This window comes from Kitasatospora sp. NPDC094016, assembly GCF_040304045.1.
Classification (GTDB): domain Bacteria; phylum Actinomycetota; class Actinomycetes; order Streptomycetales; family Streptomycetaceae; genus Kitasatospora.
The window spans coordinates 1-57,671 of record NZ_JBEOUK010000044.1; the positions used below are offsets into that span (position 1 = coordinate 1).

39 protein-coding genes and 2 pseudogenes (1 of these 41 running past the window's edge) are annotated in these 57,671 nt (G+C 71.9%); 21 read left to right on the forward strand and 20 right to left on the reverse strand.

The window, feature by feature from the left end:
- The coding region (locus ABT015_RS30305) for an IS30 family transposase (RefSeq protein ID WP_350884716.1) at positions 1-305 on the forward strand (305 nt) is incomplete at its 5' end.
- A gap of 74 nt (positions 306-379) precedes the next feature.
- On the opposite strand, the gene ABT015_RS30310 is transcribed toward ABT015_RS30305, so the two are convergent.
- From ABT015_RS30310 to ABT015_RS30320, 3 genes are all read right to left on the reverse strand, one after another.
- The gene (locus ABT015_RS30310; RefSeq protein WP_350884718.1) at positions 380-1,909 is read right to left on the reverse strand and encodes an ArnT family glycosyltransferase; all 1,530 of its coding nucleotides are present in this window, start codon (positions 1,907-1,909) and stop codon (positions 380-382) included.
- A 137-nt stretch (positions 1,910-2,046) separates the two neighbouring features.
- Positions 2,047-3,954, reverse strand: coding sequence for a 1-deoxy-D-xylulose-5-phosphate synthase (gene dxs / locus ABT015_RS30315; protein ID WP_350884721.1), 1,908 nt, complete (start codon positions 3,952-3,954; stop codon positions 2,047-2,049).
- A gap of 245 nt (positions 3,955-4,199) precedes the next feature.
- The gene (locus ABT015_RS30320) at positions 4,200-5,378 is read right to left on the reverse strand and encodes an ROK family transcriptional regulator (RefSeq protein ID WP_350884723.1); all 1,179 of its coding nucleotides are present in this window, start codon (positions 5,376-5,378) and stop codon (positions 4,200-4,202) included.
- A gap of 406 nt (positions 5,379-5,784) precedes the next feature.
- Between ABT015_RS30320 and ABT015_RS30325 the strand changes: the two genes are divergently transcribed.
- Together ABT015_RS30325 and pepN are read left to right on the forward strand one after the other, a co-directional pair.
- Positions 5,785-7,548, forward strand: coding sequence for an outer membrane protein assembly factor BamB family protein (locus ABT015_RS30325; RefSeq protein WP_350884725.1), 1,764 nt, complete (start codon positions 5,785-5,787; stop codon positions 7,546-7,548).
- A gap of 165 nt (positions 7,549-7,713) precedes the next feature.
- Complete coding sequence (gene pepN, locus ABT015_RS30330) at positions 7,714-10,296, forward strand: aminopeptidase N (RefSeq protein WP_350884727.1); 2,583 nt, start codon at positions 7,714-7,716, stop codon at positions 10,294-10,296.
- A 153-nt stretch (positions 10,297-10,449) separates the two neighbouring features.
- Here pepN and ABT015_RS30335 read toward each other — a convergent pair whose 3' ends face one another.
- From ABT015_RS30335 to ABT015_RS30350, 4 genes are all read right to left on the reverse strand, one after another.
- Complete coding sequence (locus ABT015_RS30335; protein ID WP_079135908.1) at positions 10,450-10,683, reverse strand: hypothetical protein; 234 nt, start codon at positions 10,681-10,683, stop codon at positions 10,450-10,452.
- Positions 10,684-10,789: 106 nt separating this feature from the next.
- Positions 10,790-12,925: a 4-alpha-glucanotransferase gene (gene malQ, locus ABT015_RS30340; RefSeq protein WP_502897436.1), complete on the reverse strand. Its 2,136-nt coding sequence runs from the start codon at positions 12,923-12,925 to the stop codon at positions 10,790-10,792.
- Between the two features lie 101 nt (positions 12,926-13,026).
- Complete coding sequence (locus tag ABT015_RS30345; RefSeq protein WP_350884729.1) at positions 13,027-14,058, reverse strand: DUF3710 domain-containing protein; 1,032 nt, start codon at positions 14,056-14,058, stop codon at positions 13,027-13,029.
- Positions 14,051-21,361, reverse strand: coding sequence for a polymorphic toxin-type HINT domain-containing protein (locus ABT015_RS30350; protein WP_350884731.1), 7,311 nt, complete (start codon positions 21,359-21,361; stop codon positions 14,051-14,053). The genes ABT015_RS30345 and ABT015_RS30350 overlap by 8 nt, the downstream gene beginning before the upstream one ends.
- A 305-nt stretch (positions 21,362-21,666) precedes the next feature.
- Between ABT015_RS30350 and ABT015_RS30355 the strand changes: the two genes are divergently transcribed.
- Together ABT015_RS30355 and ABT015_RS30360 are read left to right on the forward strand one after the other, a co-directional pair.
- Positions 21,667-26,010, forward strand: coding sequence for a ricin-type beta-trefoil lectin domain protein (locus ABT015_RS30355; RefSeq protein ID WP_350884733.1), 4,344 nt, complete (start codon positions 21,667-21,669; stop codon positions 26,008-26,010).
- A gap of 189 nt (positions 26,011-26,199) precedes the next feature.
- A complete protein-coding gene (locus ABT015_RS30360; RefSeq protein ID WP_350884735.1) occupies positions 26,200-30,240 on the forward strand; it encodes a glycoside hydrolase family 84 protein in 4,041 nt (1,346 codons plus the stop codon).
- Between the two features lie 111 nt (positions 30,241-30,351).
- Here the strand turns inward: ABT015_RS30360 and ABT015_RS30365 are convergent, their stop codons facing one another.
- Positions 30,352-30,996, reverse strand: a complete 645-nt coding sequence (locus ABT015_RS30365; RefSeq protein ID WP_350884737.1) for an HNH endonuclease — start codon at positions 30,994-30,996, stop codon at positions 30,352-30,354.
- 438 nt (positions 30,997-31,434) lie between these two features.
- Between ABT015_RS30365 and ABT015_RS30370 the strand changes: the two genes are divergently transcribed.
- Together ABT015_RS30370 and ABT015_RS38040 are read left to right on the forward strand one after the other, a co-directional pair.
- Positions 31,435-32,616: a mechanosensitive ion channel family protein gene (locus ABT015_RS30370; RefSeq protein ID WP_350884739.1), complete on the forward strand. Its 1,182-nt coding sequence runs from the start codon at positions 31,435-31,437 to the stop codon at positions 32,614-32,616.
- Between the two features lie 76 nt (positions 32,617-32,692).
- Positions 32,693-32,836: pseudogene (locus tag ABT015_RS38040) on the forward strand (IS30 family transposase); the annotation flags it as partial.
- Between the two features lie 24 nt (positions 32,837-32,860).
- On the opposite strand, the pseudogene ABT015_RS30375 reads toward ABT015_RS38040, so the two are convergent.
- A pseudogene (locus ABT015_RS30375) lies at positions 32,861-33,049 on the reverse strand (adenylyl cyclase); the annotation flags it as partial.
- 235 nt (positions 33,050-33,284) lie between these two features.
- Here ABT015_RS30375 and ABT015_RS30380 point away from each other — a divergent pair.
- Positions 33,285-34,346, forward strand: a complete 1,062-nt coding sequence (locus ABT015_RS30380) for a phosphotransferase enzyme family protein (RefSeq protein ID WP_350884741.1) — start codon at positions 33,285-33,287, stop codon at positions 34,344-34,346.
- A 21-nt stretch (positions 34,347-34,367) separates the two neighbouring features.
- Here ABT015_RS30380 and ABT015_RS30385 read toward each other — a convergent pair whose 3' ends face one another.
- The 8 genes from ABT015_RS30385 to ABT015_RS30420 all read right to left on the reverse strand — a co-directional run bounded on the left by ABT015_RS30385 (position 34,368) and on the right by ABT015_RS30420 (position 40,199).
- On the reverse strand, positions 34,368-35,684 hold the full coding sequence (locus ABT015_RS30385) for a TfuA-like protein (RefSeq protein ID WP_350884743.1): 1,317 nt from the start codon (positions 35,682-35,684) through the stop codon (positions 34,368-34,370).
- Positions 35,681-36,859 carry a YcaO-like family protein gene (locus tag ABT015_RS30390; protein ID WP_350884745.1) on the reverse strand — a complete coding sequence of 393 codons (1,179 nt, stop codon included), beginning with the start codon at positions 36,857-36,859 and terminating at the stop codon, positions 35,681-35,683. The genes ABT015_RS30385 and ABT015_RS30390 overlap by 4 nt, the downstream gene beginning before the upstream one ends.
- A 107-nt stretch (positions 36,860-36,966) precedes the next feature.
- Positions 36,967-37,125, reverse strand: a complete 159-nt coding sequence (locus ABT015_RS30395) for a hypothetical protein (protein WP_350884747.1) — start codon at positions 37,123-37,125, stop codon at positions 36,967-36,969.
- Between the two features lie 23 nt (positions 37,126-37,148).
- Positions 37,149-37,766 (reverse strand): hypothetical protein, encoded by a 618-nt coding sequence (locus ABT015_RS30400; RefSeq protein ID WP_350884749.1) that lies wholly within the window; start codon positions 37,764-37,766, stop codon positions 37,149-37,151.
- A gap of 11 nt (positions 37,767-37,777) precedes the next feature.
- Complete coding sequence (locus tag ABT015_RS30405; RefSeq protein WP_350884751.1) at positions 37,778-38,416, reverse strand: hypothetical protein; 639 nt, start codon at positions 38,414-38,416, stop codon at positions 37,778-37,780.
- Between the two features lie 30 nt (positions 38,417-38,446).
- Positions 38,447-38,665, reverse strand: coding sequence for a hypothetical protein (locus tag ABT015_RS30410; protein ID WP_350884753.1), 219 nt, complete (start codon positions 38,663-38,665; stop codon positions 38,447-38,449).
- The gene (locus ABT015_RS30415; RefSeq protein ID WP_350884756.1) at positions 38,662-38,910 is read right to left on the reverse strand and encodes a hypothetical protein; all 249 of its coding nucleotides are present in this window, start codon (positions 38,908-38,910) and stop codon (positions 38,662-38,664) included. Before ABT015_RS30415 ends, ABT015_RS30410 begins: the two co-directional genes overlap by 4 nt.
- A gap of 56 nt (positions 38,911-38,966) precedes the next feature.
- Entirely contained in the window at positions 38,967-40,199 is a 1,233-nt protein-coding gene (locus ABT015_RS30420) for a helix-turn-helix domain-containing protein (protein ID WP_350884758.1), read from the reverse strand.
- A gap of 1,098 nt (positions 40,200-41,297) precedes the next feature.
- Between ABT015_RS30420 and ABT015_RS30425 the strand changes: the two genes are divergently transcribed.
- The 7 genes from ABT015_RS30425 to ABT015_RS30455 all read left to right on the forward strand — a co-directional run bounded on the left by ABT015_RS30425 (position 41,298) and on the right by ABT015_RS30455 (position 49,145).
- Complete coding sequence (locus ABT015_RS30425; protein ID WP_350884760.1) at positions 41,298-42,488, forward strand: ROK family transcriptional regulator; 1,191 nt, start codon at positions 41,298-41,300, stop codon at positions 42,486-42,488.
- Between the two features lie 165 nt (positions 42,489-42,653).
- Complete coding sequence (locus tag ABT015_RS30430) at positions 42,654-44,006, forward strand: ABC transporter substrate-binding protein (protein WP_350884762.1); 1,353 nt, start codon at positions 42,654-42,656, stop codon at positions 44,004-44,006.
- A 23-nt stretch (positions 44,007-44,029) separates the two neighbouring features.
- Positions 44,030-45,028: a carbohydrate ABC transporter permease gene (locus tag ABT015_RS30435; protein ID WP_350884764.1), complete on the forward strand. Its 999-nt coding sequence runs from the start codon at positions 44,030-44,032 to the stop codon at positions 45,026-45,028.
- Positions 45,029-45,069: 41 nt separating this feature from the next.
- Positions 45,070-45,978, forward strand: a complete 909-nt coding sequence (locus ABT015_RS30440) for a carbohydrate ABC transporter permease (protein WP_350884767.1) — start codon at positions 45,070-45,072, stop codon at positions 45,976-45,978.
- Positions 45,979-45,986: 8 nt separating this feature from the next.
- Positions 45,987-47,267 (forward strand): 6-phospho-beta-glucosidase, encoded by a 1,281-nt coding sequence (locus tag ABT015_RS30445; RefSeq protein ID WP_350884827.1) that lies wholly within the window; start codon positions 45,987-45,989, stop codon positions 47,265-47,267.
- A gap of 153 nt (positions 47,268-47,420) precedes the next feature.
- The gene (locus ABT015_RS30450) at positions 47,421-48,440 is read left to right on the forward strand and encodes an N-acetylglucosamine kinase (protein ID WP_350884769.1); all 1,020 of its coding nucleotides are present in this window, start codon (positions 47,421-47,423) and stop codon (positions 48,438-48,440) included.
- A 129-nt stretch (positions 48,441-48,569) separates the two neighbouring features.
- On the forward strand, positions 48,570-49,145 hold the full coding sequence (locus ABT015_RS30455) for a hypothetical protein (protein ID WP_350884771.1): 576 nt from the start codon (positions 48,570-48,572) through the stop codon (positions 49,143-49,145).
- A 66-nt stretch (positions 49,146-49,211) separates the two neighbouring features.
- On the opposite strand, the gene ABT015_RS30460 is transcribed toward ABT015_RS30455, so the two are convergent.
- Positions 49,212-49,874 carry a response regulator gene (locus ABT015_RS30460; protein ID WP_350884773.1) on the reverse strand — a complete coding sequence of 221 codons (663 nt, stop codon included), beginning with the start codon at positions 49,872-49,874 and terminating at the stop codon, positions 49,212-49,214.
- The gene (locus ABT015_RS30465; RefSeq protein WP_350884775.1) at positions 49,871-51,046 is read right to left on the reverse strand and encodes a sensor histidine kinase; all 1,176 of its coding nucleotides are present in this window, start codon (positions 51,044-51,046) and stop codon (positions 49,871-49,873) included. Before ABT015_RS30465 ends, ABT015_RS30460 begins: the two co-directional genes overlap by 4 nt.
- 134 nt (positions 51,047-51,180) lie before the next feature.
- On the opposite strand from ABT015_RS30465, the gene ABT015_RS30470 reads away from it, so the two are divergent.
- On the forward strand, positions 51,181-52,089 hold the full coding sequence (locus ABT015_RS30470; RefSeq protein WP_350884777.1) for an ABC transporter ATP-binding protein: 909 nt from the start codon (positions 51,181-51,183) through the stop codon (positions 52,087-52,089).
- Complete coding sequence (locus ABT015_RS30475) at positions 52,086-52,949, forward strand: ABC-2 transporter permease family protein (protein ID WP_350884779.1); 864 nt, start codon at positions 52,086-52,088, stop codon at positions 52,947-52,949. The genes ABT015_RS30470 and ABT015_RS30475 overlap by 4 nt, the downstream gene beginning before the upstream one ends.
- 19 nt (positions 52,950-52,968) lie before the next feature.
- On the opposite strand, the gene ABT015_RS30480 is transcribed toward ABT015_RS30475, so the two are convergent.
- Complete coding sequence (locus ABT015_RS30480) at positions 52,969-53,736, reverse strand: tyrosine-protein phosphatase (protein ID WP_350884781.1); 768 nt, start codon at positions 53,734-53,736, stop codon at positions 52,969-52,971.
- A 242-nt stretch (positions 53,737-53,978) separates the two neighbouring features.
- On the opposite strand from ABT015_RS30480, the gene ABT015_RS30485 reads away from it, so the two are divergent.
- From ABT015_RS30485 to ABT015_RS30500, 4 genes are all read left to right on the forward strand, one after another.
- Positions 53,979-54,782: a GntR family transcriptional regulator gene (locus tag ABT015_RS30485; RefSeq protein ID WP_350884783.1), complete on the forward strand. Its 804-nt coding sequence runs from the start codon at positions 53,979-53,981 to the stop codon at positions 54,780-54,782.
- A 99-nt stretch (positions 54,783-54,881) separates the two neighbouring features.
- Positions 54,882-55,997, forward strand: coding sequence for a PucR family transcriptional regulator (locus ABT015_RS30490; protein WP_350884785.1), 1,116 nt, complete (start codon positions 54,882-54,884; stop codon positions 55,995-55,997).
- Between the two features lie 155 nt (positions 55,998-56,152).
- Entirely contained in the window at positions 56,153-56,881 is a 729-nt protein-coding gene (locus ABT015_RS30495; protein WP_350884787.1) for a hypothetical protein, read from the forward strand.
- 153 nt (positions 56,882-57,034) lie between these two features.
- A protein-coding gene (locus ABT015_RS30500) for a flotillin family protein (protein ID WP_350884789.1) crosses the window boundary here: on the forward strand, positions 57,035-57,671 show its 5' portion. 1,382 nt of this gene lie beyond the right edge of the window; only the first 637 of its 2,019 coding nucleotides appear in the window; its start codon is at positions 57,035-57,037; its stop codon lies beyond the right edge, outside the window.

Consider the following 57,671-nt stretch of genomic DNA (forward strand, 5'->3'; position numbering starts at 1 on the left):
CCTTGCCCGCACACCTGGTGCGCTCGCTGACCTGGGACCAGGGCGCCGAGATGGCCGCCCACGGCGCGTTCACCCTCGCCACCGACATCCCGGTCTACTTCTGCGACCCGGCCAGTCCCTGGCAACGCGGCTCGAACGAGAACACGAACGGCCTGCTGCGGCAGTACTTCCCCAAGGGCACCGACCTGACAGCCCACACCAGCGAGCACCTGGCAGCCGTCGCCGCCGAGCTCAACGGCCGCCCACGCAAGACGCTCGGCTGGGAAACCCCAGCCGAGCGCCTGCATAAACTCATCGCGGCCTGAACAACCGACCACGTGTTGCAACGATCCCTAGAAACCGCCGACGGTCACCGGGGCTCCGGCGTGTGCGGGGGCGGTCAGCCCTTCTTGAGGCGGTAGACCACGGTGTCGGCGAAGACGCCGACCATCTCGTAGTGGGTGTCCAGCAGGTTCTCGATCCGCGGGACCAGCACCGGCTGGTACGGGGCGATGCCGGAGTCGTCCACCACGACCTCGGGCAGGTTGTCGGCGAGCTCCTTGTCGAAGGTCTGCCAGGCGTTGCTGACGCTGAACTGCTCGCCCACGTTGGCGTTGCCGTCCTTGCCGCCGCTGTAGTTGGTCAGGAAGCCGGCGGTCAGGTAGCGGGTGGCGGGCTTGCGGTCGGCCAGCCAGTACAGCTCGGGGTGCATGCCCCAGACCAGGACGGTGTCCTTGGGGGTGGTCTGGGCGGCGACCGCGGTGGCGACCTCGGTGGTGCGGTTGAGCCGCTCCCCCGGCCAGGCCAGGGCCAGGGCCCAGAAGACCGTCGAGGCGACCGTGGTGTACACCAGGACGGGCTTCCAGCGGACCGCCGAGGTGGCCACCGCCCCGGTGCCCAGCAGCACCAGCGGGGGGATCAGCTGAAGGTAGTAGTGGCCGAAGAAGTGGAAGCCCACGCTGACCGCGACGACCGAGGAGGCCAGCCAGACCCACAGGTCGCCGGTGGAGCCGTGCTCCTCCCCGGCGACGGGCAGCGGCCGGTGGCGGTACCTGAGCCAGAGCCGGCGCCCGACCGGGAGCAGGAAGCCCAGCCCGGCCGCGACCAGAATGGCCGAGTTGCCGAGCGCGCGGCCGATCATCTGGAGCCAGGCGCCGCCGAAGGAGGCGTAGTCCCCGCTGCCGGTGACCACCCAGAACAGGAAGCCCTTGGGCTTGGTCAGGATCACCGCGACCAGCGCTATCGGCAGGATGAAGCCGAAGCCGATCTTGAACAGGGCCGGCGGCCAGCGCACCCCGCGACGGCGGGCGTCCTGGAACAGCATCCAGAGCACCGGCAGCAGCACCGCGCCGCCGGTCTGCTTGGTCAGCGAGCAGAGCGCCACCGCGATGCCCGCGGCCAGCCAGCGGCGGCGCTCGGCGTACCGGAACGCGGCCACCATGGCGGGCAGCATGAAGACCTCGAAGGTCGCCGCCTGGGTGTCCTCCGGGGAGAGCCCGATGGAGACCAGCAGGTAGAGCAGCCCCGCGCCGGCCCCGGCCCGGTTGCCCCAGCGGCCGCGGGCGATGGACGCCAGCAGGATCGCGGTGACCAGGTGGGCGCCCACCGCCAGGGTGCGCAGCGGCCACAGCGAGGCGGAGCCGAAGATCGTGAAGCAGGCCTGGTAGAGCCAGGGGAGCAGCGGCGGCTTGCGGTCCACCACGGTGTCGTACAGCACTCCGCCGTCGGCCAGCATCCGGGCCTGGGTGGCCAGGAACCCCTCGTCGGGGCTCCAGACGGGCCGGGCGAAGGACGGGATGTGGGTGAGCAGCGCGACCAGCGCGAGCACCGGCACCAGCCTCGTCCAGTACCCGGTCTGCACATGGGTACGGACGCGCTCGGGCAGGCGCTCGGCCAGTCCGGCGAGGCGGAGGCGGGTGGGGGTGGGCACGGATGACAACCTACCGGGCGGGATCGGCGCGGACGGCGCCGGTCCCGCCCTTAGGTGCGATTGTCAGCTTGTTTCGTGACGAACTGTTACGGAGTTACGACGAACAGTCGTCGGTGGAACGTGTTCCGGGCCCGTTCTCAGGCCTCGACCCGAGCCGCGTCCAGGCTGGCGACCAGGGCCGTCACCTTTCGGGCGATGTCCGGGGCGTTCAGGCCGATCTCGGCCAGGATCTCGTTCCGGCTCGCGTGGTCCAGGAACTCCTGCGGAATCCCGAAGTCGCGCACCGGCAGATCCACGTCCGCGTCGCGCAGCGCCTGCGCCACCGCGGCGCCGACACCGCCCACCCGGCCGTTGTCCTCGATCGTGACGACCACCCGGTGCTCGGCCGCCAGGCTCGGCAGGGCGGCGTCCACCGGCTTGACCCAGCGCGGGTCCACCACGGTGGCGGTGATGCCCTGGGCGGCCAGCAGGTCCGCGACCTCCAGGCTGGTGGCGGCCATCGCGCCGACCGAGACCACCAGTACGTCCGCGCGGTGCGTGCCGCCCGGCTCCTCGGCGGCGCGCAGCACGTCCATGCCGCCGATCCGGCCGACCGCCGGGACGGCCGGGCCGACGGTGCCCTTGGAGTAGCGGACCACGGTCGGGGCGTCCTTGACCTCGACGGCCTCGCGCAGCTGGGCGCGGACCTGGTCGGCGTCGCGCGGGGCGGCCAGCCGCAGGGTCGGGACGATCTGCAGCATCGACATGTCCCACATGCCGTTGTGCGAGGCGCCGTCGTCGCCGGTGACGCCGGCCCGGTCGAGCACGAAGGTGACGCCCAGCCTGTGCAGGGCGACGTCCATCAGGACCTGGTCGAAGGCCCGGTTCAGGAAGGTCGCGTAGACCGCGAAGACCGGGTGCAGCCCGTTGGTCGCCAGGCCGGCGGCGCTGGTGACGGCGTGCTGCTCGGCGATGCCGACGTCGAAGATGCGGTCCGGGAAGGCCTCGGCGAAGGGCGCGAGGCCGACCGGGTGGAGCATGGCGGCGGTGATGCCGACGATGTCCTCCCGCTCGTGGCCGAGCGCGACCATCTCCTCGGCGAAGACCGAGGTCCAGCTCCGGCCGCCGGCGTTCTTGATCGGCAGGCCGGTCTCCGGGTGGATCTTGCCGACCGCGTGGAAGCGGTCCTCGTCGTTGTTCTCCGCGGCGTGGTAGCCGCGGCCCTTCTCGGTGAGGCAGTGCACGATCACCGGGCCGCCGAAGCCGCGCGCCTTGGTCAGCGCGGACTCCAGGGCGGTCAGGTCGTGGCCGTCGATCGGGCCGATGTACTTGATGCCGAGGTCCTCGAACATGCCCTGCGGGGCGATGAAGTCCTTGAGGCCCTTCTTGGCGCCGTGCAGCGTCTCGAACAGCTGCTGGCCGACCACCGGGGTGCGCTGCAGCGCGTCCTTGCCCCAGGAGAGGAAGCGCTCGTAGCCCTGGGTGGTGCGCAGGGTGGCGAGGTGGTTGGCCAGGCCTCCGATGGTCGGCGAGTAGGAGCGCTCGTTGTCGTTGACGACGATGACCAGCGGGCGGTCCTTGGCGTCGGCGATGTTGTTGAGCGCCTCCCAGGCCATGCCGCCGGTGAGCGCGCCGTCGCCGATGACCGCGACGACCGGGTCCGGCTTGCCGAGGATCTTGTTGGCCTTGGCCAGGCCGTCGGCGTAGGAGAGCACGGTGGAGGCGTGCGAGTTCTCGATCACGTCGTGCTCGGACTCGGCGCGGGACGGGTAGCCGGACAGGCCACCCTTCATCCGCAGCATCGAGAAGTCCTGGCGGCCGGTGAGCAGCTTGTGGACGTAGCTCTGGTGGCCGGTGTCGAAGAGGATGCGGTCGCGCGGCGAGTCGAAGACCCGGTGCAGCGCGATCGTGAGCTCCACCACGCCGAGGTTGGGGCCGAGGTGGCCGCCCGTCTTGGCGACCTCGGTCACCAGGAAGGTCCGGATCTCCTGGGCCAGTGCGGCCAGCTGTCCCGGCGTGAGCCGGTCGAGATCACGCGGTCCCCGAATGCGGGTCAGCAGGGCCACCCGTTCCTCCTCGTTCAGTGTTCGCGGACCGCGGGCGGTCCGACGGGCGTCGCTGCCCGGTCTGGCGGCGGGCCGGCGGTCGCGGCCGGTGCCGACCGGTCGAGTCTAATGTCCGCTTGCCGGACACCGAGCGGCGCGCCCGGTGCCACCGACCCGTTACCGCCATTCCCGGAGGTCGGCCCGGGGGTCACGCGTCACCCTGGATTGACGAATGGATGTTCGGGAGCGATCCGGGCCGCGGCGGCTCAGCCGCGCCCCAGCGCCCCGGACTCCCCCATCTCGCTCATCACCAGGGCCAGCGCGCCGAGCACCTCGGCCCGGCCGCCCAGCGTGCCGGGGACCACCGAGAGCTGGCGGGCGGCGCTCGGGATGGCGTAGCGGGCCACCGAGTCGCGGATCGGGGAGAGCACCAGCTCACCGGCCTCGGCGAGGTCGCCGCCGAGGATCACCCGGCGCGGATTGAGCAGGTTGCACAGGGTGGCCACGCCGGTGCCGATCTGCCGGCCGGCGTCGGCGATCACCCGGCGGCAGCCGAGGTCACCCTGATGGGCCAGCTCGACCACCCGGGGCAGATCGAGGTCCGGACCGAGGGTCGGGGTCAGCAGGGAGAGCAGGTAGCGGGAGCCCACGAAGGTCTCCAGGCAGCCGCGGTTGCCGCAGCGGCAGACCGGCCCGGCCTCGTCCAGGGTGATGTGCCCGATCTCACCGGCGGTGCCGCCCGGCCCCCGGTAGATCTGGCCGTTGACCACCAGTCCGGCGCCGACCCCGCTGGCGACCTTGATGTACGCGAGGTCGCTCAGCCCCCGCCCGGCCCCCCAGACCAGTTCGCCGAGCGCGCCCAGGTTGGCATCGTTGTCCACGTGCACCGGCATGCCGAGCCGCTCGGCCAGCTCCCGGCCCGGGGCGATGCCCGTCCAGCCGGGCAGGATCGCGGTGGAACCCAGCGCGCCGGTCTCCACGTCGATCGGGCCGGGCACACCGAGGCCGACGCCGATCACCTTCTCCGGGCGGAACCCGGCCTGCCGGAGCAGCCGTTCCACCATCGCCTCGGCCCGGTCGAAGCCCTGCGCGGCGGAGACGTCCACGTCGATCGGGGCGCTCTCCTCGGCGAGCACCCGGTGCGCGAGGTTGCCGACCGCGACCCGCAGGTGGGTGTGGCCGAAGTCGATGCCCACCACGATGCCCGCGTCCCCGCTGAGCGAGACGCTGCGCGCCCGCCGGCCGCCGGAGGAGGTGTCGGCGACCACGACGGTGCCGCTCTCCTTCAACTCCCGCACGATGTTGGAGACGGTGGCCGCGGACAGGCCGGTGCCGCGGGCGATCTCGGCCTGGGTCAGCGAACCGGCCGTCCGCACCGCGCGCAGCACCCGCTCCAGGTTCGCCCGGTGCAAGGACGACTGCGAGCCCGGTGTGTCCGTCGACATGATCCACCCTCCCAGGGCGGGGACCCCTCCGCCGGGACGTCCCCTTCAACTCCTGAAGGGTAGGGCCTGTGCCGCGGATCGGCGCTGATCGGGCCGGGCGGTACGACGGGGGCCGGTGGCGGCTGGCCCGCAAGCGGCGGGGGAACGGACGGAAACGGGCCTGCGGAGTCCTGGGTTCGACCGAAAAACACCCGCCACTAGCATGGTGCCCTAGCTCACGCGTCCCCCCGGACCGCGGGGCGGTATCGGCAGGGGGACGCTTCCAGAAATGACGGGGAATCAGATGGCAGGGGATCACCCTACGCCGGGGGCAGGCGAAGCGCCGGGCAGCGGCCCGCAGGACAATCGGGGCGTCTCGTTCGGGCGCCCGCCCGGTGGCGTGGACCCGGCCGCCGTGGCGGACCAGGTGACACAGCTCGACGGCGCGGCGATCCCGGGCCCGGCCTCGCCCGCCGGGCCGCCGCCGGCCCAGCCGCCGGCTCCGCCCGCGCAGCCACCCGTCCAGCCGCCCGTCCAGCCGCCCGTCCAGCCGCCCGCCGCCGGTGCCGGCTACCAGCCGCCCGTCCAGCCGCCCGCCGCCGGTGCCGGCTACCAGCCGTACGCGCCCACCGCGGCCGGCTTCCCCGGCCAGGCCCCGCCGCCACCGCCCGGTGCGCCGGTCGGCCCGTACGACCCGATGCCCGGTGGCGCCTACGGTGCGCCGGACGGCGGGCAGGCCTACGGCGCCGGCTACGGATACCCGCAGCAGCAGCCCGGGTACTACCCGGGTGCGCCGCTGCCCCCCGCGCCCAAGCAGCGCAACCCCGTGATGCTGTGGGGCGGGATCATCGGCGGCGTCCTGGCGATCGCCATCGTCGCCGGGCTGGTCGTGCTCCTCAAGGGCAACGACCCCGACCCCACGCCGAACGCCGGCTCCGGCGGCACCACCGCGTCCGGCGGCGCCACTTCCGGAGGCACCGTCACCAACGCCCCGACCGCCGACAGCACCGGCGGCAGCACCAGCGGTGGCAACACCGGCGGGGCCGGCTACAACATCGCCTGGAACGCCCCCAAGGCCGCCAACGCGGACAGCGGCTCGCAGCTGCTCGGCATCTGGGGCGGCGACAAGGTCGCGGTGCGCGCCGACAGCACCGGCATCCGGGCGTTCAACACCTCCGACGGCAAGGAGGCCTGGAACATCCCGGTCCCGGACGGCAGCAAGGAGGTGTGCACCGCCTCCTACTCGGCCAACTCGAAGAACATCGCCGCCGTCTCCTTCAACACCGGTGACAGCGACTGCTCCACCATCGGCGCCGTCGACGTCAGCCAGGGCAAGCTGCTCTGGAGCGTCAAGGTCTCCACCGACCGGATGTCCTCGCCGACGCTCAGCGTCACCGACAAGGTGGTCGCCATCGGCGGCAACGTGGTCGGCGGCCTGAACATCGACAACGGCTCGGCCGCCTGGCAGTTCCAGCCGCGCGACAAGAACTGCAGCCTCTACGGCCGCGCGGCCGGCAGCCAGATCGCCGTCAGCGACCGCTGCTACGGCGGCTCCGGCCCGAAGTCGCAGCTGGTCATCGTGGACGCCGACAGCGGCAAGGCCGCCAGCACGCCGATCACCCTCACCGGCAGCATCGAGCGGATCGACAAGGTCGTCCAGGACGAGCCGCTGGTGCTGCTGATGAGCAGCGGCCCGAACGGCGACTACATCCTGCCGTTCGACAAGAGCAACAAGCCCGGCACCCAGATGTCGGTCAAGGAGCCCGGCGCGGACAGCCTGCGGCTGTCCGGCCAGTCCGACGCCTACAGCCAGAACGTGGTCAGCGGCACCACCCTGTACGCCCAGATCACCGGCGCCAAGTCGGCCGTCAACGCGTACGACCTGACCACCGGCAAGCGGATCTGGTCCGCCGCCGGCGCCACCTCCAGCCAGGACATCCGGCTGGTGTCCGGCACCGACAAGGACGGCAAGGTCCGCGCCATCGTCAGCCAGGGCTACAACAAGCCCGCCCGGCTGGTGACGCTCTCGCCGGCCGACGGCTCGATGACCGACCTCGGCACCATGGCCATGCCCAACGGCCTGGACATCGGGATGAGCATGTCCGAGTACGTCATCTCCACCGACGGCGGAGCCGTGTACGCCTTCCGCCGCGGCAGCTCCGACGCGCCGCTGACCAAGTGGAAGAAGTGACGACGGGGGGCTGAGCACTCCTCGGACACGGGCCCTCGGGGCTCGTCCTGGCGGGGCGGGAACGGGCGATCTGCCCGAACCCGCCCCGCCTGCGATTTTTCCGGGAGCCCGTCCGTTGGGTCATGGGAGGATTCGCCCCATCAGCCTGACGAAGGAGTGCAGCGAGTGCCCGGCACCAACCTGACCCGCGAGGAGGCCCGCACCCGGGCCGACCTCCTCCACGTGGACGCGTACGACATCGAGCTCGACCTGAGTTCGGCCCGCGAAGGAGGCACCTTCCGGTCCACCACCGTGGTCCGGTTCACGGCCACGACCCCCGGCGCGGACACGTTCATCGACCTCGTCGCGCCGAGCGTCGAGGAGATCACCCTCAACGGCGCGCCGCTCGACCCGGAGAGCTTCGCCGACAGCCGGATCCCGCTGCCGAACCTGGCCGCCGAGAACGAGCTGCGCGTCGTCGCCAACTGCGCCTACACCAACACCGGTGAGGGCCTGCACCGGTTCGTCGACCCGGTCGACGGCGAGACCTACCTGTACACCCAGTTCGAGGTGCCGGACGCCCGCCGCGTCTTCGCCTCCTTCGAACAGCCCGACCTGAAGGCCGCGTTCGCGTTCACCGTGACCGCCCCCACCGGCTGGGTCGTGGTCTCCAACTCGCCCACCCCGACCCCGGTCGGCGAGGGCGCCTCGCAGGTCTGGACGTTCGAGCCCACCGGCCGGATCTCCAGCTACATCACCGCGCTCGTCGCCGGCCCGTACGTCGGGGTCTTCGACACCTACGAGAACGGCGACCAGAAGGTGCCGCTGGGCGTCTACTGCCGCCCCTCGCTGCGCGAGTTCCTGGACGCCGAGGACATCTTCGCCGTCACCAAGCAGGGCTTCGACTACTTCCAGGAGAAGTTCGACTTCCCCTACCCGTTCGCCAAGTACGACCAGCTGTTCGTCCCGGAGTTCAACGCCGGCGCGATGGAGAACGCGGGCGCCGTCACCCTGCGCGACCAGTACGTGTTCCGCTCCAAGGTCACCGACGCCGCCTACGAGGCCCGCGCGGCGACGATCCTGCACGAGCTCGCCCACATGTGGTTCGGCGACCTCGTCACCATGGAGTGGTGGAACGACCTCTGGCTCAACGAGTCCTTCGCCACCTTCGCCGAGGCCGTCTGCCAGGCCGAGGCCCCCGGCTCCAAGTGGCCGCACTCCTGGACCACGTTCGCCAACCAGATGAAGACCTGGGCCTACCGGCAGGACCAACTGCCCTCCACCCACCCGATCATGGCGGACATCAACGACCTGGAGGACGTCCAGGTCAACTTCGACGGCATCACCTACGCCAAGGGCGCCTCGGTGCTCAAGCAGCTGGTGGCGTACGTCGGCCAGGACGCCTTCTTCCAGGGCGTGCAGGCCTACTTCAAGCGCCACGCCTGGGGCAACACCCGGCTCACCGACCTGCTCGGGGCGCTGGAGGAGGCCAGCGGCCGCGACCTGCGGACCTGGTCCCAGGCCTGGCTGGAGACCGCCGGCATCAACGTGCTGCGGCCCGCCATCACGCTGAACACCGACGGCGAGATCGAGTCCTTCGCCGTCCTCCAGGAGGCCCCCGCGCTGCCCGCCGGCGCCAAGGGTGAGGCCGTGCTGCGCCCGCACCGCATCGCCATCGGCCTGTACGAGCTCGCCGACGGCGCGCTGGTGCGCACCGACCGGATCGAGCTCGACGTCGACGGCCCGCGCACCGAGGTGCCCGAGCTCGTCGGCCGGCACCGCCCGGCCGTCGTGCTGCTCAACGACGACGACCTCTCGTACGCCAAGATCCGGCTCGACGAGGACTCGATGGCCGTCGTCACCGAGCACCTCGGCGGCTTCACCGAGTCGCTGCCGCGCGCCCTGTGCTGGGCCTCCGCCTGGGACATGACCCGCGACGGCGAACTCGCCGCCCGCGACTACCTGGCGCTCGCCCTCTCCGGCATCGGGCGGGAGAGCGACATCGGCGTCGTGCAGTCCGTGCAGCGCCAGGTGCGGCTCGCCCTCGACGCCTACACCGACCCCGACTGGCGCGAGCAGGGCCTCGCCCAGTGGGCCGCCGCCGCCGAGGAGCACCTGCGCGCCGCCGAGCCCGGCAGCGACCACCAGCTCTCCTGGGCCCGCACCCTCGCCTCCGTCGCCCGCACCGACGGGCAGCTCGGCCTGCTCGCCGGCCTGCTCGACGGCACCGCCGAGATCAAGGGCCTCGCCGTCGACACCGAGCTGCGCTGGACCCTGCTCACCCGGCTCTGCGCCACCGGGCGCGCCGACGAGGCCGCCGTGACGGCCGAGCTGGCCCGCGACAACACCGCGGCCGGCCAGGAGCACGCCGCCACCTGCCGCGCCGCCCGGCCCACCGCCGAGGCCAAGGCCGAGGCCTGGACCGCCGTCGTCGAGTCGGACACCCTCACCAACTACGTCCAGGAAGCGACCATCGCGGGCTTCCAGCAGTCCGACCAGCAGGAGCTGCTCGCGCCGTACGCGGCCAAGTACTTCGCCGCCGTCAAGGAGGTCTGGGAGACCCGCAGCCACGAGATCTCGCAGCAGATCATCGGCGGGCTGTACCCGGCGCTGCAGGTCACGCAGGCCACCGTGGACGCGACCGACGCGTGGCTGGCCGAGGCCGAGCCGGCACCGGCGCTGCGGCGCCAGGTCGTCGAGGCCCGGGCCGGGATCGAGCGCGCGCTCAAGGCCCAGGCGGTCGACCGGGCGGCGGGCGCCGGCCGCTGACCTGCCGAGGCGCCCGGCGGGGTCCCGGTCGGGGCCCCGGTCGGGCGCCGTTGGGCGCCGTCGGGCGCCGTCAAGGTGCTGGAAACGCCTGAAGGGGCACCGGAGATCTCCGGTGCCCCTTCGGGGTCGTGCAGGTCCTGGTGGACGCGGTGGTTACTTCTTCTTGCCCTTGCCCTTGCCGTACGGCAGGCCCGCGAGGGCGGCGATGATCACGAAGGCGGCGATCGGGATCAGCACGTACAGGCCGATGGTCTGGCCGACGCTCAGGCCAGGACCCGGGTCGTCGCCGTCGTCCCTGGTGAGGGCCATGGCGGGCGACGACAGCAGCATCATCAGCGTGACCGTTGCGGAGACCGCGCCGGCTCGCAAAGCGTTCCTCTTGTCCACGTTTCCAACTTACCCGCCGCTTATGACCCCCCGCGCGCCGGGGTCGGCCTTCCGGAAGGGGGCCGTCCGCGGTGCCCGGGTCGGGCGGCGGGGCCGCACGGCGGGGTCAGACGGCGGGGTGGGCGCCGGGCGGGGCCAGCAGGTGGGCGAGCAGGCGGGCGGCCGGGGTGGCGGCCAGCCGGTCGAGGGTGACCGGATCGCCGGCGCCGTCGGCGACCGGCAGGCGCCAGTTCGGGTACTGGTCCCAGGTGCCGGGCAGGTTCTGCGGGCGCGGATCGCCGACCAGGTCCGGCAGCCAGACGCCGACCAGCTCCGCCGGGGTCGCGCGCAGGAAGCGGTACAGCACCGGCATCGACAGCGGCTCGCCCGGCGCGAGCAGCCCGCGCGCGGTCAGCTCGGCCCGCCAGTCCGCCAGCTCGGCCACCGCCTCCTCCTGCTCCTCGCCCAGCGGACGGGCCAGCAGCCCGAGCCGGTGCCGCAGCTCGACGTGCTCGCCGGAGAGCCGGGCGGCGGTGCTCGGCAGGTCGTGGGTGGTGAGGGTGGCCAGGCAGCCCGGGCGCCAGCGGTCCGGGGCGAGGATCTCCCCCGCCCCCTGCCAGTCCCGCTCGAACCAGAGCACGGAGGTGCCGAGGATCCCGCGCGCCGCCAGCTTCTCCCGGACGCCCGGCTCCACCGTGCCCAGGTCCTCGCCGATCACCGCCGTCCCGGCCCGGTGCGCCTCCAGGGCCAGCACGCCGAGCATCGCCTCGGCGTCGTAGCGGACGTACGCGCCCTCGGTCGGCGGGTGGCCGTCCGGCACCCACCAGAGCCGGAACAGGCCCATCACGTGGTCGATCCGGACCGCGCCCGCGTGCCGGGCCGCCGTGCGCAGCAGCTCCGCGTACGGGGTGTAGCCGGCCGCCGCCAGCGCGTCCGGGCGCCAGGGCGGCAGGCCCCAGTCCTGGCCGTGGGCGTTGAAGGCGTCCGGCGGGGCGCCGACGGAGATGCCGCCGGCCAGCACGTCCTGGAGCGCCCAGGCGTCCGCGCCGTCCGGGTGGACGCCGACGGCCAGGTCGTGGATCAGGCCGACCGGCATGCCGGCCTGCCGGGCCGCGCCCTGGGCCTCCGCGAGCTGCTGGTCGACCTGCCAGGCGAGCCAGCGGTGGAACTCGACCCGGTCGGCGAGCTCCCGGGAGGCGCGCCCCACCTGTGGGCCGTCCGGGTGACGCAGCCCCTTCGGCCAGCCGTGCCAGTCGGCGCCGTGCACCTCGGCGAGCGCGTTCCACAGTGCGTTCCGGCGCAGCCAGTCGCCCTCGCGGCGCTGGTAGGCCTCGTACGCGGCCTGGCGGCCTGGGCCGCGCGGCACCTCGTGCAGCAGTTCCAGCGCCTCGCGCTTGAGCGCCCAGACGGCGTCCCGGTCGATCAGGCCGTCGTGCCCCAGCACCTCGTCGCGCAGCCGGGCGGCCCGGCGGCCCAGCTCCTCCGCCTCGGCGCGCTGGTCACCCGTCAGGTAGGCGTACTCGGGGACGGCCTCGACCCGCAGGTGCACCGGATCGGCGAAGCGGCGGGAGGAGGGGCGGTACGGGGACGGGTCGGTCGGGGCGGCCGGGGTGGCGGGCAGCGCCTGGTGCAGCGGGTTGATCTGGACGAAGCCCGCACCGAGGCCGGCGCCCGCCCACTGGGCCAGCTCGGCGAGGTCGCCGAGGTCGCCCATGCCCCAGGAGCGGTCGGACAGGACGGAGTACAGCTGGGCGAGGAAGCCCCAGCTGTAGCCGGGCAGCGGGGGCAGCTTCTCCGGTGCGACGATCAGCGCCGCCTGGGCCTTGCCCTCGCCGCACTCCGCCCTGAGCACGTGCCGCCCGAGCGGCAGGTCCGGCGGCAGCCAGTGTGAGTGGCCGCGCGGCAGCTCCCACACCCCGCCGTCCTCCAGCTCCACGTGCAGCCGCGCGTCGGCCGGCACGTCCAGCGCCGTCCGCCGCCCTCGACGGACCACCACGCAGGGCGGCAGCAACCTGGCCTGCTGCGCGGCCCGGTGACGCTCCAGCGCCTCGCGCGCCTGCTCCGGCGTCCCCGCCGCCACCCCCAGGGCCGCCAGCACCGCGACCAGCGTGCGCGCCCCCACGGTCACACCCCCCGGCCCGGGGTTCCGGGTGTCCACCCCGTACGCCTGCGCCAGCGCCACCAGTTCGGGCGGTGGCGGCGGCGCGTCCTGGCTCGGCACCCTCAGCCCGTCGGCTCCGTCACGGTCGAGATAAGCGGCCACTCGCGGCTCCTGCGATGTCTCGGCAACGCCTGGTCAGGACGACCACAGTCCTACCCGGGTGACGGCCCGACGACGCTGCGCGACACGACCGCGCGGGTGGATCAGTCGGGTCGACGCAACGGGATCGGCTGATTGTCCGAGACCGGCCGCAGGCCGACGAATCCGCTCGGCGACAGGAACGCGGCGGAAGTCGGCTGGAAGGAGGGGACCACTACGATCCGTTCGAAGAACTCGTACGCCCACTCGTCACGGGTCTCGGCAGCGCCTCCTTCGCCGGTCACGATCCCCCTCAGCAACCAGCCCGGGCCGTCGCAGCCGAGCACCCGGTTGACGGAGACTCCCCTGACACCCGGCCCCTTCTCCACGGGGACCTCGCACCTGAGCTCCACCCCGGCCCGGCCCGCCCAGGCACGGATCTCGCCCCCCGCCGCCAGGACGCCGGCCGCCAGACGTTCACGTGCCCTTTCCCAGGCATCCGGCCGGGTGGCGTGATACGCCTGGAGTTGAAGCCCCGTCTGGCGACCCTTCACGACGACGGCCTCCACGAGATCACCGGACGGCGCCCTGTTCAGCTCGATCCTGACGCCCGGTTCCCGGGGAACCCTGAGCCCTCCGAGGTCGATGAGGTCCGTCCCCTGCCAGCCGCGTTCGCTCACGTCCCACGGACCGACCTCCACGCCCCGCCCCGCCAGGCGGAACGGATCCTCGGCACGGAGGAACTCGTCCGCAGTGTCCTCCGCAGCCTGTAGCAACGCGGTCACCTCGCTCTCGCGCACAGTCCCGGCATCCAGCAGAACCGTCAGCAGAACAAGGGTGTTCCGCAACGTGAACAGGCCCTCGCCGCGCCCGACCCGGACAGCCGAGAGATCCCCGACCAGGGCTGCGACCATCGTGCCGGTCTCGTCCCTGCCGAGACCGCGCGCGGCAAGCGCGGGTGTCTCCACCGGGAACTCCTCGCCGGCCTCGCGCCTCAGCTGGAGAAGGATCTTCGTCGCGAGCAGCAGAAGCAGCGCCGGCGTGACCCGGGTCGGCCGATCTTCCCAGCCCGCCTCGATCTCACTCTCGGCAGACACGAAATCGTGCGTACGAAACTCATGGAGGATCCGCATGGCGGAACTGACAAACTTACCCATTACCCCTCGCCTTGAACAACTTGACAGCACGCGCCACAGTGATCGTTGCCGCGAGGATCGCCTCGGTGACGCCACCTCCAACGCCGCTGTGATCAAATGCCTTCACCATTTCCCCAGCTTTACCAGGGACCCCCTTCAGCGTCGACGCGCGGGTCTTCCTTTCCTCCGCGACCTCTACGCTCGCACGCCGAGTCGTTCCCGGCGCCTCAGTTCCGCGGGTAACGATCGGACGGGAGTAGCCTCCCGATTGGGGGTCGAAATAGGCAAGAATCTGCCCAGGATCGGTCCCGCCCGTGGGCGACCCCTCCGCCCCCTCAGAGCCCCCCTTTCCAATCTCACACTTGTCGTTATGGACGAGAACAGGGGCGTCGTCCGCAAGAACATAGTACGTGTGGAGCTGATTGACGGTCAGGTTGTGGGTGGTGACGGCGTAGGGGTAGTTGCGGACGGACTGGATGGTGAGGGTGGTGCCGTCGGGCTGGCGGAGGTGTTCGCCGGGGGTGAGTTCGCCGGCGTCGACCCACTGCTGGCGGGTTTCGCTCCAGTATGGGTGGTGGTGAGTCGAGGTGATCTTCGACTGGTGGTCCGCCGGAGGGCCTCGGGGGGCCGCGTCGTCGGTGAGGGTGAGGTCGGTGAAGTCCTTGTCATCAGGGGTCAGGATGGTGGCGGTGACCGTCTCCGGGCGGGTCTCGCCGGTCTGAGGGTCGGTGGCCATGACGACGTCGCCCTCGTGGATGTCGTCGATGGACTTGAGACTGCCGTCGCCCATCAGCACCTTGGTGCCGGTGGGGAAGCTGTTGCGGCAACCGACGGGCACTTCGTCGGCTTCCTTGGCTACGGCCTTGCTCTCTGTCCCCGCCGCGTCGGTTGCCGTCTCTCTTGCTGCTTTTTCTTCTGCGGCACTGGCTGCCGCCTTTTCGGCTGCCCGTGCTTCCGATGCCGCAGTCCTGGCGGTGACGTAGGCGGCTTCGGCCTCCCTGGCGGTGCGTTCACCTGCCCGGATGGCGTCGTAGGCCTTGTTGATCTCCTTGTAGATCTTCAGCGCTTGGATGCCGACCTTCACGGCTTTGAGGATCTTGCCCCAGGGCACCACGTTGAGCGCAGTGTTGATGCAGCTCATCACGTCGCCCTTGGTGAAGCAGTCGCGAGCGTCGTTGAAGCCGATCAGATCCCCGACCAGGTCGACCACCTTGTGCACGAGCTCATCACGCTTGTGCTTGGCCTCGTTCACGACCTTGTCGGCGGCGTCCATCCGACTCTTCGCGGTCTGTTCCTGCGCTGTGGGCTTGGGCAGCGAGGCCAGGGTGCTGGGCGACCAGGTCGCCGGGGTGATGTAGGAGTAGCCGTGGCCGTCGTCCTTCTCGGCGGCGAGGCCGTTGCACTCGGCCGGGGTGTCACACGTGGGCCTCAGGCCGTTGGCGTCCGACTTGTTGATCGGGCTGTTGTTGGCGTACGAGTAGGCGTTCCACTGCTGGGGATCGCTGGCGACCGTGATGGGGTCGGGACTGATGAAGCGGCCCGTCTTGGGGTCGTACTCACGGGCACCGAGGAGGGTGAAGCCGGTGGCCTTCTCCTTGGTGCCGCCGACGAACCCCTTGTCGCCGGCCCAGACGCCCGCATCCGGCTGGGTACCGCGTTCGTTGCCGAACGGGTCGGTGGGACGGCGGACCTGGGCAAGGTCATAGGAGTCGAACTGCACGCCGTTGGTACCGTGTGGGTCGGAACCCTGGTAGGCGAGCTTGGACGTGCCGTTGGTGGTGGTGCGGGTGATGGAGAGGCCGTTGGGCGCCGCGTAGCTGCGGACGTTGGTGACCGCTCCGGTGTTGGTGTCGAGGGCCAGCTGGTCCGCGCCCAGATTGAGCGTGGTCTTGCCCGGGTCGCGGCGGATCAGCTGGTTTCCGGACAGGTCGTACAGGTAACTGGTGGCGCCGCTCTGACCGGTGCCGGTGATCTGGTCGAGCTTGCCCTGGGCGTTCCAGGTCAGGTTCCTGGTGCCCGGGGTGTCGGTGATCGAGGTGGTGTTGCCCGCGGCGTCGTAGGTGTACGAGGTCACCCCGGCGCCAGCCGGACCGGTCCGGGTGGACTTCATGAGCGCGTGCGGACCGCCGGTGCCGCCGCCCGTCTTCGGGTCGGAGGACGGGGTGTTGGGGCCGGCGCCGAACGTCTGGGTGGTGGTGACATCCTTGCCGGTGTCGCCGTTGACGTCCTTCTGGACCAGCTTGGTGCGGTTGCCGATGAGGTCGTACTCGTACTGCTGCCAGTAGGGCGCCGGACCGCCGACGCTCGGCTTACCGCCGCTCGCGGACGGGCCGTCGGTGTTGGCGCAGGCGCCGACACCGGGAACGCTCGGCTGCGGACGGGTGGTCTGGGTGCCGTTGTCGGTCCAGGCCTGGGTGAGCCGGCCGAGGTAGTCGTGGGTGAAGCACTGCAGGTCGGCGACCAGGCCGTCCTGCGCGTTGCGGGCCGAGGTGACCTGACCCATCGGGTTGTAGGTGTAGTCGATCGCGTCGACGTGTGAGAGAGGGGCGTTCTGCTTGTCGAGCAGTGAACGGGTGACCCGGCCGGTGGCGTTGTCAATGATCATGGTGGAGACGACCTGCGCGCCGGCGCCGCCCACGGTGGTCCGGTACGGCCGGCCGTACGGGTCGTAGCGGACGTCGGCCACGTAGGTCGTCGACGGGGCCAACCCGAAGGCGCTGGACAGGGCCGCGAACTGGCCCATGACGTCCGTGACGAAGGTCAGCTTCTCCCGGCCCATGCCGGCGACCGCCGGCATCAGGGTGTTGGTCAGCCGGCCGGCCGTGTCGTAGGTGTTGTCGGTCTGGTAGGTGCCGGCGAGGCCGCCCTCGGCTGCCGGGATGGTGGTCTTGGCGCCGAGCTCGCGGTAACCGGTGTCGTAGCCGGTGATCTCCGACTTGTACGCGGCTCCGCCCGCTCCGCCGACGTAGCGGGTCGAGGAGGTCGGCTTGCCCTTGGCGAGGGTGTCGTAGGTCCAGGCGGCGACCTGCTTGGCGGGGTCGGTCGCCGCGCCCTCGTACGCCGCGACGGTGCGGCCGAGCAGGTCGGTGACGGTGGTGGCGCTCTTGCCCCGGGAGTCCGTCGCGGTGACGAGGTTCTTGGCGTCGTCGTAGCTGGTGGTGCCGGTGCCCGAGTCAGGGTCGGTGGACTTCACCGGACGGCCCAGCTGGTCGTACTCGTACGACCAGAGGTTCCCGGCCGCGTCCTTGCGCCAGGCTTCCCTGCCCTCCGGCGTGTAGCCGTAGGTGGTCTCGTCGTACGCGCCGGTCGGGGTGTTGGCCTTGTACTGGCGCAGCGCGAGCGTGTTGCCGCGGGCATCCTTGACGGTCGCGGACGCATAGCCTCCAGCGGGCGGGGTGATGCGGACCTCGTCTGCGCCCAGGAAGTCGGTGTGGGTGCGCCACTGCTCGACGCCGTAGGACTGGAAGACCGAGTCGGTGACCCGGCCTGCGCCGTCGAACTGTTGAACAGTCTGGGAGGGGATCTTGCTGTCGGGGTTCACGCCGCCGTTGGGCAGGAAGAGCTGGCCGCTGGGCTGCGCCTGGTCGTTGTAGTAGGCGGCGCTGGTCTTGGTCTGCCGACCCTTCGAGTCGAACAGCGCATCGGTGATCATGCGGCCGGTGGCGCCCGACGGGGTGCTGGCCTGGGTCTGGCGAACGCGACCGAGGCCGTCGTAGATGGTGAAGCTGGAGGTGTAGGTCTTCAGGTCGCCCATCAGCGCCTGGGTGAGCACCTGCGAGGGCGCGTTCGCGCCGTTGACCGAGTAGGAGAACCTTCGGTTCGGGCGGTCCGGAAAGCTACTGCGGTCGTTGCCTGGGCTCCAGCCGGCGCTCGCGCGGCCGAGGGAGTCGAAGTCCTGCTCGCTGATGCGGCCGTTCTCGTCCTGGATCTTGAGCGGCGAACCACGGCCCACGTCCAATGTGCTGACGGTCTGCCAGCCCATCGGGTTGGTGTGGGTGACCTGGGTCGGCAGCTGGCCGGTGGCAGGGGAGTACGCGGTCCTGGTCTCCGCACCGGTCGGGTGAGCAGCGTCGGTGCGACTCGGGTCGACGGTGCTGATCACGCGGCCGTAGGCGTCGAAGCTCGCCCGCGCGGTGGCCCGGTAGACCGGCTGGCCGGCGGTGTCGTAACGCTCCAGAACCTCGGTGGCGGTCTGCTCGGACTTGGCGCCGGACTGGCCGAGAGGCAGGCCGTCGAAGTACGCCCGGGTGTCGGCGACGGTGTTGTCCTTCGTCGCGGTCCGACCGCAGGCGCCCTTGAGGACCAGGGTGCGCGAGGCGAGCTGTGTCACCGCGCCGTTCGGGCCGCCGGCGTAGGTGAAGGAGGTACAGAGCAGTTGCTCGGGGTGGGCCAGGTCGCCGTTGTCGTTGACGGTCAACGGGCGGGCGACGGGTGTCGAGTCGTACGTGGTGGAGCGCTCGCTCGTGCGCCAGCCGTTGGCCAGCTTCTCCCGGTTGGTCACCTTGGCCGCGTTGACGGCCCGGGCGGTGATCGGCGGCATGCCACTGGACTGCTTGCGGGTGGCCGTGACCGGACCCAGCCACGGGTCGGAGACCGTGGTGGAGAGGACCTCTCCGTTCTCCCCGTTGTAGTTGGTGGAGTCGCGGATGTAGCCGACCAGGACGTTCTCGTCCTTGATGGTGCCGCCGTGCACGTCGGTCACGGACACTTGGCGCGCGGTTCCGTTGGCGCGGATGTCGCCGTCCATGCCACGCAGGAACGTGGCGACCGTCTTGGTACGCGGCGACTCGACGTCGCTGCCGCTACCGGTGAGGGTCGTGACCGTCGCGTACCCGCGGAACTGGTCCCAGGTACGGGTCTTGGGGTCGGCCATCTCGGAGTCGTTGCGGTGCCAGGCCGCGCCGCCGCCGTAGACGTAGTCGGTGACGACCGCGGGCTGGCCGCCGGCGACCGAGTCCTCCTGGGTCACGGACTGCACGACGATCTTGTTGAACCAGTCGTTCACCGGGTCCGGCGCGCTCTGCCCGGGCAGGTACCACTTGACCGGCATGCAGGCCATCGTGTTGCCGTCCTCGGAGGACGGCATCTTCCCGCCCGCTTCGCGCGAGCACTCGGCGGTCCGGTAGACAACGTTGATCAGGCCACCGGTCTCGGTGGTGATCGCCTGGATGCGCGGACGGTTGTACGGCTCGATCGAGGCCGAGGTGCCGTCCGGCCGAACGATCCGGCCCTTGACGCGGTTGGCGATCTGCAGCGGCTGGAACGAGACCGCCGGAAGGGTGAGCGGCGTACGGCCGTTGCTGCCGGTGCGCTGGACCGAGTCCAGCCACAGCGACGGGGAGGTACCGTCACCCGGGTCCTGGAAGGACTGCTTGAGGGCGAAGGAGTCGACGGGGCGGTAGGAGGTGCCGGTCCAGACCTCGGTGTCGATCGTCGTGAGACGCTTGGTCGTCCAGAACGTGGGCGAGTAGACGGTGCAGTCGCCGGTCGCGTCACAGGTCTGGTCGATCGGTGTGTCCGGCCAGGACTTGGCATTGGCCTTGGTCCGCTGCGACGGGTCACAGGTGGTCGTGCCGTTCGGCAAGCAGCGCTCGGCGGTGCGGAACCACACCTGGGCGGCCGGATTGGCCTTGCCCTTGGCGGCGATCTGGTCGGGCAGCCGCTGGCCGTAGCCGACCCAGACCGGGTAGCTCGCGCGCTGGTACTTGGCCCGGGGGCCGTTGCCGTTGTTCTGGCCGCCGCCCTGGACGTAGGAGTTCTGCTCCTGCTCGTACCGGTAGGTGATCAGGTTCTGGTGCGGGTCGACGATGTAGTCGAGCGACCACTGCCAGCCCATCTGGGACCAGGAGTTGGTGGCCGGCGAGCCGCCCTTCAGGCACGGGTCCTGGCCACCTGGCCAGTAGATCGGCACGGTGGAGACCGAGTTGCTGGCCTGGTCGGTACCGTCGCCGCCAGGCAGGTGGTTCGCGCCGAAGTAGTACTGAGTGCCGTCGACGGTGGTGATCCGCCAGGCCTCGCCGTTCCAGGCGCCGTTGGCCTGCCCGGTCAGCCGCTCGACCTTGGTACCGTCCTCGCCCTGCAGATGCCACTCGCAGGAGTCGTCGTCCTTGACCAACTGGCCGGCGTGGCCGGCGAGCGAGAGCTGGAGCAGGTCGCCGCCCCAGCACTGGTCGCCCGACTTGTCGATCCCGGCGTCCTTGCATCCCTTGTAGCCGCGGACGATGGAACCAGGGTGCCATTCCCAGCCCTCGCCGATCCAGGACGGCTGGGCGTTGGTGGAAGCGGTCTTGCCGTCCACGGCAGAGGAGTCGTAGCCGAGCGAGACATCGGGAGCCGGGCCCGCCAGTGCGGAGGGCAGCTCGACGGTGTAGCCGTAGGTGAAATTGCCCGCGTTGGCGCCGGCCTGCCAGGAGGCGGACGGGGTGATCGGCGAGGCGGTGAAGTCACCGCCGCTGCCGCTGGGGGCCGCCTCGGCCGCGAGCGCCACCGTGGAAGTGTTCGCCGCCGGGCTTCCGAAGGCACCGGCGGCGAAGGACTTGGAGGCGACGCCGATGGTCGGCTGCGGGACGTCGACCTCGGCCACCAACCGGCCCGTAGCCTCGTCCCGGTAGGACGGTACGGGGGTGCGCGTGGTGCAACCGGGGGCGCCCGGGGTCGTCAGGGCACACCCGGGCAGCTGGACGATCCGGGCCCGCGAGGCCCAGTTGGCGCCGGCGTTCTTCGCCCAGGGCTGGACATCGATCCCGACCTGGACCCGCCCGGCTCCGCCGCCCTCACCGGTGTCGCTGAGGGCGACCAGGGCGCCGTTCACGCCGGCAGCCGTGGCGAGGTCCTGGTCGGCCAGGTCGACCTGGATGGTCGGGGCTCCGCCCTTGGCAGCCGGGGTCGACGGGGCGTTCCGGGGGGCCTCTTGCGCGCCGGCGGATGGCGTGATCCAGACAGGTAGCGAGCCGGCCTGGACCGTGCCCGTGGAAGCGACTGTCGGGGCCGGCACGTCATTGGAGGCCGACGCCGCGGTCGCCTTGGCACTCACGCCGTCGAGCGTGGCGATGGCTCTGCCGGACGGCGGAGTGGAGTCGGCCGGCGGCGACCACTTCTTTCCGGGGTCGGGCGTGCGGCCTGAGGCCTTGGCGTCCGAGCCCTTCACCGGGAGGGTCTCCGGCACTGGTGTGTTCGGCGGCACCCAGACCTTCGGCGGGTCGGCGGTGCTGGCGACCGCCTCGACCGAGGGGAGCGTCACCACCGACATGCAGACGGCCAGGGCGGCCATCGCGGCCAGCCGCGAACTTCGCGAGCGGGTGAACAGGCGGAAGTGACGAGACAATTGACTCCCCCACGCATTGCCAAACCTTGAAGCGGGCCGACCACGTCAGCCCAGGCCACCGGCACTTTAGGGGCACACGACCAATCAAAAGTATGGAAATCTTAAAATTACTCCGTGTGATCCATGTCACTCAGAGAGCAATGTGCCACCACCTCAGACAACTCGGACACCTTGTCGACAAAATGCTTTGACAGTCGAACGAGCGTGAAGGCAGCGTGCGGCTGACCTCTACTCACATCACCAAAGACGACAGGTTCTTCATGCCGAGGCCACAACCTCCATCCCTTTCAGCTTCCAAGCGAACCATGAGAAGCCGGACATTCGGCGCGGCCCTTCTGCCACTCGCCTGCACGGCCGCGCTCTCCCTCGGTGTCGGCCTGCTGGCCGCTCCGAGCATCGCGTTCGCGGCTCCCCCCGACCGCAACCACGGCCCCGCCGACACCTCCTGGCCATCCCACCCGGCGCCTCCGGCCAAGAGCGGCCAGACCGACCCCCGGTCAGCGCAGACCGAAGCGATACGAGCGGCCCAGGCCAAGGCGAAGAGCACCGGGAAACCCGTCATCGTCGATGCGCTGACCACGGGCAGCAGCCAGACCTCCGCCAACCCGGACGGCACACTGACCAGCGACTCCACCTCGGTCGCGGAGCGGGTCAAGAACGCCGACGGCACCTGGCGTGCCGTGGACGCGACCCTCCGGACCAACCCGGACGGCACACTCGCGCCGACGGCCGCCCCCTCCGCCCTGACCCTCTCCGGCGGCGGCAGCGGACCGCTGGCCACCATGGCGACAGCAGACGGCAAGAAGCTGTCACTCAAGGCCCCGTTCGACCTGCCGAAACCGGAGATCAACGGAAACAGCGCGCTCTACCGCTCCGTCCTGCCCGACGTCGATCTGGAGATGAGCGCCACCACCGCCGGCGGTTGGCGCCAGGTCCTGATCGTCCGCACCGCACAGGCCGCGGCCAACCCGAAGATCAAGAACCTTCACCTGGACACCGTCGCCGACGGGTTGACGGTCAAGGCGGATGCCGTCGGCAACCTGACGGCCGAGGACGAGTCCGGCAAGCCTCGCTTCACCGCTCCGGCACCGGCGATGTGGGACTCCACCCCAGCGACCTCACCCACACCCGCTGCGGCGTCCCAGACCGGAGCCCAGGGCAAGGCCGCCGCGGTGGCCCCCGCGGACAACACGCCGATACCGGTCGAGTCCAGCAGCAAGGGGCCCGGTGTCAACGCCAGGACGGCACCGATGGCCACCAGCGTGAGTGGCAGCGGCATCGACCTGGTGCCGGACGCCTCGGTGCTCGGTCAGGGCACCGGCCCCTGGTACCTCGACCCGGGTTGGAACCCCAGCGTCGACAACGGCGCCCAGGCCTGGGCGCAGGTCCAGGAGGCCTACCCCAGAACCCCGGAGTACAACGGCACCCAGTACGGCCAGGACAAGCCCGCGGCCGGCTACTGCGGGTACATCGACGCGGCCAACCGCTGCGAGAAGGAGGGCCGCGAGCGGGCCTACTTCCAGGTCGGTCTGAACTCGGTGTTCTGGGATTCGGCCGTACAGAGCGCCACGCTCTACGCCACCGTCGCGCAGTCGTCGAGCCCTTCCACCTCCACGCCGATGGGCCTCTACTCGACCGGGTCGGGCAACAACAACCCGATCAACCAGTGGACTCGCTGGGAGGCCCAACCCTGTCCCGAGCTGTCGAACTGCTCCAAGGTCGGCATGACCTGGATGAAGGGGGCCGGCGGCATCGAGTTCAACGTCTACAGCCAGATGGCGCAGGCGGCGCGCGAGCACTGGAGCGGCTGGACCTTCCTGTTCGCGCCCGACAACGAGGACTACAAGTTCTACCGCCAGCGGTTCGCCAACAACCCGCACATCGTCGTCACCTACGACTTCACGCCCCGCATCGGCACCCCGGTCATCAGCCCGACCCCGGGATTCGCCCGGGACGCGGCCTTCGACCAGTGCCAGACTCCCGGCACCGCCCACCCGTGGGACAACCCGGGTTGGCTCGGCATCAACACCGACATCAACCTGAGCGTGGACACCTGGTCGCCGACCAACGAGCAACTCTGGACCACGTTCAAGATCTGGGACGACGACGACAACGGTTCCTCGAAGCTCTACGAGACCGGCTGGACATCGGGTTGGGGCCGCAAGAACGTGAACGTCGGCTCGCTGATCGATGGTCACCAGTACGGCTGGTTCGCCGCCACCACCGACGGGACGCTCACCAGCGACAACAGCCAGATGTGCTTCCTGCGCATCGACCGGACCCCGCCGACCGCCCGCGTCACCTCGGCGGACTTCCCCGAGTCCGGCACGCTCGGCGGCCACCCGAAGCTCGTCGGCCAGAAGGGTGTCTTCACCCTGACCGGCACCGACCCTGCTCCGACCACCGGCGGCCGCTCCTCCGGCCTGGCCTGCGCCCGGTGGACCACGGACCCCGTCCAGGCCGCGGCCACCGGGTGGAACTGCACCGACGGCGGAAACATCGTCAAGATGAACGGCGACGGCAGCTTCCAGCTGGAGTACACCCCCTGGCACTGGGGGACCAACTTCCTCTACCTGCAGACCCAGGACAACGCCGGCAACATGTCACAGCCGGTCGCGTACACGTACTACGTCCCGAGCAACCCCGACGGCCCCGCGCCGATCATGGGTGACATCGACGCCGACAACAAGGCCGACATCCTGCTGCCGGACGGCACCGGCGCCCTGCGCATGATCGGGGCGAACGCCGACCCGTACGCGGCCCCGAACGCCAAGCCCGTCTCCGCCCCCGGCACCGCCGGCTGGAGCACCGTCCAGACCACGCACCGGGGTTCGTTCAGCGAGCAGAACGTCGACGACCTGATCGCACACGCGCCCGGCGCCGACGAGCTGTACCTGTACGCCAACGACTACATCGCCGCCCACCTGGACGGACAGAGCGCGGTGGCGCTGTCCAAGTCCAGGGACTGCTACCTGGCCGACGGCACGTCGATCACCTGTGCCGACTACGGCAACAAGGACACCTGGGCCGGGGTCACCCAGATCGCGGCGTTCGGGTCGCCCACCGGCGACACCGCCGTCAAGAAGGGGACGGGACTGTACGGGCTACCCCGTTCCTCCCTGCTCTTCGTCGAGGGCAGCCGGCTGTGGCTCGCCATGTCGTCCAGCGCCAAGACCCTCGACGGGCCGGCCATCCTGCTGTCGCAGAGCCAGGCCTGGGACTCCTATGACCTGATCACGCCCGGCCCGACCAAGGGCACGAACGTGCCCACGCTGTGGGGCCGGTCCAGGAACGACGGAACCATCCACGCCTACCAGTTGGCCAAGGGCAGCGTTCCGGACACCTTCGACAGCTCCGGGTTCACCGACCCCACCAAGGGATGGCTGGCCAACGGGGTCGACCACAGGCTGTATCCGAAGGTCGGCTCCAACGGCGATGTCACCGGTGACGGCGTTCCGGACCTCTGGGCCGTCGACACCAACAACCAACTGGTCGCCTGGGCCGGCGTCGGCACCAAGGCGTCCGACGTCAACAGCGGGCCGACGGTGACCGGTCTGGAGAAGGATCCGGTCGTCCTCGGCAACCTCGACCGCCCGATCGCCAACTGGCTGGCCGCGCCCGACGGTGGCAACACCGTCAAGGACGGCCAGGGCAAGGCCAACGGCACCGCCTCCGGCGTCAACTGGGGCTGGGACAACGTGGGCGGGAAGGGCACCACGGTCGCGGGCTTCAGCCCGGGCAACGGCTCGAACATCACCACGCAAGGTCCGGTGGTCGACACCCGTAAGAGCTTCACCGTCTCGACCTGGGTGAAGTCCGGCTCGGCAGGCGGCGTCGTCGCCGCCCAGACCGCAAACCACGCCGCCGACTTCATGCTCTACAACGACGGCGGCACCGGGGCCTGGCGGTTCGCGCTGAGCTGGGCCGACGGCGGCGGATGGCCGTTCCACTACACGAGCACCACCAACGCGAACGTGAACTCCCGGGTCGGCGTCTGGACCCAGCTCACGGCCTCGTACAACAGCAGAACCGGGCTGATGTCTCTGTACGTGGACGGGGTTCTCGCCGGAACGGGCTACCACTCGGCCGCCGAGAGCTCCGCACCGTCCGGCCCGTTCGTGCTGGGCCGCTACAAGCAGAACGACCAGCCGAGCCCGTCCTTCGACGGCAACATCAGCAGCACCGCCGTCTACCCCTTCGCGGTGGCGCCCACCGCGCCCGGCACCAGTGGTGTCATCCGGTCGGGCGTCGACGCGAACATGTGCATCGACGACAACGGCTTCGGTACCGCCAACGGCGCCGCGATCCAGCTGTGGGGCTGCCACGGTGACACCTCGCAGCAGTTCTCGCTCGGCAACGACGGCACCGTCCGCGTGCTGGGCGGCTGCATGGCGCCGGTGAACGCCGGCAAGGGCAACTACACGAAGATGGAGTACCACGTCTGCGACGGCACGGACCCGCAGAAGTGGATTCCGCTGGCCAACAACGCGCTGTACCACCCGGCCTCGGGCCGCTGCCTGGACCTCCCGGGGTGGCAGGCCGTGAACGGCAACCAGCTCCAGCTGTACGACTGCCACTTCGGGGCGTCCCAGCAGTGGTCCGTCCCTGCCCTGCGGACAGCCGTGCTGCCCGCTCCGCCGCGCTCCTGAGCTGCGCGTCCTGAGCTCGTACCGGGCCTGTTCCGCCAATCGGCGGGGCAGGCCCGGGGCGTTGTCGGGAAAGCACAGAGAGAGTGACTAATGATGCTAAATAAGGCATAGCGGGCGGCCGCGTTGACACCGGGTTGGGTAGCTGGTGGGGTTGCGGCGATGCGGTCCAGGCCTGGCGAGGAGGCTCCTGTGGAAGCCCGAGTGTCCGTTGTGGCCGGGCGGCGGCTGCGGCAGCGGTTGGAGCGGAGTGCGGCGTTGCGGGAGGTGCTGTACCACCCGGCGGCGCTGGCGGCGCGGCGGGCCACGGCGCGGACGTGCCGTCAACTGGCGCCCAGGACGGCGGATCGGCTGATCGCCGGCCTCAAGGGGACGGAACCGCTGCTGGCGTCGGGGCGGGCGGAGCGGGCCCGGCGGGCGGCGGGGCGGCCGGGGCGGCGGACCCTGCAGATCGCGGCGGGCGTCGCGGCGGCGGCGGTGGTCGGCGGACTGCTGGCCGGACCGATGCCGTCGGCGGCGTACGCGGCGTCGGCGGGGCCGGACGTGGTGAGCAGCGCGCCGCAGACGCCGCTGGGGAGCATGACGAACCCGCAGGTGTTCCCGCGGCCGCAGGAGCAGACGGTGGCCGGCAAGCCGGTCGCGGTGCCGGCCGCGGTGACGCTGGTGCCGGCGCCGGACGCGGACCTCGGGGCGTTGGACGCCGTCCGGGAGGTACTGGAGATCGCCGGGGCGACGACCGTCACCCCGCAGCCGGACGTCGACGCGCCGGCCGCCGGGTCGCTGGTGGTGTACGTCGGCGGACCGGCCGAGGCCGCCGACGGCGGGACGGACCGGGCGCTGCGCGCGCTGTCCGCCGCGGCCGGCGGCAAGGACGGCGCCGCCCCCTCGACCGCGGGCATGCTGGCCGGCGGGTACGTGCTGTCGGCCGGTCAGCTGCCGGCCCGGGGCGGCGGGACGTACGGCGCGGTGGTACTGGCGGGCGCGGACGCGACGGGCACCTTCTACGCCGCGCAGAGCCTGCGCCAGCTGCTCGCCGCCGTCCCGGCCGGGCAGGGGCAGGCGCCGGGCGCCGCCGGGCTGGGCCTGCCCGGGATCACGCTGCGGGACTGGCCGAGCGGCGCGCCGGTGCGCGGCACCGCGGAGGCGTTCTACGGCAGCCCGTGGACCGCGCAGCAGCGGCTCGACCAGGTGGAGTTCCTCGGCCGCTCCAAGCAGAACTTCTACCTCTACGCCCCCGGTGACGACCCGTTCCGGCTCTCCCGCTGGCGCGACGCCTACCCCGCCGCCCAGGCCGACGAGCTGCGCGAACTGGGCGCCGCGGCCCGGCGCAACCACGTCACGCTCGGCTACGCGATCGACCCGGGGCAGTCCCTCTGCTTCAGCTCCGGCAAGGACGTGAACGCGCTGGTGGCCAAGCTGGACGGGCTGCGCAAGCTCGGCTTCACCGCCTTCCAGCTCCAGTTCCTGGACGTCAGCTACGACGAGTGGCACTGCGGCGACGACCGCGACACCTACGGCACCGGCCCGGCCGCGGCCGCCAAGGCGCAGGCCGCGCTGGTGACCAAGGTGCGGGACCGGCTGATCGCGCGCAACCCGGGCCTGGCGCCGCTGTCCGTGGTGCCCACCGAGTACCACAAGCAGGGCGTCACGCCGTACCGCAAGGCGCTGGCCGCGGCGCTGCCGGACGGCGTGCAGGTGGCCTGGAGCGGGGGCGGGGTGATCCCGGAGAAGATCACCGGCGCCCAGGCCGCCGAGACCGGCGACCTGTACGGCCACCCGCTGGTCACCATGGACAACTACCCGGTCAACGACGCCAGCCCGGACCGGCTCTTCCTCGGTGCCTACACCGGGCGCGAACCGGAGGTGGCCACCCGCTCGGCGGTGATGCTCACCGGTGCCATGCAGCAGCCGGTGGCCTCCCGGATCGCCCTCGCCACGGCCGGCGACTTCGCCTGGAACCCGGCCGGCTACCGGCCGGAGGACTCCTGGCAGGCCGCGGTGCGCTCGCTCGCCGGCCCGACCGGCGCCGGCGGCACGCCCGCCGGCACCGCCCTGTCCGCGGTCACCGCGCTGGCCGGCAACAGCTCCTCCTCGCCGCTGTCCAAGCAGGAGTCCGGCTACCTGACGCCGCTGCTCGACCGGTTCTGGGCCGCCGCCGAGCCCACCTCGGGCACCGCGTCGGACCTCGCCAAGCTGATAGAGGCCGCCGCGCCCCTGCGGGACGCCTTCGCCGCGATGGCCACCGCCCAGCAGACCCTCACCGGCACCCAGGCCACCGCCCAGCTCGCCGCCGAGGCCGCGCCCTGGCTCGCCCCTCTGCACGACTACGGGCTGGCCGGGCAGTCCGCGCTGGACATGCTGCTGGCCCAGCACGGCGGCGACGGCGCGGCCGCCTGGAAGGCCCGGGTGGAGCTCAACCGGCTGCGCGAGCAGCTCGCGCAGAGCCCGGCCACGATCGGCGCGGGCGTGCTCGACCCGTTCCTGGAGCGGGCCGTCGGGGCCGCCGACAACTGGGCCGGGGTGGCCGGCGGCGGGATCACCCCGACCACCACCATGGGCACCGCGCACGACCACCTGCCGGCGCTGATGACCGACGGCGCGGCCGACACGTTCTACTGGAGCTCCGCTCCCCCGCAGCCCGGCGACGCGGTCGGCGTCGACCTCGGCGGCGGGCGCCCGGTCGGCACCGTCACCGTGCTGATGGGCTCCTGGGGCAACGGGCCGGACGGCCGGAGCGCGGTCGACGACTACCTCCACGACGGCGTGCTGGAGTACAGCACCGGCGAGGGCGGCTGGAAGCAGCTCGCCGTGGTCAAGAACCAGAAGTCGGTCAGCGCCAAGCTGCCGGCCGGCTCGGTGGTGCGGGCCGTGCGGCTGCGGGCCACCGCCGCCCAGAAGACCGCCGTCGCGGTGCGCGAGTTCAGCGTCACCGCGCCCGACGACGCCCCCGCCAGCGTCACCGGCGGACCCGCCGCGCTGCCCGGCTCCTCGGCGTCCGCGGTGCTGGACGGCAACCCGGACACCGCGTACCGGGCCGCCAAGCCGCCCACCGCGCAGGACGAGCCGCTCACCGTCGAACTGGGCGCCGCCCGCCCGCTCGACCGGCTCACCGTGCTCACCGACCCCGGCGTGCACGCCACCGCCACCGTCTCGGTGCGCCGCTCGGACGGCGGCTGGACGGACATCGGCACCGTGCAGCCCGGCTACAACGAGCTGCCGGCCGGCGGGCAGGCCGCCGACGCGTTCCGGCTGACCTGGAAGCCGGGCGGCGACCCGCCGGTGGTCAACCAGGTGATCCCCTGGTACGCGGACGTCCCGGCGGCCCGGCTCAGCCTGTCCGACCCGACCCTGGACGTGGTGACCGGCGCCGCCGCGCCCGCCCAGGCCCGGGCCACCGTCGAGGCCGGCCGGCCCGAGGGGACCAGCGGCGAGCTGCACACCGAGGTGCCGCCCGAGGCCAAGGGACTGACCGTGACCCCGGCGGCCGGGGTGACCGTGCCGCGCGGCGGCCGCATCGGCGTGCCGCTGCTGGTCAGCGCCGCTCCCGGGACGCCGTTCGGGACGTACCAGGTGCCGGTGCAGTTCGTGGCCGGCGCCACCACCGTGAAGCAGGTGCTCCAGGTGCACGTGGTGCCGCCGACCAGCGGTCCGGACCTGGCGCTCCGCGCGAAGGCCACCTCCTCGGGCGACGAGACGCCGGACTTCCCCGCCTCGGCGGTCACCGACGGTGACCCGAAGACCCGCTGGTCCTCCCCCGCCAAGGACGACGCCTGGGTGCAGCTGGAACTGCCGCAGGCGACCCACCTGGGCGCGGCGGTGCTGCACTGGCAGGCCGCGTACGCCGCCGCCTACCGGCTCCAGGTCTCGGCGGACGGCACCACCTGGACCGACGCGGCGACGGTGGACAACGGCAAGGGCGGCGACGAGACCGTGCGCTTCGACGCGCCGGGCGCCCGGTTCCTCCGGGTGCAGGGCGTGGCCCGGGCCAACAAGTACGGCTACTCGCTGTGGGGCGTCGAGCTGTACGCCGTCACCCCGCCCGCCCCGGCGCAGCCGCCGACCGTCCCCCCGGCCCAGCCGGGCGGCGGCGCCACCACCGCGCCCACGGCCCCGCCGACGGCCCCGACCGCTCCGAGCGCCCCGGCCACGCCCCCGGCGGGCGGGACTGCGGGCGGGACGACAGGCGGTGCGACAGGCGGGACGACGGGTGGGACAGCGCCGCCGAAGCAGTAGCCGCCGCGCCCCCACCGGACAACGCGGCGGGCCGCCGTGCTCCCCGGTGGGGGGCGCGGCGGCCCATGAGGCGTACCGACGGTATGACGGGCTGGCCCTTGTGGAGCGGGGTCAGGCGGAGAGCGGTTCGGGCTGCTCACCGCGGTGGACGGGGGCGGAGTGGGCCGAGTGCGCCCGCCCGAGCGGGACGGGGAGGCCCTGCTCGGTATGGTCGAGGTGCTCGTACTCGCCCCACTGCGGGGCGCGCAGCTGGTCGGAGCCGCCGTACGGCTCCAGGTAGGGGCGCCAGCGCGGGTCCTTGATGCCGGTGCCGATGATCCGCCAGGCGAGGCCGCTGGGCGGGGCCGGTGGGCGCTTCATCCGCCAGCCGAGTTCGGTGAGGTGGCGGTCGGCCTTGGTGTGGTTGCAGCGGCGGCAGGCCGCCACCACGTTGTCCCACCGGTGCTGGCCGCCCCGGCTGCGCGGGATGACGTGGTCGACGCTGGTGGCGGCGGCCCCGCAGTAGACGCAGCGGCCGTGGTCACGGGCGAACAGCGCCCGGCGGGTGAGCGGGACGGGCCCGCAGAACGGGACCCGGACGAAGCGGGTCAGGCGGACGACGGACGGCGCCGGAAGGGCGCTGGTGGCGCTGTGCAGAGTGACTTCCGAGTCCTCCAGGCTGACCGCCTTGTGGTTGAGGACGAGGATGAGTGCGCGGCGCATCGATACGACGCCGAGTGGCTCGTAGGACGCGTTGAGGACCAGGACATGCGGCACGGATGCCTCCTTGGACGCCTGCGGCGCGTGGCTCGCGCCGGGACGAGCGGTTGGATCGCACAACTGGTGCGCGATCTCCCCCAGTGTCGCCTTACGCCTTTGTACGGCGCCACCACTCCTGTGTAACGGACCTGGTGTGAACTTCGGGTGTGGCTTCTGTCATAGCCGGTATGCCCTGGGGAAGGTCGGGTTGCACCCGGGTGCCCTCGGGGTGCCGCCCGTGGCCCTCCCGGGGGAGCGCTCGGCCGGTCGGAGCAGCGGCCGCCCCCGTCGTCCGGGGGAGCGCACCGGTGCGCTGACGGGGCGTTCGTGTTGCTTCGTACGCCCTTCGGCGTGTCCGGTCGGGTGTTCGGCGCCGGTTAGGCTGAGGCGGACGGTCCGCGGGCCGCGTGCCGCGGCGCGGGCCCGCCACCCCCCCCCTTGCAGGAAGGCCCGCACGTGTTCCGCTCCGGCGCCACCGGTATCGCCGACGCGTCCTCGACGCTCTCCACTCCGACACCGGCGCCGAGCCCGACCGCGCCGCAGCTGCCGCAGCTGGACCTGAGAATCCCGACCAGCGCGCAGGAGGTCAGCGACACCACCAAGCAGGCTGCCAGCTGGTTCGACACGCACTGGCAGGGCTGGCTGGCCGGCGGGGTGCGGATCGTCTTCATCGTGCTGCTGGCCCTGGTGCTGCGCGCCGTGGTGCGCAAGCTGATCACCCAGCTGATCACGCGGATGGCGCGCTCGCACGACCACCACGAGGAGAGCCGGCTCGGCGGGCTGCTGGCCAACACCGGGGTGGTGAACCCGGAGCGGCGCCAGCAGCGGTCGGAAGCGATCGGCTCGGTGCTGCGCAGCGTGGCGTCGTTCTCCATCCTGGGCACGGCCGCGCTGATGGTGCTGTCCGCGCTGGGGGTGAACCTGGCGCCGCTGCTGGCCAGCGCCGGTGTGGCCGGTGTGGCGATCGGTTTCGGCGCCCGCAACCTGGTGACGGACTTCCTCTCCGGGGTCTTCATGATCATGGAGGACCAGTACGGCGTCGGCGACGAGATCGACACCGGGGTGGCCGCCGGCACGGTGCTGGAGGTCGGCCTGCGGGTGACCAAGCTGCGCGGGGCCAACGGCGAGATCTGGTACATCCGCAACGGCGAGGTGAAGCGGATCGCCAACATGAGCCAGGGCTGGTCGACCGCCTCGGTGGACGTGCAGGTCGGGTACAAGGAGGACCTGCTGCGGGTCGAGGACCTGATCCAGGAGACGGCCGAGGCGCTGTCCAAGGAGTCGCCGTACGACGAACTGGTCTGGGCGCCGGTGTCCGTCCTGGGCGTGGAGTCGGTCGCGGCGGACTCGGTGATGGTGCGGATCGAGGCGCGGACCGCGCCGGGCAAGGCGCCGGCGGTGTCCCGGGCGCTGCGCCAGCGCCTGAAGACGGCCTTCGACCAGGCCGGGATCAAGGTCAAGGAGGAGGCCGAGCCGGTGGCCGCCGCGGCGACGGCGGCCCCGGCCACCGGGGTGGTGATCTCCCCCGCGACCGAACCGGCACCGCCGTCCGCACTGTCCGACCCGACCTCGCCCAGGTACCGGGCGACCGAGCCGATACCGGCGCCGAGGCCGGCCGACGACCTCGCCAAGCCGTAACGTTTCAGGTCGAAAGCCCCGCTCCCACCACCTCGGGTTCTGTTGGTCGTCGCAACACCCCAGCTGAGGGGATGCGATGGACTTCAAGATCCGCAGGGACCGGAAGCCGCAGGGGCGTAGGAAGCTCCGCATCGAGCGGGCGGAACACTTCCGGCTCGTGGATCAGGGCTACGGCAACAAACAGGCGTCCCGGCTGGTGGGCGTCCACGGTGGGAGCGGGGCTTCGCGCTGTCCGGTTCAGGAGCTACGAGAAGGACTCGGCTCTGTCTGCGGCGTCGGCGAACAGGAGGGTGGGTTCGGTGAGGATGTCGCGGCCGGCCTCGCTCTTGTAGATCTCGTCGACGCTGCCGAAGCGGGCCCCGGAGTAGTCCAGATCGAGGAGGGCGGCGGCCTGTCGGACCGCCGCCTCGTCCGGCCTCTCGATGCCGACGCCAGGCGGAATCAAGGGTCCGCCGCGCCATGCAGTGCCTTCGCCGGGCTTTCGGAGCAACGCGGCTCGCATGCGGGCGAGTTCGGGGGCGTCGTCGGGTGTGGCAGGGCGGACGTACACGTGTGACTCCTCGGGTGAGCGGAAGGCCGGTGCCTGTTTCCGGGAAGTGCGGGAGTCACGGGTGCTGGGTCGGTAGGCTGGCGTCGGCCGTCTGAAATGCCCCGCTCTGGGAGTACTTGTGCCTTCTCCTTCCTCTTCACCGTCGCCTGGCGAGGTCTCCGCCGAGCAGGTCGCCGAGGTTCTCGCCGAGGCGTACGGCCTGCGCGATGCCGCAGTGACCGTGATCCCGCTCGGGACGGAGACAGACAACTTCGCGGCCGAGACCGAGCGGGGGCCCTTGTTCGTCAAGGCCTACCCGCGCCGGGCGAACCTGGACGTCATGGCCGGGCGGATCGCGGTGTCGGAGCTTGGCCGGGAGGCTGGCAGTCCGTTCCCCGGGGTGCACGCCGACCTGCGGGGGCGCAGCATCGCCCGGCATGGCGAGGTGGCGGTCTCGCTGTGGGACTGGGTGGACGGCGCCTCGCTGGAGTTGCCGTACACGCCGGCCCACGGTGAGCAGATCGGGGACGCACTCGGGCGGCTGCACAACGCGCTGGCTGGCCACCCGCAGGAGGGGTTCAAGGAGAACACCAACCACTGGTGGTCCCACCGCGCGGGCGTGTTGCAGGAGCGGGGTCGGGAGCTGCTGGCCCTGATCGACGCCGTGGTGGAGCCGGACGGGGACGACCTGGCACGGCGGGCGGAGGTCGAGGAGCGGATCGCCCAGCTGGATGCCCTAGGCACGCTGCAGGCGGAGCTCCCGGCGTCCCCGCGCGAGCAGATCGTCCACTTCGACGCGACCGGCGCGAACCTGCTGTGGAACAGCAAGGATGAGTTGGTCGGTGTGATCGACATCCAAGCCAGGATCGCCTTCCCGACTTGGGAGTTGGGCCGGGTCGCCTTCGAGCCGTTCACGGTGGCCGAGTCCTCGGACTGGCGGAGGAGTGCCACGGCGGCTGTGGCGGCGTACGCGGAGCACGTCCCGGCCGAGACCCGGCCGGAGCTGGTGTACGCGGCGCGGATGGCGCTGCTGCACAACCTGACCTCCTGGTTCGGGGTGGATGCGTTGTACGGGGAGAACCAGTTGCAGGGCCGGGGGATCTACGCGAGGTTCTGGCACCTGCGGACGGTGGCGGCCCGCCGAATGCTGGCCGAACTCCCGGCAATCGAGGCCGAGCTGGCGGCCGTGGTCGGCGTCTGACCCCTCAGGGCGGCGGCTGTTTCACGCGGTCGCCGCTCTGCTGTGCAGGTAGAAGGCGCGGGCGACCTCGACGGCTCCGGCGAAGTCGCGGAATGCCCTGTCCCGGGCCGCCGCGTCGAGGGCGGCGCTGGTCGCGCCTTCGGCCAGACCCCAGCTGTCGCGCAGGTGCCGGCCGATCCGCTCCGGGTCGAGGTGAGCGGTGGTCCGCCGCGGATCGGCCGTCTCGACAGCGTCGTTGAGGCGAAACGCGGTGGCCACAGTGCTGGCAGCCGACTCGGCGTTCTGGAGCAGCCCCTCGGCCTCGTCCCAGGTGGCGGGCCATACGGTCCAGGCTCCGTCGAGCCGGGCCGACCGGACGATGATGCGCAGTAGTGCCTCGTTGGGGTCGAGGAGGAGTTCGTCCGGCGTGAGCCAGTGCGCCGTCTGCGCTGGGGTGAGGTGAGTCAGGTCGAGGCCGGCCTCGGCGGCCGTCCTCATCGCCGCCATGACGAGCAGAGCGTCGGTGGCAGGGCCTCCCGTGATTGCGGCCAGCACGCGCCTGCGCCAGCGGGCGGGGAAGCCGGAGTCGTAGAGCTGCTGGTGGTGGAGGACTGCCAGGAGCGGCACGCCGTGCGGGCCCGGCTGATGGCCTGCGGTCCAGTACCGCACGAAGCTCGTCCGCCAAGGCCCGTCCCGCCACCGGCCCGTCGACGGCGCGGGCAGCGAACCTTCGGCAACCAGGAGCAGGGCGGCCTCGGCGTCCTCGCGTTTGAGGTCGTGGGGGTTGGTCTTGCGCCACTCGTTCGCGCGGTCGTGCAGGTCGGTGAGGTATGCGGCGCGGGCCAGTTGGCCGATGCCGGCCCAAGAGCGCCGGTCGTACGGCAAGCGGCGGGCGATGGCGAGGAGCGCGGCGGCCTCGTCGCCTGTGATCACACCGGCTGCCGTGCACCTGGTGAGGGCGGCGCGGATGTTCACCAGGGCCTCGGACAGGCGTTGGTCGGTGGGGCTGTGCAGGACGGCGACCTCGTCGTCGGCCTCCAGGAGGCCGGTGAGGTAGTCCCGGTAGATCTGCCCGACCCCGTGCATGCCGTAGGACGCGAGTTCGGCGGCGCGCAAGGCCCCCATACTGGCGGCACCGACGACGGTGGTCCCAGCGGCCAGCAAGGCGAGGATCTCCTTGTGCCGCACGGGGGCGCTCTGGTGCCAGAGACCATCGATGATCACGACCGTGTCGTCCGGGGAGGCGGCGAGCGCCAGGAGGTCACCGTGCTTGACCGGCGGGTGGCAGAAAGCACCGGGGAGGATCTCCCGAACGCGGGAGGCGGAGATGGTGGGTCCGGCGAAGACGTGGGTGGTCACGCTGCGGCCTCCTGCGGGCGCGGGACGGTGTGCCGCGAGCTGTACCGCAGGCCCGGCGCGACGACCTTGACCACCGCGAACTCGCTGCGCGTGTACGGCCCCCAGGTCAGTTCGACGAGCATGGGCTCGGCCTGGGCCACCGCAGCGACGAGACCGGCCAGGTGCTGGGCTTCCTCATGGTCTTGCTCCGGCGCGGCCGGGCTGTACTCGCACACGGCTTGGTCCCACGGCTCCCCCGCTCGGTCCGGCGTCGTGGGGCCACGGTGGGTGCGGCCCGCGCGGTGGACGGCGGCGGGGATGTCCTCACGGCTTCCCGTGATCTGGGCGAGGCGGGACTGCGCTGCCTCGGTGATGGCCCGGGACAGCGCTACGGCGGGGGCTAGGTGGGCGCCGGTTCCGCTGACCAGGGTGACGGGCTGGTCCTCGCGCCACAGGTAGCAGGCCATGACGGGGACGCCGTAGCGGTTGGGCAGGTGCCAGAGCTCGACCCAGGCCCGCGCGGCGTCGAGGAGATCGAGCAGTTGACGGCAGTACGGTTCGGTGACGCTCGCCGGGTCGATGCGGCCGGCGCTTCGGGTGCCGGAGCGGTCGGCGAGGTCACTGACGACGTCGCGCTCGATCAACTCGTACAGGGCATGCGTGACGGCCTCGGCGCGGGTGTTGCCGGAGGCGAGGCCATTGGTGGAGGAACTCGGCAGGTGCATCCGCCAGTCGGTGCGAGTCTCGCGACCGAGCTGGACGCAGGCGGAGGGAACGAGGGCCGGGGTGCCGTCCAGCGCGGACCGGGCGGGAATCCAGTCGAGCACGCTGCGATCGGTCAGCAGACTTCCCGGGTGCTGGTCGAGATCGGTCACACGGTAGGGCAGGATCAGCCCGCAGGCCGGCGCCTGGAGGACGGCAGCGGCGGGCACGGCGTGTTCGCCGTGCCACGCCTCGATGGCCTCCATCGCGCCGGATACGCGCGCGGCGTCCAGCGTGACCCCCTTGCCCTGGGCGACCGACAGGGTGCGGGCGAGGGGCCGCATGGCCATGGTGACGGGGATGCCGATGGTGTCGAGCCCGGTGACGTCGGCGACACGGGTGATGCCGTAGTCGCCGAGCAGGGGCTTGATGGCCTGCCAGGTGTCCGCCGGGTGCCGGGTGCGGTGGGTGCCCGCGAAGTACGTCTTGCGCATGGCTCTCCTCGTTGGGGGCGGCGGTGCCCGGCCGTAAACGCCCAGGTCGTGTGGGGCGTCCGCCGGCCGGGCACCACTGGTCGACCCGACTGTCGGTCAGCGGACGGTCACAGGCCCGGCTGCTGGTAGACGTGGGTGTCGGGGAAGGCGGAATCCGGCACCGACGGGTCGCCGCCGACGTTCTGCGGCAGGTCGCCGTCCGCGTGCAGCTCGGCGACGAAGTCGGCCGGGTCGATCTGCGGGGTGACGTGCTCGATGTTGGGCACGGTTGCTCCTTCGGGAAGGCGGGTTACTGCTGCACCGAGAGGTCGGTGAAGCAGATGGTGATCAGCACCTCGCGCGACTGGGAGTCGAGCGGGGTACGCCAGTGGGGGATTCGGCTTCCGTCGAATCCCGTGAGGGCGCGGTGGCGGATCGGGAACTCCTCACCACCGGTCGGGTAGGGGGTGTCGGTGAGCCGGTCGGCGACCTGCTGGGTGCTCAGCCAGCGCAGGTCGGGCAGCCAGCCCATCGCGCCGAGCCCCGGAGTGAGGCCGCAGCTGAAGGTGATGCCGCACTTGCCGTCGTCGCGGTGGACGTGCATGTAGTCGCCGGGGCTGTAGAACTTCAAGCCGTAGCGGATCGGCGTCAGCCGGGCGCGGCCGGTGGCCTCGCCGGCTACCTCGGCGAGGGCCTTGGACATCGCGAGGGCGGTGAGGGCCTTGCCGCCGGGGTGGACCTTGCAGCGCTGCGGCGAAGTGATCGAGCCGTCCCGCATCACGAGCAGACCCGGTCGCTGGTTGTGCCGGACCACGGCGTGCGGCTCGGATCGCTCGGCCTCGGCGGCGATCTCGTCCCAGAGCCCGGGGTCGATCGCCTCGGCGGGGACCTCGGCCCGACCCTCGGCCAGCCATGTCTGACGGAACATCGCCGGTCTCCTCACAGGTCCATGTAGGAGAGCGTCGCGAGGAAGTCGAGTTGGCCGGGGTGCCTTCGACGCCAGTGGGGCACGTTGTAGCCGGCGAACGCCCGGACCGAGCCGTCCGCGTACGGGTGGGCCAGCTCGGTGAAGCCATCGCCTTCGGGGAAGAGGCCGTGTTCGGCGATGACCTCGGCGAGCCGGTCCGGGTGCGCGTCGCGCAAGCCGGGCGCCCAGCCCATCGCGGGCAGACCGTTGGTGAGCGCGAGGCCAACCGTGGCGGTGGCCTTCACCGTGTCCGTGTGCAGGCCCTGGAAGTCGCCCTCGTGGTAGACCACGACGGCGCCGCCACGCGGCACCAGACGGCTCAGCCCGGTCGCCACGCGCAAGGCGGCGAGCAACTGTTTGTCGTAGGCCAACCGTTCCAGCTCGGGACCGGCCGGGAGGAAGCCGCAGTGCACGGGGGAGGCGAAGGAACCGTCCCGGTGCGCGGTCGCTTCCTCGCGCACGTACGGGGTGGTCAGGTCGAGTCGGCTCAGCGTCTCGGCCTGGATCGCCTCGAAACGGGCTCTCTCCAGGACTCCCGGCACGACGACGGTGCCGGTCTCTTCCCAGGCCGCGCGGGCCGGCGACCGTTCGATCGGGGCTGCAGTGGTCATCATCTCTCCTGCTCTTCGCGCGAAACCGCGTCAGTCGACTGGTTCGGGATCGGGAATTGCGCGGGCGGGCGGCGCCGCGACGGGGTGGTCGCCGGCCAGCTGGTGTTCGGCGGCAACTCCGAGCAACGCGAGCGTGACGATGTGCCCTACGCCCCACTGCGCGGTGAGCGAAGCGCCCAGCACGTCACGGTGGCACCCGAGATGGCGGCCAATGGCGGCGCGGCGCAAGGGTGCGATGTCGGTGGTCACCGCTCGTCCGCCTGCCGCTGGGCGGTGGCGGGGCGGAGGGTGGATCCGTCCTTCGGGGCGGTCCACTCCTTCTCACCGCCGGCGCCCTCCGGGCGCAGGTGGTAGCTGTAGACGCCCTCGCCGGGTACGTCCACGACGACGCCCGCCTTGCCGGCGGCGGTGTCGTGAGCGAGATCGCCGAGGCGGAGCGTCCAGGGTTGTGCGGCGTCGTGCGCTTCCTCGTGGGCTGTGCGTCGTCCGCTCATGCCCACAGACGGTAAGTGTGCGATTACGGCTGAATATGAATCAGCGGAATACCGCCCTATCCGTCCAGGTGGAAGCGGTCCGACATGCGCCGGAGCTTCTCCCGGGTGGCCGAGCGCTCCGCGTAGACGATCTTCCGAAGGGTGGCGCGCGCAATCGGGTGGTTGCGCACGAGCTGCGGGGCGACCTTCTCGGCTGCCTCCAGGGACTGAACCGCCTTGTCCCGGTTGCCGTCCCACAGCCAGGCACGGGCCAGGTCCATGTGGTGGTGACCTCGTCGGGAGCCGGGAAGGGCGGCGACCTTCGCGGGGTCGGCGCGCTCGTTGAGGATCAGCGCCTGAGCGTGATCGCCCATCTCCAACTGGACCGATACAGCGTGGATTTGGACGTTTCCGCTGGAGAAGGTCAGCGAGTGCCGGTCGAAGGGAGGCTCGGCCCGGCTTCCGTCCATCAACTCGGCGGCCATGTAAGCCTGCTGGATGCGCTCCTCGGCCTCCAGCCGGTGGCCGGCACGTGCGGCCGACACGGCCGCCCGCAGGTGCAGCGTCCCCCAAGCTCGCACCGCCAGTGGGTCGTTGGCGCTGAACTGGTCCTCGACGAGACTGAGCGCCTTGTCGGACAGAGCCAGTGCGTCGTCCCAATCCGCGGTGGCCCACATGTCCCACACGCGCATCCAGTCTGCGACCGCCCCCATCACCGGGTCGCCGGACAGGCGGGCCGACCAGGCGGCCCGCTCACAGGCCATCGCGACCAGTTCGGGGTGCCCGAGCACATGGGCGGCCGTGTGGGCGAACTTGCACTCGATCGCGTAGATCGCGAACGCCTCTTCGCGTTCGTGACCAGTGGACACTTCGGCCAGGGCTCGCGCCTCACGGAGCATGTCCGGAAGCACCCTCATGATGGCGACGTTGGCGGCGCTGTCCCGCAGTCGGTGCAGACGCTCCGTCTCGCGCCACAGCTCCGCCGCTGGACGCGGCCGGCCGTCGAAGACGGGCGTGAGATCGTACCGGCGAAGCTCCCGCAGAATGGCGGCCGCCGACACCTGCCACTGGTTCTCCGACGCCTTGCCGGCGACGAAGGGCCGCTCTATGAGGTCGTTGGGGTGGCAGTGCAGGGCGGCTGCGAGCTGGTTGATGATGCCGGCCCGATCGAGCTCGATGACGCCCTTCTCAACCTTCGACACCCAGCCCTGGGTCCTGCCGAGCGTGGCGGCCAGATCGGCCTGGGTCATGCCCAGCCGGAGCCGTGCCCGTCGCACCCGCTTGCCGATCGACTCGCGCTCTTCCAGCATTGCGGCCCTCCCAGGCTCGCGCCCGCCTGGCCGCTCGATGGGCCTGCGGTGCTACCAGGAAGCTACCTCGTCAGGGCAGGCCGCGTCACAGGCCAAGGCGACGCGGCCAGCCAAGGGGAGGTTCCCGCGTCGGCTCTCGGTAGGCGCAGGCGGCCCAGCCTGGGAGGAATGACGTTGCCAGGTGGTCGAACTCGCCTTCCTCGATGCCGCGCAGGAGGGCGCCGAGCCTGTCGGGCGTTGTGGTGATGATGGCGTCGGAGTCATCGCTCTCGCGGAGTCTGATGCTGCGGCCGGGGGCTACGGCAAGTCGCGATACTCCTCCCACCATCCCCGAACCCGCCTTCCAGTCATGCCGGCGAGAGCGGGCCGCGAAGGGCGCAACGGGCTCGGGCCTTGGGGGCGGGCCCGCGTCCAGTGATGCGGGCCCGCCTTTCTCGTCCGTTCCCTGATCGCCCTGCATTGCGTTCCGTCCCGCCGCAATCATGATCGCGGCGGGACGGTAAAAGAAAATGCGATTTGACCCACAGCCTTCCATCCTTCTGCATAGGAAGTCGACCTGGCCGACTTCCTATGCAGAAGGACGGAAATACCGCCGCCGCTTCGGCCAGGGCGACGCGGCGGCAGGCAACTAGATAGTCCACCCCTCCGCGCGCTCTAGGAACCCTGGATTCCCCCGAGATCCTCGGCCTGTAATTCATGAACTTTCACCTCGTTCTCACTTGGCGCTTTCTTTGGGTGTCACTCCTCGGCGCGCCGATGGGCCACACCTAGATTCCCATCTTCTTTTATGCTTCATTCATTGACATGCCACCCCTCCTTGCTCGAGGAGGGGTGGCATATTTATTTTTCTTTTTTATGTAAGTTTCTCTTTTGAAGACTGGGGAGTGCAGCCCCGTTCCCAAGACCCTTGGGAACGGGGCTTCGTGCTGCCCGGTAACGCTTCGGCATCCTCCGGGCCGCGGACCATTGACACCCCGCTGACGGGGCCCGTACGGTCCTTCCCAAGCGACTGGAAACTTTCCTAACAGTTCGGCTCTCCGAACCGGCGGGTTCACCCTCGTCGCTCCCCCCACCAGCCGGAAGAGGAGGATTTCGCGCGTGACCAAGACCACCGCCAAGGCCCCCCTCGCCGGCACCCCCAGCCTGCTGCGCGCCATCAACGACCGCGCCGCCCTCGAACTGCTGCTGGAGAACGGCCCGCTCTCCCGCACCCAGATCGGCACCCTGACCGGCCTCTCCAAGCCCACCGCCTCCCAGCTGCTGGCCCGCCTGGAGGCGGCCGGGCTGGTCCTGCCGGTCGGCACCACCGCCGGCGGCCCCGGCCCCAACGCGCAGCTGTACGAGGTGAATCCGGCCGCCGGCCACGTCGCCGGGCTGGACGTCACCAACAGCGAGATCAGGGTCGCCGTCGCCGACATCACCGGCTCCACGCTGGCCGAACACGCCGTGCCGACCAAGGGCGTGCCGGCCGCCGAGACCGTCGCCAAGGTCGCCGCCGCCGTCGCCGAGACCGTCCGCGCCGCCGGACTGGCCGCGGGCAGCCTGCGCACCGCCGCGATCGGCGTCGGCGGCGCCCCCGACCCGGTCACCGGCAAGCTGCGCTACGCCTCCCACCTGCCCGGCTGGCACTCGCCGCGGCTGGTCGAGGAGCTGTCCGAGGCGATCGGCGCGCCCGTGTCGATCGAGAACGACGTGAACCTCGCCGCCGTCGCCGAACAGGCCTCCGGCGCGGCGCGGGGCTCCGAGGACTTCGTCCTGCTCTGGGCCGGTGCGGGCACCGGCGCCGCGATCGTCATCGCCGGCCGGCTGCACCGCGGCTTCACCGGCGGCGCCGGGGAGGTCGGCTACATGCCGGTGCCCGGCTCACCGGTCGCGCGGGACGTGCGCCGCCGCAAGTTCGGCGGGTTCCAGGAACTGGTCGGCACACCCGCCGTCCGGGTCCTGGCCCGCGAGCACGGGCTCGGCGCGCCCACCGCCGAGGACTCGATCGCCAAGGCCCTGGAGACCCCGGGCGCCGGCGACGCCTTCCTCGTCGAACTGGCCGGCCGGCTCGCCGTCGGACTGGCCGCGATCGTCGCCGTCGTCGACCCCCAGCTGGTGGTCCTCTCCGGCGCGGTGCCCACCGCGGGCGGCGAACGCCTGCGCGCCCTCGTCGAGGACGAACTGGCCAGGCTCTCCATCGCCCGGCCCGAGGTCCGCAGCAGTGCCCTGCCCGGCTCGCCCGTCCTGCTCGGCGCCCTGCAACGCGCGCTGGCGGACGCCCGCGAGGCGGTCTTCTCCACCCACTGACAGCCGCCCACTGACAGCCGCCCACCGACGTTCACCGACGCCCACCCGCCGACGCTCCCCGGTCGCCCGTCACCCCGCACGCACCCTGCACCCACCTCTCCCAACCCCCGAACGCGGGCCCCGAGGCAATGACGCCTGCCCGCGCACCCCCAGGAGGACCTCGAAGTGCACTCCACCACCTCCCGCAGAGGCCGTCGCACGATCGCCGCCGTCACCGGCACCGCCGTCCTGGCCCTGCTCGCCACCGCCTGCACCGGCAGCAGCGAGAGCAGCGGCGACGACTCGGCCAGCGGCAAGGACGTCACCATCACCTTCTGGCACGGCTGGAGCCAGGACAACGAGGTGAAGGCGATCAACGACAACATCGCCGCCTTCGAGAAGGCCCACCCCAACATCCACGTCAAGGCCGTGGACAACATCGCGGACGACAAGGTCAACCAGGCCCTGCGGGCCGGCGGCGACGACGCGCCGGACGTGGTCTCCTCCTTCTCCACCAACAACGTCGGCATGTTCTGTTCGACCAAGGCGTTCACCGACCTCAAGCCGCTGCTGCAGAAGAGCGGCATCGACCCGGTCAAGACCTTCCCGGCCGCGATGCTCAACTACACGCAGTTCCAGGGCAACCAGTGCTCGCTGCCGCTGCTCGGCGACGCCTACGGCCTCTACTACAACAAGAAGGCCTTCGCCGACGCGGGCATCGCCAACCCGCCGAAGACCTTCAGCGAGTTCGCCGAGGACGCCAAGAAGCTGACCCTCGCGGACGGCGACGGCTACAAGCAGCTCGGCTTCATGCCGCTGTACCACGGCTACGAGTCGACCACCGAGCACTTCCTGGGCCAGTACGGCCCGACCTACTTCGGCGCCGACGGCAAGTCGAACATCGCCACCGACCCGAAGGTCGCCGCGATGCTCAAGTGGCAGAAGGGCATGGTCGACCAGCTCGGCGGCTACACCAAGCTGGAGAAGTACCGCGCCACCTTCGGCGAGGAGTTCAGCGCCAAGAACCCCTTCCTCACCGGCCAGGTCGCGATGGCCATCGACGGCGAGTGGCGCACCGCCGCCCTCGCCGACACCAAGCCCGACTTCGACTGGGCCACCGCCGCGTTCCCCGTCCCGGACGACCAGGCCGACACCTACGGCCGCGGCTACCAGACCGGCACCATCGTCGGCATCGCCAGCAGCAGCAAGAAGCAGGCCGCGGCCTGGGAGCTGGTCAAGTACCTGACCACCGACACCGACGCGGTGGTCAGCTTCGCCAACGCGATCCACAACGTGCCCAGCACCTTCGACGCGCTCAACTCGCCGAAGCTGACGAGCGACCCGAACTTCAAGACCTTCATCGACGTCGCCAAGAACCAGTACTCGGGCACCACCCCGGCGGCCGTCAACGGCAGCGGCTTCATCTCCTCCCTGCAGAACCTCGGCTACGACTACGAGTCCGGCAAGCAGCCCGATCTCTCGGCCGGCCTCGCGGCCACCGCCAAGGAGATCGACGCCGCCATCGCCCAGGCGAAGTAGCGGAAACGGTCCACGGAGCTCCCATGTCACTCGCGTTCGGCACCCGCAAGGGCACCGGATCGACCGACCCGGCGGCGCCCTCCACGCAGCACCTGCTGCGCCGGAAGCGCCGCCGGGAGGCGGCCCGCAACCTCGCCTTCCTCTCCCCCTGGCTGATCGGCTTCGGCGTCTTCTTCCTGTACCCGCTGATCTCCACCGTCTACTTCTCCTTCACCAAGTACAACGGCTTCGGCGCCCCCTCCTTCAGCGGCCTGAAGAACTGGGACTACGTCTTCAACGACCTCCCGGCGTTCTGGCAGGGCCTGCGCAACACCGTGTGGCTGGTCTTCATCATGGTGAGCCTGCGGGTCGCCTTCGGCCTCGGCATCGGCCTGCTCATCACCAAGGTCAAGACCGGCGTCGGCTTCTTCCGCACCGCGTTCTACCTGCCGTACCTGGCACCGCCGGTGGCCGCCACCGTCGCCTTCGCGTTCCTGCTCAACCCCGGCACCGGCCCGGTCAACCACTTCCTCGGTGAGATCGGCCTCCCGCAGCCCGGCTGGTTCGCCAGCGCCGACTGGTCCAAGCCCGCGCTCACCATGCTCGCCATGTGGGGCATCGGCGACCTGATGGTCATCTTCATGGCCTCGCTGCTCGACGTTCCCAAGGAGCAGTACGAGGCCGCCGAACTGGACGGCGCCGGCCCCTTCCAGCGGTTCCGGTACGTCACGCTGCCGAACATCTCGCCGATCATCATGTTCGCCGTGGTCACCGGCGTCATCCAGACCATGCAGTACTACACCCAGGCGATCGTCGCCGGGAAGGTCGCCGGCGGCATCGCGGGCAACTCCGGCCAGCAGTTCGAGCCCGGCTTCCCGCAGGGCTCCACCTGGACCCTGCCGCAGATGGTCTACAACCTCGGCTTCCAGCGCTTCAACTACGGCGCGGCGTGCGTCGTCGCCCTGGTGCTGTTCGCCATCTCGATGGCCGTCACCTCGCTCCTGCTCCGCCGCAAGTCCGGCTTCATGGCGAGCGACGACTAGTCCGTGTGCTGCGGACCCAGCGGACCGATGAGGACCCGAACATGACTCTCAGCTCCACACTCACCAAGGCGCCCGCCCCGGCCGGCACCTCCCGCGCCTCCGGCCCGGCCGCCCGGGCGGCCCGCCGCCGCGCGATGCTCAACTGGGTGGCCGTGCACTCGCTGGCCATCGCCGCCGCCCTGTTCTTCCTGCTGCCGTTCGTCTTCGCCTTCCTCACCTCGGTGATGACCGACCAGCAGGCGCTCACCACCGACTACTGGCCCACCTCCTGGCAGTGGGGCAACTACGGCAAGGTCTGGGACACCCCCGGCTTCCTCACCTGGTGGCGCAACACCCTGCTCTACGCGGGCCTCGGCACCGTGCTGACCATCGTCTCCAGCCTGCCGGTCGCCTACGCGCTCGCCAAGTTCCGCTTCCGGGGCCGCAACCTGGCGCTGATGGCCGTCATCGCCATGATGATGCTCCCGCCGCAGGTCACCATCATCCCGATGTACCTGTTCTGGGCCAAGCAGCTCGGCCTCGGCGGCTCGCTCTGGCCGCTCATCATCCCGATGGCCTTCGGCGACGCGTTCTCGATCTTCCTGCTGCGCCAGTTCCTGCTGACCATCCCCAAGGAGTACATCGAGGCCGCCAGGATCGACGGCTGCGGCGACCTGCGCACCCTGCTGAAGGTCGTGCTGCCGATGGCCAAGCCGGCCATCGCCGCCGTCGCCCTGTTCCAGTTCTTCTACTGCTGGAACGACTACTTCGGCCCGCAGATCTACGCCAGCAACAACCACGAGGCCTGGACGCTCTCGTACGGCCTGGAGTCGTTCAAGGGCGCCCACCACACCAACTGGAACCTCACCATGGCCGCCACCCTCCTCGTGATGGCACCGGTGATCGTCCTCTTCTTCTTCGCACAGAAGGCCTTCATCGAAGGCGTGACACTGACAGGGGTCAAGGGCTGATGTCCGCACTGAAGTTGGCAATCGTCGGCGGCGGTTCGACGTACACCCCGGAGCTGATCGACGGCTTCGCCCGGCTCCGCGACACCCTGCCGATCGGCGAGCTGGTGCTCATCGACCCGGCCGCCGACCGGCTGGAGCTGATCGGCGGGCTCGCCCGGCGGATCTTCGCCAAGCAGGGGCACGGCGCCGTCGTCACCACCACCGTCGACGTCGAGGCCGGTGTCGCCGACGCCGACGCCGTGCTGCTGCAACTGCGCGTCGGCGGGCAGGCCGCCCGCAACCGGGACGAGACCTGGCCGCTGGAGTGCGGCTGCGTCGGCCAGGAGACCACCGGTGCCGGCGGCCTCGCCAAGGCGCTGCGCACCGTCCCGGTCGTCCTCGACATCGCCGAGAAGGTCCGGCGCGCCAACCCGGACGCCTGGATCGTCGACTTCACCAACCCCGTCGGCATCGTCACCCGCGCGCTGCGCAACGCCGGCCACAAGGCCGTCGGCCTGTGCAACGTCGCCATCGGCTTCCAGCGCAAGTTCGCGACCCACCTCGGCGTCGACCCGGAGCTGGTCCGGCTCGACCACGTCGGCCTCAACCACCTCACCTGGGAGCGCGGCGTCACCCTGCTCGACGCCCCGGGATCGGCGACCGGCCGGGAGGTGCTGCCGGAGCTGCTCGCCGCGCACGGCAAGGCGATCGCCGAGGACCTGCACCTGCCGCAGCCCGTCATCGAGCGGCTCGGCGTCGTGCCGTCCTACTACCTGCGCTACTTCTACCAGCACGACGCCGTCGTCGAGGAACTCAAGGTGCAGGGCTCGCGGGCCGCCCAGGTCGCCGAGATCGAGCGGCAGCTGCTGGAGATGTACGCCGACCCGGCCCTCGACACCAAGCCGGAACTCCTCGGCCAGCGCGGCGGCGCGTTCTACTCCGAGGCGGCGGTCCAGCTGATCGCCGCGCTGCTCGGCACCGGCGGCGGGACGTCCGTGCAGGTCGTCAACGCGCCGAACAACGGCGTGCTGCCGTTCCTGCCCGACGACGCCGTCATCGAGGTCCCGGCCGAGGTCGACGCGAACGGCGTCCGGCCGCTCCCCCAGCGGCCCGTCGAGCCGCTGTACGCCGGCCTCATCGCCGCCGTCACCGCGTACGAGCACCTCGCCCTCGACGCCGCCCTGCACGGCGGCCGCGACCGGGTCTTCGACGCCCTGCTCGCCCACCCGCTGGTCGGCCAGCTCGAACTCGCCGACCAGCTCACCGACCGGCTGCTCGCCCACAACCGCGAGCACCTCGCCTGGGCCTGACGGCCCGGGGCCCGGCTTCGCACCCGGGCCCCGTCCGGAAAGCGGCCCGGCCCGCGATATGAGGGTGTCGCGGGCCGGGCACTGCGAGGAGACCGATCACCCCCGGCCGGGGACAACGCCACGGCCGGGCCACGTACGAGCCGCGGGGACCTGATGACCCACCAGCCCGAACCGACCCTGCCAGGCGTCCTCGCCATCGACGCCGGCAACTCCAAGACCGACGTCGCCCTGATCGGCGCCGACGGCACCGTCCGCGGCACCGCCCGCGGCGGCGGCTTCGCACCCCAGAAGATCGGCGGCGCCGCCGCCGTCGCCGGCCTCGCCCCGCTCGTCGAGCAGGCCGCCGCCGCGGCCGGCCACCCCGCCTGGAGCGGCGTCCTCACCAGCCACGTCAGCGCCTGCCTGGCCAACGCCGACCTGCCCGTCGAGGAGGAAGCCCTGCGCGCCGCGCTGGAATCCCACCCCTGGGGCGCCAGCAACACCGTCGTCAACGACACCTTCGGCCTGCTGCGGGCCGGCACCGACGGCCCGCGCGGCGTCGCCGTCGTCTGCGGCGCCGGCATCAACTGCGTGGGCCTGCTGCCCGACGGCCGCACCGCCCGCTTCCCCGCCCTCGGTGAGCTCACCGGCGACTGGGGCGGCGGCGGGGGCCTGGCCGTCACCAGCATGTGGCACGCCGTCCGCCACGAGGACGGCCGTGGCGGCCCCACCGGGCTCTCCCGCGCCATCGCCGAGCACTTCGGCCTGCCCAGCGCCGGCGCCGTCGCCGAGGCCGTCCACCTCGGGCACCTGCCGACCAGCCGGCTGCACGAGATCGTCCGGGTGCTGTTCGCCGTCGCGGAGCAGGGCGACGAGGTCGCCCTGGGGCTGGTCGACCGCCAGGCCGACGAGATCGTCCGCCTCGCCGTCGTCGCCCTGCGGCGGCTGGAACTGCTCGACGCGCCCACCCCGCTGGTGCTCGGCGGCGGCGTGCTCGCCTCCCGGCAGCCGCTGCTGCTCGACAACCTGACCGCCCGTCTGGCCGAGGCCGCGCCGCTCGCCGAACCGCGGGTCGTCGTCGCGCCGCCCGTCCTGGGCGCGGCGCTGCTCGGACTCGACCACCTCGGGGCGGGCCCCGCGGCCCAGGCCCGGCTGCGCGAGGCGTACGAGGCGCAACGGCCCGTCGCCGCCTGACCGTTACGCCGCCCCCAAGACTCCCGCCGCCGCCGGATCCGCACATCCGGCGGCGGCGGGAACCACAGCCCGTGCACCAGTCGTGTACCTGAGTGACGAGTTCCGCCGCTGTCCGGGGAGACTAGTGCCATGGCCGTGCCCCGAACCCTCCTCGCCGCGCTGCTCTGCTGCACCGCCGCAGCCGCCCTCGCCGCCTGCACTCCCGCCGACTCCGCGCCCACCGTCGCCGCCGCCTCCGCCGCCGCCCTCGCCGACGGGGCGTACGACGACGAGGACGACCTGCTGGACGACGACCTCGCCGACCCCGAGCCCAGCATGGACAGCTCCCCCGCCCCCACCGCCGACTGCGCCACCCCGACCCCGACCGAACGCCCCGGACACACCGTCCTGGTGGTCCTCGCCACCGACGACGGCGACGTCACCGCCCAGCCCGCCCGCTACTCCTGCGACGAGGCCCGCTACGAGGGGACGGGGACACCGGCCCGCTACGGCTTCGCGACCGCCGGGGTCGAGGCCACGCTCGTCGACCGCCCGAACGGCGACCCGACCAGAACCGTCCGGCTGGAGGACGTGCTCGGGCACCTGGAGGACTGCCTGGCCGAGCACGAACCCGACCCGCCGTACAGGTGCTACGGCAACGTGTACGACGTGGTGCTGGACTCGCACGGGCGGATCATGCGGATCGGGGAGCTGGTCGAATCCTGATCCGGCCCTGATCCGGCCCTGGTCCGGCCGTGATCCGGCCGTGGACCGGCCGTGGACCGGCTGGGCTCAGGACGGGGCGACGAGGCCGAACTCGTAGGCCTGGATGACCAGGTGGACCCGGTCCCGGGCGTCCAGCTTGGTGAACAGCCGGGCCACGTGCGCCTTGGCGGTGGCCACGCTGATGGTCAGCTCCTCGGCGATCTCGCCGTTGGACAGCCCGCGGCCGACCAGCGTCAGCACCTCGCGCTCGCGCTCGGTGATGCCGTCGACCGTCGCCCGGCCGGACCGGGCGGCGGCGGGCTGCGGGCGGGCGGCGAACTCGCCGATCAGCCGGCGGGTGATGCTCGGCGCGATCAGGGCGTCCCCGGCGGCGACCACCCGGACGCCGTCGAGGATGGTCTCCAGGGCGAGGTCCTTGACCAGGAAGCCGGCCGCCCCGGCCCGCAGCGCGCCGTACACGTAGTCGTCGTCGTCGAAGGTGGTGAGGACGAGGACGTGGGTCGGCAGGCCGGGGTCGGCGGTGATCCGGCGGGTGGCCTCGATGCCGTCCATGCCGGGCATCCGGATGTCCATCACGGCGACGTCGGGGCGCAGCCGGCCGACGAGTTCCACCGCCTCGGCGCCGTTGCCGGCCTCGCCGACGACCTCCAGGTCCGGGGTGTCGGCGATGAGCACGCGCAGACCGGTGCGGATGAGCGGCTGGTCGTCGACCAGGACGACACGGATCACGGGGAGACCTCCACGGGGAGCGGCAGTCGGGCGGCGACCTGGAAGCCGCCCGCGGGGCGCGGGCCGGCGCTGAACTCGCCGTTCAGCAGGCCGACCCGCTCGCGCATGCCGGCGATGCCGTAACCGGAGCCGGCGGACGGCCCGGCGGCGCCGGCGCCGAGGTCGACGACGGTGACGGCGACCTCCTCGGGACCGTAGTCGACGGTGACCCGGCAGTCCTGGGTGCCGGAGTGCCGGACCACGTTGGTGACCGCCTCCTGCACGATGCGGTAGGCGGCGAGGTCCACCTCGGGCGGCAGCGGGCGGGGCTCGCCGAGGCGGGTGAGCGCGACCCGCACGCCCGCGCCGGCCGTCTGCTCGACCAGTCGGTCCAACTCGCCCAGCCCCGGTGCGACCTCCATCGGCGCGGGCTCCGGTTCGCCCTGGCGCAGCGCGCCGAGCATCCGGCGCAGCCCGGCCAGGGTCTCCCGGCTGGTCGCCTCGATGGCGTTCAGCGCGTTGCGGGTCTCGGCGGGCTGGGTGTCCATGACCCGGCTGCCCATCCCGGCCTGGATCGCGATGATGCCGATGCTGTGGGCGACCATGTCGTGCAACTCGCGGGCGATCCGCAGCCGTTCGGCGGTGATCGCCTGCTCGGTGGCGCGGCTGCGCAGGGCCTCGGCGTGCACGCGGTTCTGCCGGACGGTGTTGCCGACCAGCCAGGCGATCGCGGCGGTCGAGGCGAACGCGGCCTGGGCGACGAAGTCGGTGTGGTAGTCGTTCGCCACCCGCCAGGCCGCCAGGGCGGCCACCAGGGCGACCGGCATCGCGGCGGCGCACAGCGACACGGCCCGGGAGCGGGTGGCCGTGCAGTAGCCGATCGCCGCCTCGGCGAGCAGCAGTTGCACCACGGCCGTCTCCTGGATCCGCATGCCGATCGTGAACGCGCACGCGGCCAGCGGGATCGCCACCGCCAGCAGCGGGAGCCGGACCAGCAGCGACGCCATCAGGGTCGTGACCACCGCGGTGACCAGCAACGGCATGTCCTCGAAGTTGCCGTTGTAGCGGAACAGGTGGGCCAGCTCGTCGCTGCGCTGGAAGCCGCGGAACGTGATGACGGCCACCCAGAACGCCGCCACCCAGACGCCCGGCGGCACGCGCCTGAACAGGGGCGGACGAGGGTTGGTGATCATCGCCCGATGGTAGCGGCGGCCCCTGCGGCGGCACATCGGCCCGCGGGCGTAATCCCCCGGGCCAGTGCGGCGGCCGCCGGTTGTGGCCCGCGGCCCGATGCCCGGCCGGGGCCCCGGACGGCACCGTTGCCTCCGTGATCGAGATCGAGCGACTGACCAAGCGGTACGGCGCCACCACGGCCGTCGACCAGTTGACCTTCACCGTCCGGCCGGGCACCGTCACCGGTTTCCTCGGCCCCAACGGCGCCGGCAAGTCCACCACGCTGCGGATGATCCTGGGGCTGCACACCCCGACCGAGGGGTCCGTCACCGTGGACGGCGTGCCCTTCGCGGACCGGCCGCGCGGACTGCGCCACGTCGGCGCCCTGCTGGACGCCCAGGACGTGCACGGCGGGCGCAGCGCCCGGGCCCACCTGGCGGCGCTCGCCCGCGGCAACCGCATCCCGCTCCGGAGGGTGGACGAGGTGCTCGCCGAGGTCGGCCTCGGCAAGGCCGCCGGGCGCCGGATCGGCGGCTACTCGCTGGGCATGAAGCAGCGGCTCGGCATCGCCGGCGCGCTGCTCGGCGACCCGCCGGTGCTGCTGTTCGACGAGCCGCTCAACGGCCTCGACCCGGAGGGCGTGCTGTGGGTGCGCGGCCTGTTCCGCCGCCTCGCCGAGGAGGGGCGGACGGTCTTCGTCTCCAGCCACATGATGGCCGAGATGGAGCACACCGCCGACCGGCTGGTGGTGATCGGCCGGGGCCGGCTGATCGCGGACGAGAGCCTGGCGGAGTTCTCCGCCCGCGACGCCGTCACCAGCGTGGCCGTCCGGACGCCCGAACTGCCCTCGCTCGCCGAGGTGTTGCGGGCCGAAGGGGCGGCCGTGCGGCAGGAGCCGGACGGGGCGGTGGTGACCGGGCTGCCCGCCGCCCGGATCGGCGAACTCGCCCTGCGGCACGGCCTGGTGCTGCACGAGCTCGCCACCCGCACCTCGTCCCTGGAGTCGGCGTTCATGTCGCTGACCGCCGACAGCGTCGAATACCTGGCAGGAGATGCCCGATGAGTACCGCCGCCCTCGCCCCCGCCCGCCCCCGCACCCGCCCGGCCGAGCCGCGGCCCCGGTTCGGCGACCTGCTCGCCGCCGAGTGGATCAAACTGCGTTCGCTGCGGTCCACGTACTGGGTGCTGGCGCTGGCCTCGCTGGCCGCGATCGTGGTCAACCTGAACGCCGTCCACACCGACCTGACCTACATCGACCACCCCCGCCCGCCGGTGCCCGGCTTCCCGCCGTACCGGTACGACCCGCTGTACCACGGCCTCAGCAGCATCTCCGGCGCCCTGATGGCCGTCGCGGCCGGCAGCCTCGGCGCGATCACCGTGTTCGGCGAGTACACCACCGGCATGATCCGCACCACCTTCGCCGCCGTGCCCGACCGGCGGGGCGTGGCCGTGGCCAAGGTGGTGCTGATCGCCGGCCTCACCTCGCTCGCCGGGGCGGTGGTGTCCGCGGTGTCCTTCTTCGGCAGCAACGCCATGCTGGCCTCCCGGCACGTCGGGCTCTCCATCACCGACGAGGGCTGCCTGCGGGCCGTTCTCGGCTACGCGGCGCTCGTGCCCGTCTGCGCGCTGATCGGGATGGCCCTCGGCGCCCTGCTGCGGCACGCCACCGCTTCGATCGTCTCGCTGGTCATGCTGCTGTTCATCGTGCCGATGCTGTTCGGCGGCGACCGCTACCGCTGGCTGAAGGAGATCGGCAACCACCTGCCGCTCGCCGCCGAGGGGAGGCTGACGATCAACCCCAACTCCTCGACGACGATGGGCAAGTACGCGCCGAGCGTGCTCGACTCCTGGATCACCCTGGGCGCCTGGGCGGCCGTCGCGCTGACGGCGACGGTGGTCCTGATGCGGCGGCGGGACGTCTGAGCCCGACGGAAGCCGGGTGTCAGACGGCCGAGGCCGCCGCGGCGCCCGCCTTGGCGCGGAAGGCGCCGAGGGTGGCGGCGGGGACGCCGCAGGCGGGGAGGAAGGCCTCGGCGCCGCCGTGGCGGGTGCGGACGCGGTCGAGGAAGACGGCCATGGCCTCCGCCGGGGCGTCGAGGAGCGGGGCGGGGATGGTGAGTTCGCGGCCCTCGGAGTCGGTGACCCGGGCGCCGCGGGCGTTGAGCGCGGTGCGGTGGCGCTCGGAGAGGCCGGCGAAGATCTGCGGCAGGGCGTCGGCGGTGCGGGCGTAGTCGGCGACGATCCGCTCGGCGGGCACGCCGAGGAGGTCCAGCAGCAGGGCGGTCAGCAGGCCGGTGCGGTCCTTGCCGGCGGCGCAGTGCAGGAGGACGGCGCCCGGGCGGGCGGCGGCCTCGACGGCGGCGGTGACGGCCTCGGGCGCGGACTCGGCCAGCAGCACGTAGTAGTCGCCGAGGTCGGCGGCGGTGGCCATGGTGCGCATCCGGGCGGCGAGGCCGTCGCCGGTGGGGTTCACCGGGGCGGCGACGACGGCTATCCCGGCGGCCTCGGCGGCGGCCCAGTCGGCGGGGTCGGTCTCGCGGGTGTCGCGCAGGTCGACGATGGTGCGGATGTCGCAGGCGCGCAGCTGGGCGACGGTGGCCTCGTCGGCGGCCGGGAACGGCTGGGCGGAGCGGTACAGCACGCCGGGGCGGATCCGCAGGCCCTCGGGGTCGCCGAGGACGGCGGAGTCGCGGAAGTTGACCAGGGACATGCGCGGGGCCTTTCGGTGGGGCCGTGGGGGGAGGGACCGGACATCCAGATGTGCGTCAAGACATCTAGATGTCTAGTCCCTCCCCGGGGTGCGGGGCAAACCACGGTCGCCCGCACCCCTCCATCCCACCCCCGCCGACCGGTCCCGTCGACCGGAGCGAGGGGACGGGGTGGGCGGGCGGTGGGCCCGGCCGTGGGCAGGCTGCGGGCGGCGGCGGGCCCGGGGTTCGTAGGATCGGGCGTGTGGCGACGAACCCTCCCAGCACCCCGCTCTACCGACGGCTGGCCCGGCGGCTCCAGGAACGGATCGACGCCGGCGCGTACCCGGCGGGCGCCCGGCTGCCGAGCGAGCCCGAGCTGAGCGCCGAGTTCGGGGTGAACCGGCTGACCGTCCGGCAGGCGGTGGCGGAGCTGGAGCGGGCCGCCGTGGTGGAGATCCGGCGGGGCGTGGGCACGTTCGTCCGCCCGCCGGCCGTCCGCGTCTCGATCGCGGTGGATCCACGCAGCCAGCGCTTCGACCTGGGCAGCGTGCACGCCGCACTCCCCGACACCGGCGACGGCGAGTTCGTGCTGGGCACCCCGCCGGCGGCCGGGTCGGTGGAGGACGAGGAGGCGGCCCGGCAGCTGGGCCGGGCGCCGGCCGAGCTGTCCCGGGTGGACACGGTGATCCGGCTCGGCGGCCAGGCCCGGGCGGTGTGCAGCTACTGGGTGCCGTTCGGCCCGCTGCCGGAGGCCCTGGTGCGGCCCGGCCGGCCCGGGAACCTGGTGCTGGACCTGGCCCGCGCGGCCGGGGTGGAGCTGGAGTACGACTGGCGGGCGTTCGGCGCGATCGGCGCGGACCTGGCCGACGCCGAGTTGATGGGCGTCCCGCCGGGCACCCCTCTGCTGGTCCGCGAGGGGGTCAGCTGCACCCCGGACGGCGCCCCGGCGCTGTACGTCCGGCGGCGGATCGACGGCAGCAGCGCGCGCTTCGTCCTGAACTTCCGCGAGCCCAGGCCGGAAGCACCGTCCGGCCCTGCGGCCGATCCGCCGCCCGGACCGCGATAGCGCCAGGTCAGCCGCCCACCCCGCACCGTTCGGCGCCGTATCGATCCTGCTAAAGTTCCGCGCCGGATCATCACGCGTCACGGGGGGCGGAGTACCGCGGTGTCCGAGGGGACCGAACACGACATACCCACCGAACTCGCCGAGGCCTACCTCGGGCTGCTCGCCGACGCCTCCCGCACCGGGAGGCTGCTGCGCCGGGACGAACTGGAGTGCCTGCGCACGCTCGGCGAGCACTGCGCCGAGGCCGGGTACGGGCTGCGCGACGTCGTCGCGCACTGCCTGGCGGCCACCCGGCGGGCCTGGCAGACGCTGCCGGGCATCACCGCGGCGGGCGGTGTCGGCGAACTGCGCCGGACCGGCGACGCCGTGCTCGCGGCGACCGAGGCCGCACTGGCCGCGCTCGGCGAGGGGCACGAGCGCGCGCAGCGCATGGCGGTCCGCCAGCAGGAGTCCGCGCGGCGCGAGTTCATCGACGACCTGCTGTACGGCCGCAGCGACCTGGGCCTGCTGGCGGAGCGCGCGGAGCGATTCGGGCTCCGGCTGGCGGGCGCGTACGCGGTGGCGGTGGCCGTCGGCGACACGCCGTACGCGGACGTCCACCCGCTGGTGAACCGGGTGGAACGGGAGCTGGTCGGGCGGTTCGGCGAGCGGGACGTCCTGCTCGCCGGCAAGGACGGCCGGCTGGTGTGCATCGTCCCGGACACCGAACGCGCCGTCCTGGAGGCCTTCGCCGACCTGGCGCTGCGCCCCGGCCCCGGCTACCGCCCGGTGCTGCGGGTGGCCACCGGGCGCCGGCATTCGGGGGCCAGCGGGGTGCTGCGCAGCTACGAGGAGGCGCTGGGCGCGCTGGACTACGCGGACCGGCTGGACCTGCCGGCGCAGCAGCTGAAGGCCGAGGAACTGCTGGTCTTCCCCGTGTTGATGCGCGACCGGGCGGCGATGGCCGACCTGGTGCGCAGCGTGCTGGGCCCGCTGACCGAGGCGCGCGGCGGCGCCCGCCCCCTGCTGGACACCATCGCGGTGCAGGCGGAGGCCGCGTACGTGAACGCGGAGGCGGCCCGGCGGCTGGGGCTGAGCGTGCGCACGCTCGGCTACCGGCTGGAGCGGATCAAGGCGCTGACCGGCTACGACCCGTCGGACGCCCTGCAGCGGTTCACCCTGGAGACGGCGGCGATGGGCGCCCGGCTGCTGAACTGGCCGGAGCAGCCGCTGTAGGCGCCTGGCCAAACGCCCCCGGCAGTGCGTTCCAGGGTGTCAAAGGGCCGTAAAGATTGCCGGATCCTGGCAATGTGCGAACGGCCCCTCCGCTGTCACGATCTCCATGGCGCCGAGGTGCGGTGCCGTGGGAACAGCGGGGGAGCGTGGCCGGGGTGGGGGGATTCGTCGCGGCCGCGCTGGCTTTTCCGACGGCGCTCTTCAGCTTCGCGCTGGTGGTGGTCGTCGGGTACTGGCTGCTGATGCTGGTCGGCGGCCTGGGCTTCGACGCCCTGCACGGGGGACACGGCGTCGGGCATGCCGGTCACGTCGGCCATGCCGGTCACGCGGGCGACCTGGGGCACGGTGCCGGGGGGCACACGGCCCACGGGGGACACGGGGCCGCCCAGGACGGGCACGGCGCCGACGGCGGGGGCGCCCACCACCACGGAGGCGTGCTGGACGCGCTGGGGCTGGGCGGGGTGCCCGTGACGGTGGCGGTGTCGCTGCTGGTCGCGCTCGCCTGGTTCGTCAGCCTGGCCGGCACCGTCCTCACCTCGGGGGCACCGGCGCGCGGCGGCGTGTTCGCCGTCGCGCTGGTCGCCTCCTGGGCGGGCACCCGGCTGCTGGTCCGGCCGCTGTCCCGGCTGTTCCCCGAAGACCGCCCGGCGACCCGGGGGGACTTCGTCGGCCGCGTCTGCGTGATCCGCACCGGCCGGGTGACGGCCCACTTCGGGCAGGCGGAGGTCACCGCCGAGGACGGCTCCACCGCGACCGTCCAGGTCCGCACGCTCACCGAGGAGCCCGGGTTGGCGGCCGGCCGCACCGCCCTGATCTTCGACTACGACGCCGACGGCGAGCACTTCCTGGTGGCGCCGTTCGACCCGGCGCTACCGGGCGGCTGACTCCCCCGGGCGTCCCCTCTCCTCCCTTCATCCCCTTTGTTCTGCTTGTACTGCTTGTTCTGCTGTTCCGTTCCCATCCGCTTTCATCTGCTTTCATCTGCTTTCATCTGCTCGACTTCGCACCATCTCGTCATCTCGTCAAAGGACTCCGTGATGGACACCATCGCCGTGGGTTTCGGCATTCTCGTCGCCGTCGTACTGCTCATCGTGCTCGCCATGCTGCTGTTCGTGGGCCGCTTGTTCCAGAAGGTCGAGCAGGGCAAGGCGCTGATCGTCTCCCGTACCAAGAAGGTGGACGTCACCTTCACCGGCGCGATCGTCCTCCCGGTGCTGCACAAGGCCGAGTTGATGGACATCTCGGTGAAGACGGTGGAGATCCACCGCGCCGGCCGGGACGGGCTGATCTGCCGGGACAACATCCGGGCGGACATCCGGATCTCCTTCTTCGTGCGGGTGAACAAGACCGTCGAGGACGTCATCAAGGTCGCGCAGGCCATCGGCACCGCCCGCGCCAGCGACCCGTCCGCGATCCAGGAGTTCTTCGCGGCCAAGTTCGCCGAGGCGCTGAAGACCGTCGGCAAGCAGCTCGACTTCACCGACCTCTACACCCACCGGCACGAGTTCCGGGACCAGATCATCGCGGTCATCGGCACCGACCTCAACGGCTACACCCTTGAGGACGCGGCCATCGACCACCTCGAACAGACCCCGATGAACCAGCTGGACTCCGACAACATCCTCGACGCCCAGGGCATCCGCAAGATCACCGAGCTGACGGCGATCGAGCACG

Excerpts from the sequence above, each read along its gene's own strand:
- ABT015_RS30320 (WP_350884723.1), bottom strand. The coding sequence starts at position 5,378 with ATGTCGACGGACACACCGGGCTCGCAGTCGTCCTTGCACCGGGCGAAC.
- ABT015_RS30345 (WP_350884729.1), bottom strand. The coding sequence starts at position 14,058 with ATGGGTAAGTTTGTCAGTTCCGCCATGCGGATCCTCCATGAGTTTCGT.
- ABT015_RS30355 (WP_350884733.1), top strand. The coding sequence starts at position 21,667 with ATGAGAAGCCGGACATTCGGCGCGGCCCTTCTGCCACTCGCCTGCACG.
- ABT015_RS30390 (WP_350884745.1), bottom strand. The coding sequence starts at position 36,859 with ATGCGCAAGACGTACTTCGCGGGCACCCACCGCACCCGGCACCCGGCG.
- ABT015_RS30400 (WP_350884749.1), bottom strand. The coding sequence starts at position 37,766 with ATGTTCCGTCAGACATGGCTGGCCGAGGGTCGGGCCGAGGTCCCCGCC.
- ABT015_RS30405 (WP_350884751.1), bottom strand. The coding sequence starts at position 38,416 with ATGACCACTGCAGCCCCGATCGAACGGTCGCCGGCCCGCGCGGCCTGG.
- ABT015_RS30415 (WP_350884756.1), bottom strand. The coding sequence starts at position 38,910 with ATGAGCGGACGACGCACAGCCCACGAGGAAGCGCACGACGCCGCACAA.
- ABT015_RS30420 (WP_350884758.1), bottom strand. The coding sequence starts at position 40,199 with ATGCTGGAAGAGCGCGAGTCGATCGGCAAGCGGGTGCGACGGGCACGG.
- ABT015_RS30435 (WP_350884764.1), top strand. The coding sequence starts at position 44,030 with ATGTCACTCGCGTTCGGCACCCGCAAGGGCACCGGATCGACCGACCCG.
- ABT015_RS30440 (WP_350884767.1), top strand. The coding sequence starts at position 45,070 with ATGACTCTCAGCTCCACACTCACCAAGGCGCCCGCCCCGGCCGGCACC.
- ABT015_RS30450 (WP_350884769.1), top strand. The coding sequence starts at position 47,421 with ATGACCCACCAGCCCGAACCGACCCTGCCAGGCGTCCTCGCCATCGAC.
- ABT015_RS30455 (WP_350884771.1), top strand. The coding sequence starts at position 48,570 with ATGGCCGTGCCCCGAACCCTCCTCGCCGCGCTGCTCTGCTGCACCGCC.
- ABT015_RS30465 (WP_350884775.1), bottom strand. The coding sequence starts at position 51,046 with ATGATCACCAACCCTCGTCCGCCCCTGTTCAGGCGCGTGCCGCCGGGC.
- ABT015_RS30475 (WP_350884779.1), top strand. The coding sequence starts at position 52,086 with ATGAGTACCGCCGCCCTCGCCCCCGCCCGCCCCCGCACCCGCCCGGCC.
- ABT015_RS30480 (WP_350884781.1), bottom strand. The coding sequence starts at position 53,736 with ATGTCCCTGGTCAACTTCCGCGACTCCGCCGTCCTCGGCGACCCCGAG.